The sequence below is a fragment of the Gordonia sp. CPCC 206044 genome (assembly GCF_048537895.1).
Taxonomy (GTDB): Bacteria; Actinomycetota; Actinomycetes; order Mycobacteriales; family Mycobacteriaceae; genus Gordonia.
Genome location: NZ_JBCLVL010000007.1, coordinates 226297 through 283591, shown reverse-complemented (window position 1 = coordinate 283591; position 57295 = coordinate 226297). Strand labels below are relative to the sequence as shown.

The 57295-nt window shown below is 66.4% G+C and carries 53 protein-coding genes (2 of these 53 running past the window's edge); 20 read left to right on the top strand and 33 right to left on the bottom strand.

Features of this window, described 5'->3' with window-relative positions; all coding sequences use genetic code 11:
• The 9 genes from AAFP35_RS13805 to AAFP35_RS13765 form a co-directional block, all read right to left on the bottom strand.
• On the bottom strand, positions 1-68 hold the 5' portion of the coding sequence (locus AAFP35_RS13805) for an NAD(P)-dependent oxidoreductase (RefSeq protein WP_419222193.1). 751 nt of this gene lie to the left of the window's left edge; the window shows 68 of its 819 coding nt (coding positions 1-68); the start codon lies at positions 66-68; its stop codon lies off the left edge, out of view.
• On the bottom strand, positions 65-886 hold the full coding sequence (locus AAFP35_RS13800) for an NAD(P)-dependent oxidoreductase (protein WP_419222192.1): 822 nt from the start codon (positions 884-886) through the stop codon (positions 65-67). Before AAFP35_RS13800 ends, AAFP35_RS13805 begins: the two co-directional genes overlap by 4 nt.
• Positions 883-1815, bottom strand: coding sequence for an alpha/beta hydrolase (locus AAFP35_RS13795; RefSeq protein WP_419222191.1), 933 nt, complete (start codon positions 1813-1815; stop codon positions 883-885). The genes AAFP35_RS13800 and AAFP35_RS13795 overlap by 4 nt, the downstream gene beginning before the upstream one ends.
• The gene (locus AAFP35_RS13790; RefSeq protein WP_419222190.1) at positions 1812-3473 is read right to left on the bottom strand and encodes a thiolase C-terminal domain-containing protein; all 1662 of its coding nucleotides are present in this window, start codon (positions 3471-3473) and stop codon (positions 1812-1814) included. The genes AAFP35_RS13795 and AAFP35_RS13790 overlap by 4 nt, the downstream gene beginning before the upstream one ends.
• Positions 3473-4831 carry a cytochrome P450 gene (locus AAFP35_RS13785; protein ID WP_419222189.1) on the bottom strand — a complete coding sequence of 453 codons (1359 nt, stop codon included), beginning with the start codon at positions 4829-4831 and terminating at the stop codon, positions 3473-3475. Before AAFP35_RS13785 ends, AAFP35_RS13790 begins: the two co-directional genes overlap by 1 nt.
• 50 nt (positions 4832-4881) lie before the next feature.
• Complete coding sequence (locus AAFP35_RS13780; protein ID WP_419222188.1) at positions 4882-5076, bottom strand: ferredoxin; 195 nt, start codon at positions 5074-5076, stop codon at positions 4882-4884.
• Between the two features lie 75 nt (positions 5077-5151).
• Entirely contained in the window at positions 5152-6012 is an 861-nt protein-coding gene (locus AAFP35_RS13775; RefSeq protein WP_419222187.1) for a mycofactocin-coupled SDR family oxidoreductase, read from the bottom strand.
• A gap of 74 nt (positions 6013-6086) precedes the next feature.
• Positions 6087-6794, bottom strand: a complete 708-nt coding sequence (locus tag AAFP35_RS13770) for an SDR family NAD(P)-dependent oxidoreductase (protein ID WP_419222186.1) — start codon at positions 6792-6794, stop codon at positions 6087-6089.
• On the bottom strand, positions 6791-7597 hold the full coding sequence (locus AAFP35_RS13765; RefSeq protein WP_419222185.1) for a TauD/TfdA dioxygenase family protein: 807 nt from the start codon (positions 7595-7597) through the stop codon (positions 6791-6793). Before AAFP35_RS13765 ends, AAFP35_RS13770 begins: the two co-directional genes overlap by 4 nt.
• Before the next feature lie 245 nt (positions 7598-7842).
• Here AAFP35_RS13765 and AAFP35_RS13760 point away from each other — a divergent pair, with 245 nt between their 5' ends.
• The 4 genes from AAFP35_RS13760 to AAFP35_RS13745 are packed head-to-tail and all read left to right on the top strand — an operon-like array spanning position 7843 to position 12880.
• Positions 7843-9336, top strand: coding sequence for an aldehyde dehydrogenase family protein (locus AAFP35_RS13760; protein ID WP_419222184.1), 1494 nt, complete (start codon positions 7843-7845; stop codon positions 9334-9336).
• Positions 9333-10538: a CaiB/BaiF CoA transferase family protein gene (locus tag AAFP35_RS13755; RefSeq protein WP_419222183.1), complete on the top strand. Its 1206-nt coding sequence runs from the start codon at positions 9333-9335 to the stop codon at positions 10536-10538. The genes AAFP35_RS13760 and AAFP35_RS13755 overlap by 4 nt, the downstream gene beginning before the upstream one ends.
• 12 nt (positions 10539-10550) lie before the next feature.
• Positions 10551-11723, top strand: a complete 1173-nt coding sequence (locus AAFP35_RS13750) for a Zn-ribbon domain-containing OB-fold protein (protein WP_419222182.1) — start codon at positions 10551-10553, stop codon at positions 11721-11723.
• Entirely contained in the window at positions 11720-12880 is a 1161-nt protein-coding gene (locus AAFP35_RS13745) for a thiolase C-terminal domain-containing protein (RefSeq protein ID WP_419222181.1), read from the top strand. Before AAFP35_RS13750 ends, AAFP35_RS13745 begins: the two co-directional genes overlap by 4 nt.
• A 329-nt stretch (positions 12881-13209) precedes the next feature.
• Here the strand turns inward: AAFP35_RS13745 and AAFP35_RS13740 are convergent, their stop codons facing one another.
• The 3 genes from AAFP35_RS13740 to AAFP35_RS13730 are packed head-to-tail and all read right to left on the bottom strand — an operon-like array spanning position 13210 to position 17400.
• Positions 13210-14646 (bottom strand): FadD3 family acyl-CoA ligase, encoded by a 1437-nt coding sequence (locus AAFP35_RS13740; RefSeq protein ID WP_419222180.1) that lies wholly within the window; start codon positions 14644-14646, stop codon positions 13210-13212.
• Complete coding sequence (locus AAFP35_RS13735; protein ID WP_419222179.1) at positions 14643-15824, bottom strand: amidohydrolase family protein; 1182 nt, start codon at positions 15822-15824, stop codon at positions 14643-14645. The genes AAFP35_RS13740 and AAFP35_RS13735 overlap by 4 nt, the downstream gene beginning before the upstream one ends.
• A 40-nt stretch (positions 15825-15864) precedes the next feature.
• Positions 15865-17400 (bottom strand): AMP-binding protein, encoded by a 1536-nt coding sequence (locus AAFP35_RS13730; protein WP_419222178.1) that lies wholly within the window; start codon positions 17398-17400, stop codon positions 15865-15867.
• Positions 17401-17488: 88 nt separating this feature from the next.
• Between AAFP35_RS13730 and AAFP35_RS13725 the strand changes: the two genes are divergently transcribed.
• Positions 17489-18205, top strand: a complete 717-nt coding sequence (locus AAFP35_RS13725; RefSeq protein WP_419222177.1) for an enoyl-CoA hydratase/isomerase family protein — start codon at positions 17489-17491, stop codon at positions 18203-18205.
• A 98-nt stretch (positions 18206-18303) separates the two neighbouring features.
• On the opposite strand, the gene AAFP35_RS13720 is transcribed toward AAFP35_RS13725, so the two are convergent.
• Both AAFP35_RS13720 and AAFP35_RS13715 read right to left on the bottom strand, forming a co-directional pair.
• Entirely contained in the window at positions 18304-19206 is a 903-nt protein-coding gene (locus AAFP35_RS13720; protein ID WP_419222176.1) for an NAD(P)-dependent oxidoreductase, read from the bottom strand.
• On the bottom strand, positions 19203-19703 hold the full coding sequence (locus AAFP35_RS13715) for a carboxymuconolactone decarboxylase family protein (protein ID WP_419222175.1): 501 nt from the start codon (positions 19701-19703) through the stop codon (positions 19203-19205). Before AAFP35_RS13715 ends, AAFP35_RS13720 begins: the two co-directional genes overlap by 4 nt.
• 73 nt (positions 19704-19776) lie before the next feature.
• On the opposite strand from AAFP35_RS13715, the gene AAFP35_RS13710 reads away from it, so the two are divergent.
• Positions 19777-20469, top strand: coding sequence for an SDR family oxidoreductase (locus AAFP35_RS13710; protein WP_419222174.1), 693 nt, complete (start codon positions 19777-19779; stop codon positions 20467-20469).
• 115 nt (positions 20470-20584) lie between these two features.
• Here the strand turns inward: AAFP35_RS13710 and AAFP35_RS13705 are convergent, their stop codons facing one another.
• The 10 genes from AAFP35_RS13705 to AAFP35_RS13660 form a co-directional block, all read right to left on the bottom strand.
• Entirely contained in the window at positions 20585-21283 is a 699-nt protein-coding gene (locus AAFP35_RS13705; protein WP_419222173.1) for a hypothetical protein, read from the bottom strand.
• A 32-nt stretch (positions 21284-21315) separates the two neighbouring features.
• Positions 21316-22599 (bottom strand): MlaD family protein, encoded by a 1284-nt coding sequence (locus tag AAFP35_RS13700; protein WP_419222172.1) that lies wholly within the window; start codon positions 22597-22599, stop codon positions 21316-21318.
• Positions 22596-23699: an MCE family protein gene (locus AAFP35_RS13695; protein WP_419222171.1), complete on the bottom strand. Its 1104-nt coding sequence runs from the start codon at positions 23697-23699 to the stop codon at positions 22596-22598. The genes AAFP35_RS13700 and AAFP35_RS13695 overlap by 4 nt, the downstream gene beginning before the upstream one ends.
• Positions 23696-24796, bottom strand: a complete 1101-nt coding sequence (locus AAFP35_RS13690; protein ID WP_419222170.1) for an MCE family protein — start codon at positions 24794-24796, stop codon at positions 23696-23698. The genes AAFP35_RS13695 and AAFP35_RS13690 overlap by 4 nt, the downstream gene beginning before the upstream one ends.
• Positions 24793-25845 carry an MCE family protein gene (locus AAFP35_RS13685; RefSeq protein ID WP_419222169.1) on the bottom strand — a complete coding sequence of 351 codons (1053 nt, stop codon included), beginning with the start codon at positions 25843-25845 and terminating at the stop codon, positions 24793-24795. Before AAFP35_RS13685 ends, AAFP35_RS13690 begins: the two co-directional genes overlap by 4 nt.
• Positions 25846-25850: 5 nt before the next feature.
• Positions 25851-26885: an MlaD family protein gene (locus AAFP35_RS13680; protein WP_419222168.1), complete on the bottom strand. Its 1035-nt coding sequence runs from the start codon at positions 26883-26885 to the stop codon at positions 25851-25853.
• Complete coding sequence (locus tag AAFP35_RS13675; RefSeq protein WP_419222167.1) at positions 26882-28204, bottom strand: MlaD family protein; 1323 nt, start codon at positions 28202-28204, stop codon at positions 26882-26884. The genes AAFP35_RS13680 and AAFP35_RS13675 overlap by 4 nt, the downstream gene beginning before the upstream one ends.
• A gap of 2 nt (positions 28205-28206) precedes the next feature.
• Positions 28207-29061 carry an ABC transporter permease gene (locus AAFP35_RS13670; protein WP_419222166.1) on the bottom strand — a complete coding sequence of 285 codons (855 nt, stop codon included), beginning with the start codon at positions 29059-29061 and terminating at the stop codon, positions 28207-28209.
• Positions 29061-29858 (bottom strand): MlaE family ABC transporter permease, encoded by a 798-nt coding sequence (locus AAFP35_RS13665; RefSeq protein WP_419222259.1) that lies wholly within the window; start codon positions 29856-29858, stop codon positions 29061-29063. The genes AAFP35_RS13670 and AAFP35_RS13665 overlap by 1 nt, the downstream gene beginning before the upstream one ends.
• 285 nt (positions 29859-30143) lie before the next feature.
• The gene (locus AAFP35_RS13660; RefSeq protein ID WP_419222165.1) at positions 30144-31445 is read right to left on the bottom strand and encodes a cytochrome P450; all 1302 of its coding nucleotides are present in this window, start codon (positions 31443-31445) and stop codon (positions 30144-30146) included.
• 232 nt (positions 31446-31677) lie between these two features.
• Here AAFP35_RS13660 and AAFP35_RS13655 point away from each other — a divergent pair, with 232 nt between their 5' ends.
• Positions 31678-32298: a TetR/AcrR family transcriptional regulator gene (locus AAFP35_RS13655; protein ID WP_419222164.1), complete on the top strand. Its 621-nt coding sequence runs from the start codon at positions 31678-31680 to the stop codon at positions 32296-32298.
• A 528-nt stretch (positions 32299-32826) separates the two neighbouring features.
• Positions 32827-33759 (top strand): LysR family transcriptional regulator, encoded by a 933-nt coding sequence (locus AAFP35_RS13650; RefSeq protein ID WP_419222163.1) that lies wholly within the window; start codon positions 32827-32829, stop codon positions 33757-33759.
• A 24-nt stretch (positions 33760-33783) separates the two neighbouring features.
• Here AAFP35_RS13650 and AAFP35_RS13645 read toward each other — a convergent pair whose 3' ends face one another.
• Together AAFP35_RS13645 and AAFP35_RS13640 are read right to left on the bottom strand one after the other, a co-directional pair.
• Entirely contained in the window at positions 33784-34995 is a 1212-nt protein-coding gene (locus AAFP35_RS13645; protein ID WP_419222162.1) for an acyl-CoA dehydrogenase, read from the bottom strand.
• A 97-nt stretch (positions 34996-35092) separates the two neighbouring features.
• Complete coding sequence (locus tag AAFP35_RS13640; protein ID WP_419222161.1) at positions 35093-36601, bottom strand: glutamate--cysteine ligase; 1509 nt, start codon at positions 36599-36601, stop codon at positions 35093-35095.
• 118 nt (positions 36602-36719) lie between these two features.
• On the opposite strand from AAFP35_RS13640, the gene AAFP35_RS13635 reads away from it, so the two are divergent.
• The 3 genes from AAFP35_RS13635 to purM all read left to right on the top strand — a co-directional run bounded on the left by AAFP35_RS13635 (position 36720) and on the right by purM (position 40201).
• Positions 36720-37127, top strand: a complete 408-nt coding sequence (locus AAFP35_RS13635; RefSeq protein ID WP_419222258.1) for a sterol carrier family protein — start codon at positions 36720-36722, stop codon at positions 37125-37127.
• Positions 37128-37317: 190 nt separating this feature from the next.
• Positions 37318-38898, top strand: coding sequence for an amidophosphoribosyltransferase (gene purF / locus AAFP35_RS13630; RefSeq protein WP_419222160.1), 1581 nt, complete (start codon positions 37318-37320; stop codon positions 38896-38898).
• A gap of 184 nt (positions 38899-39082) precedes the next feature.
• Positions 39083-40201: a phosphoribosylformylglycinamidine cyclo-ligase gene (gene purM, locus AAFP35_RS13625; protein ID WP_419222159.1), complete on the top strand. Its 1119-nt coding sequence runs from the start codon at positions 39083-39085 to the stop codon at positions 40199-40201.
• Between the two features lie 316 nt (positions 40202-40517).
• Here purM and AAFP35_RS13620 read toward each other — a convergent pair whose 3' ends face one another.
• The 3 genes from AAFP35_RS13620 to AAFP35_RS13610 all read right to left on the bottom strand — a co-directional run bounded on the left by AAFP35_RS13620 (position 40518) and on the right by AAFP35_RS13610 (position 42694).
• A complete protein-coding gene (locus AAFP35_RS13620; RefSeq protein ID WP_419222158.1) occupies positions 40518-40694 on the bottom strand; it encodes a DUF3073 domain-containing protein in 177 nt (58 codons plus the stop codon).
• A 171-nt stretch (positions 40695-40865) separates the two neighbouring features.
• Positions 40866-41504 (bottom strand): MOSC domain-containing protein, encoded by a 639-nt coding sequence (locus tag AAFP35_RS13615; RefSeq protein WP_419222257.1) that lies wholly within the window; start codon positions 41502-41504, stop codon positions 40866-40868.
• Between the two features lie 11 nt (positions 41505-41515).
• Positions 41516-42694: a YgfZ/GcvT domain-containing protein gene (locus AAFP35_RS13610; RefSeq protein WP_419222157.1), complete on the bottom strand. Its 1179-nt coding sequence runs from the start codon at positions 42692-42694 to the stop codon at positions 41516-41518.
• 72 nt (positions 42695-42766) lie between these two features.
• Between AAFP35_RS13610 and AAFP35_RS13605 the strand changes: the two genes are divergently transcribed.
• The 6 genes from AAFP35_RS13605 (at position 42767) to AAFP35_RS13580 (ending at position 51816) form a co-directional block, all read left to right on the top strand.
• On the top strand, positions 42767-43636 hold the full coding sequence (locus AAFP35_RS13605; RefSeq protein ID WP_419222156.1) for an aminodeoxychorismate lyase: 870 nt from the start codon (positions 42767-42769) through the stop codon (positions 43634-43636).
• Positions 43637-43887: 251 nt separating this feature from the next.
• Positions 43888-45450, top strand: coding sequence for a cytochrome ubiquinol oxidase subunit I (locus tag AAFP35_RS13600; protein WP_419222155.1), 1563 nt, complete (start codon positions 43888-43890; stop codon positions 45448-45450).
• Between the two features lie 11 nt (positions 45451-45461).
• Complete coding sequence (gene cydB, locus AAFP35_RS13595) at positions 45462-46541, top strand: cytochrome d ubiquinol oxidase subunit II (protein WP_419222154.1); 1080 nt, start codon at positions 45462-45464, stop codon at positions 46539-46541.
• A complete protein-coding gene (gene cydD, locus AAFP35_RS13590; protein ID WP_419222153.1) occupies positions 46538-48280 on the top strand; it encodes a thiol reductant ABC exporter subunit CydD in 1743 nt (580 codons plus the stop codon). The genes cydB and cydD overlap by 4 nt, the downstream gene beginning before the upstream one ends.
• Complete coding sequence (gene cydC, locus AAFP35_RS13585; protein WP_419222152.1) at positions 48277-50046, top strand: thiol reductant ABC exporter subunit CydC; 1770 nt, start codon at positions 48277-48279, stop codon at positions 50044-50046. The genes cydD and cydC overlap by 4 nt, the downstream gene beginning before the upstream one ends.
• 453 nt (positions 50047-50499) lie before the next feature.
• The gene (locus AAFP35_RS13580; protein WP_419222151.1) at positions 50500-51816 is read left to right on the top strand and encodes a hypothetical protein; all 1317 of its coding nucleotides are present in this window, start codon (positions 50500-50502) and stop codon (positions 51814-51816) included.
• A 52-nt stretch (positions 51817-51868) separates the two neighbouring features.
• On the opposite strand, the gene AAFP35_RS13575 is transcribed toward AAFP35_RS13580, so the two are convergent.
• The 4 genes from AAFP35_RS13575 to AAFP35_RS13560 all read right to left on the bottom strand — a co-directional run bounded on the left by AAFP35_RS13575 (position 51869) and on the right by AAFP35_RS13560 (position 55231).
• Complete coding sequence (locus tag AAFP35_RS13575; protein ID WP_419222150.1) at positions 51869-52519, bottom strand: FABP family protein; 651 nt, start codon at positions 52517-52519, stop codon at positions 51869-51871.
• A gap of 281 nt (positions 52520-52800) precedes the next feature.
• Positions 52801-53106, bottom strand: coding sequence for a DUF1416 domain-containing protein (locus tag AAFP35_RS13570; protein ID WP_419222149.1), 306 nt, complete (start codon positions 53104-53106; stop codon positions 52801-52803).
• A 2-nt stretch (positions 53107-53108) separates the two neighbouring features.
• Entirely contained in the window at positions 53109-53948 is an 840-nt protein-coding gene (locus AAFP35_RS13565; protein ID WP_419222148.1) for a sulfurtransferase, read from the bottom strand.
• A 362-nt stretch (positions 53949-54310) separates the two neighbouring features.
• Positions 54311-55231, bottom strand: a complete 921-nt coding sequence (locus tag AAFP35_RS13560; RefSeq protein WP_419222147.1) for a DUF2993 domain-containing protein — start codon at positions 55229-55231, stop codon at positions 54311-54313.
• A gap of 149 nt (positions 55232-55380) precedes the next feature.
• On the opposite strand from AAFP35_RS13560, the gene AAFP35_RS13555 reads away from it, so the two are divergent.
• The 3 genes from AAFP35_RS13555 to AAFP35_RS13545 form a co-directional block, all read left to right on the top strand.
• Positions 55381-56160 (top strand): winged helix-turn-helix transcriptional regulator, encoded by a 780-nt coding sequence (locus tag AAFP35_RS13555; protein ID WP_419222146.1) that lies wholly within the window; start codon positions 55381-55383, stop codon positions 56158-56160.
• A complete protein-coding gene (mshD, locus tag AAFP35_RS13550) occupies positions 56138-57064 on the top strand; it encodes a mycothiol synthase (protein ID WP_419222145.1) in 927 nt (308 codons plus the stop codon). Before AAFP35_RS13555 ends, mshD begins: the two co-directional genes overlap by 23 nt.
• Positions 57065-57132: 68 nt before the next feature.
• Positions 57133-57295, top strand: the 5' end (the start) of a protein-coding gene (locus AAFP35_RS13545; RefSeq protein ID WP_419222144.1) for an endonuclease/exonuclease/phosphatase family protein. The gene runs 794 nt beyond the window's last position; only the first 163 of its 957 coding nucleotides appear in the window; its start codon is at positions 57133-57135; its stop codon lies off the right edge, out of view.

The window sequence follows — 57295 nt, the reverse complement described above, 5'->3', positions numbered from 1 at the left end:
GCGTCGACGAGACGTGTCACCATGGGCAGCCCCATGCGACCCACACCGACGACACCGACCTCGGTCACGACTCCACGCCGATCCGGCGCAGCGTATCGTGTGCGGCCGCCAGGACGGCCTCTCCGGTCGTGCCTCGCACGTCGGAGGAGATGCCCTCGAGCAGGCCGACGTCCTTCTGGAGAAGGTTTCCCGCATAGGCGGCGATCCGGTCGAGGGAGCCGCCGGCATCGGCGATGCGTTCCAGCGCAAAGCTGTTCGACGTACCGTGGGTGATCACCTCGGCGAGGCGGGTCGCGTCCACACTCAGAGAACGGCCGAGGTCCAAGGTGTCCGACGCGGTCGCCAGGTTCGCGGTGAACAGGGCGTTGTTCAACAGCTTGGTGACCTGTCCGGAACCGAGTGGCCCGAGGTGGACGATCGGATCGGCGTAGGTCTCGAAGACCCGACGACAGGATGCGACCGACTCGTCGTCGCCTCCGACCATGACCAGCAACGAACCGGCCGCCGCGGCCCGCCCCCCGCCACTGACCGGGGCGTCGACGACGGACACGCCTTTCGCTTCGGCGATCTGCGCCAGCTGCCGACACGTTTCCGGGTGAACAGTACTGTGCACCACGATGATCCCACCTTCGGACATGCCCGACAGCACGCCGTCGGAGCCCGTCGTCACCTGCAGCACATCGTCGTCGCCGACCACACACAGGCACACCACATCGCTCGCTGCGCCCAGCTCGGCAGGCGAGCCGACGACCTTTGCCGCGGTCTCGGCATAGGGCTCGAGAGATTCGGGACGTCGTGCCCACAGCACGGTCTCGATCCCCGCATCGACGATGCGGCGGGCCATGGGCCCGCCCTGACTGCCCAGACCGATGAATCCGACTCTCACGAGTTCGTCTCCGTTCCTTCCGATGCCAACTCGGGAAAACTACGGAGCACCAGGCATTCCTCGATGAACGCCATGATGCGCAGGTGATAGGCGACCGCGGCGTGGCCGATGCTGAGGTTGTGACCGGCCCCGGCGATGGTGCTCACCTCGACGCGCGGTGCGGAGTCGAACAGTTTCGCAACGGTGTCCAACCCATCGGCGTCGCGGCGCCACACGTGTTCGTACTGAGCCGCCGAGAAGTGCACCGGTACTGCGACATTCGGGGCGAGCCTCGGGAAGTCCGTGGGCCACGACCGAATCGCGGAGCCCTCGAACGGCGGGGTGGGCGAGGCGAACGCCGCCCCTCCGATGATGGACTGTGGATAGAGCACGGCCGGCTCCCAGAGGAGTTTTCGCACACCGGCCGGCGCGGCGTTGCCCTCGTGGGTGCCCAGGATCTGGCGCGCCAGGGGTTGGTGTTCGACACCGGTGCCCGCGAGTTCGACACCGAGGAGCTCACCGCCGCGTTCGTCGGCCGCCGTCCGCACCGCGAGTTCGCAGCCGATGGAATGCGCCCACAGGAAGACACGGGCGCCGCGCTCGTCGTCGCGGAGCAGCGCATCGATCGCCGCGTAGGTCGCGTCGACACGGCTCTGCGGTGACACCAGTGCGGCGGCATGGTCTGCCGACGCCCCATAGCCCGGACGGTCGAGCGCGATCACCGTGAATCCGAGCGAGGCGCCCAGGCGCAACAGCGAATACTCCGGGTGCCCCGGGCAATCGAAGTACGCCGCCCGTGCCGCACCTCCGTGGATCGCGACGATCACGGCGCGCGGATCGTGCACCGAGGCGACCAGTGCCGACATCGCGATGCCGTTCACGACGACGGTGCGCGCGGCCACCACCGGGTCCCGCACAGGTTCTGGGACCGCCCAGGGTTCCGCAGTCACGCGGCACTCCGGAGCAACAGCACACCGCTGGGCGTCAGACCGCCGGAACTGACGACGCCCACGGACGCGTCGGCGACCTGTCGATCGCCCGCCTCGCCACGCAGCTGGACCACCGCCTCGTGCACCAGGCCCATGCCGTGGGTGCGGCCGTGGGAGAGCTGCCCGCCGTGCGTGTTCAGCGCGATCTGCCCCTCTCTGGAGATGTTCTTGCCCCCGTCGAGGAAGTCCCTGGCCTCACCGATCCCGCAGAAACCGAGTGCTTCGATCCAGGACAGACAGTTCATGGTGAAACCGTCGTAGAGTTCAGCGATCTGTACGTCTTCGGGACGCAGCGAGGTACGCGACCACATGTGCGCGGCCTGCCCGAGGACCTGGGGTTCGTGGGTGAGAGTGCTCTGATCCCAATCCATCCGTTCGATGATCTGGGTGCCGACGGCCTCGACGAGCACCGGTGGTTTGGCGAGATCGCGAGCCACGTCCGCCGCCGAGACGATCACCGCGACGGCCCCGTCGCAGGGCACGTCGCAGTCGAAGAGCCCGAACGGGGTGGTGATCGGACGCGCCGCGAGATAATCGTCCATGGTCATCGGGTCGCGGTAGACCGCAGTGGGATTCACACCCGCGTTGGCGCGCTGATTCAGCGCAATCCAGCCGAGGGTCTCCTTCGTCGTCCCGTAGCGATGGAAGTGGCGCTGGGCATTCTGCGCGAGTGTGTGCGCGGCCGACGTCGCACCGAAAGGAACCATCCAACTCTGGGTACGGGCCGACGGCTGGGTGATCTCACCCCGTTTGAGCAACTCGTTGTAGGTGGCCTCCCACACGGTTCGGTAGCAGAGGACGTGACGTGCCAGTCCGCTCGCGACGGCCATCATCGCCGCGATCACCGAACCTCCCGGGCCGAAGGTCTCGATGCCGCCGTTGTGCCACGTCGGACGCAGTCCGAGTGCCGCCTCGACGGGGGTCACCCCGCCCTCACCGAACCCGCCGACGTTCCCGCCGCCGGGATAGGTTGCGATACCGTCGATGTCGTCCATGGTCAGGCCTGCGTCGGCCACTGCCTGCTGACACGCGTCGACGGTCAGCGACAGCGGGGGGACCATGAGCCTGCGGCCGATCCGGGACATGCCGACACCCGTGAGTGCCACCTTGTCCTCGAACTTCTCGGCGGTGGCCATCGGCCGGACATACCGTGCGAAATCGTCGGGCGCGATCTCGTCGGTGGGCAGCGCCGCCGGTTCCGCTTGTTCGGCAACGGGCGTGAACACCGGCAACCAGACGTCGTCGATGTGCTGGAAGTCCACCTGTACAGTCATGCCCAGCCACAGATCGTCCGGATCGTGGTCGATGATGTTGGTGGTCAGGCGGATTCGAGGATCCTCGACGAGAGCCACCTGCGCCACCACGTAGGGAGGCGGGAGTCCGGGCAGGGCGAACCGGTGATTGACGGTGAAGCCCGCCAGCGTCCCGGTTCCGGAGACATCGCGGACGTCGAGGTCGGTACCGCGACAGTACCGACACACCGGTGCCGGCGGATGGATGAGCGAATCACATGCCCGACAGTGCTGGATCCGGAGTGTGTCGTCGGCCCCGGCCGTCCAGAAGAACCGGTTGGCCTCGGTGACCAGCGGCAGCGGGCGGGACGGTTCGTCGCCTGCCATCACTCGGATTTCTTTGCTCGGGCGATCGCCAGCGGTTCGGCGAGTCGCTCCTCGTCGATCATCTGCTGCAGTTCCACCAAGGTGTCGTCGAGACCTCGATGGGTTCGCGGACCGGGCGTGAACGTGGCAGGCAGGTGCCGCATGCCTTGGATGACGCCGATCGAGTCGTAGTGCACGGTGCCCTCGGGATCACATCGATAGTCGGGCATACGATCGAGGACCGCCACGAGCATCCGCTTGAAGACGGTGCGGGCGACGTTGGAACCGATGCATCGGTGGACGCCGAGACCGAAGCTGAAATGCCGGTTGCCGCCACGGTCGAGATGCATGCTGTTCGGTTCGTCGAACAGCTCCGGGTCCCGGTTGGCCATCGCCCAGGACAGCCAGAGTCGTTCTCCTTCACGGAATTGAGTGTCCGCGACGTCGCAGTTCTCGGCGATGGTCCGTCCGTCGCCGGCTGCGGGGGTGAAGTAGCGAAGGAACTCTTCGGTCGCACCGTCGAGGAGGTCGTCGCGGTCGGCGCTGAGCCGAGCACGCTCGTCGGGGTTCTCCGAAAGCCATTCGAGGGCATGGGCGGTCAGTGCGGTGGTCGTGTCGAATCCACCGCCGATCACCAAGCTCAGGATGCCGAGCAGCTCCATGTCGTCGGGATCGCCGCCGTGGAAGTTCTCGTTGGCGACGGCGCTGATGATGCCGGGCCGCGGATTCTCCCTGATCTCGAGCATGTTGGTGATCAGGTCGATTCCGAGTTCGCGGTGGAGCTCGGCGATGCGCGGCGCGTCCGGCGAGTCCGGCGGGGTGTACACGGCAGCGTGAGTCGGCTCGTTGTAGATCGTCCACCGGTCGATCGGGATGCCGAGGATCGCCAAGGTCAGCACGGCGGGCACCACGTTGGCGAGCTCGTCCACGAAATCGATGCGCCCGGACTCGATCTTCTCGTCGATGCAGGCGTGGACGACCTTGTCGATGAACGGAATCCAACGCTTCACCGCAGCGGGGGACAGGTACGGGTTGAGGATCTGCCGGTAGAACTTGTGCTCGTCCCCGTCCATCTCGAGGATGCCTCCGCGGACACCCGACGCACGCTCGGCGGTGGGGATCATGATGCCCTTGTATCCGTTGCGTTCATTGCGGACGTCGTGGTCGTTGGACACGTACGGGCAGCGAGCGAGTTCGAAGACGGCGTCGCTGCTCGCGGCCACCCAGTGGCCGTCGTAGGTGTCGCTCCACGCCACCGGGCACGATTCCTGCATCTCACGCGTGGTGTCGAGGAACCTCTCCCGATAGTCAGCGGAATGCCGGTCGAACGAATACTTGTTTCTCTTGCGCTCGTCGTCGACGATGCTGTCCGCAGTCATCGCGTCAACCTCCGTGTGGTCCGAAATGGTCTGTCATGCTTGTGGTCTTGTCATTCCTCGATGGAAATGGCCTGCTCCGGGCAGGACCGCACCGCTTCGCGGACCTTGGCCTCCTGCTCGGTCGGCACGTCTTGTGCCACCGGCGTGGAATGCCCGTCCATCTCGTCCAACTCGAACATGTCGGGTGCGATCATGGCGCACAGCGTGTGGCCCTGGCACCGGGCGCCGTCGACGAATACTTTCACGTGATCACTCCTGTGGGCTGGGTGATCCGCTGTGGGGCAGGCAGATTCCGCGACTGCCCCACAGCGGGGTAGCGGTCAGATGTGGAAGTCGTACCACTTGAGGTATCCGCCGGCGTCCACGCGCATCTGCATGCCGGTGACGTAGCGGGCCTCCTCGGAGGCGAGGAACAGGACGGTGTTGCTGATATCGGTGGGTTCGACCCACGGGGTCGGCATGGCCTGCTGCACGTAGAACGCGGGGGTGGCGTCCTCGCGCGTCGGTGCCTCGAGGTCGGGACGGAACGAACGGTACATCGGTGCGCTCTGCAACATGTCGGTGTTGCAGTTGGTCGGATGGATCACGTTCGCCCTGATGCCCCGCGGCGCCAGGTGTGTGGCGAGCTCGTGGATGTATTGGGACAGGGCACGCTTGGAGAACACATAGGCGACGCCGCCGAGGTCCTTGCCGGGCTGGTCGACCTTGCTGATGTCCATCAGGGCCGCGATCGAACCCGTGGCGATGATCGACGCCCCCTCGGTGAGGTGGGGCAGTGCCACCTGCACAGCGTTCATGGTGCCGATCAGGTTGGTGTCGACGACATCGGTCCAGGCCTGCACGGCCGGTTCGCCCTTCATGCCCGCGACCCCGGCCTGTGCGACCACGATGTCGACCTTGCCGAGCTCATTGATCCCGCGTTCGAGGGCGGCCCGCAGCTGCGGGGCGTCGCGGACGTCGGCCTGTGCGGTGACGATGCGCCGGTCGTGTTTCTCCACGAGGCGTGCGGTTTCCTCGAGATCCTCGGGGGTGGCCATCGGATAGCCGATCGAGTCGATGTCCTTGCAGAGGTCGACCGCGATGATGTCGGCACCCTCCTCGGCGAGTCGCACCGCATGACTTCGCCCTTGTCCCCGTGCCGCTCCGGTGACGAACGCCACCTTGCCCTCTACGCGCCCCATGATTGTTCCTCCTTGTTCGAGCCCCGCTGGGTTGTGTCCGGCCGCAGCGCCTCGGGTGCGCGCGGCCGAGCTGTCTAGGTGTTGCGTCCGCCGTTCACGCCGAGGATCTGGCCGGTGATGTAGCCCGCATCCTCGGAGATCAGGAAGGCGCATGCCGCGGCGATGTCCTCCGGTCGTCCGACGCGACGTACCGGGGTTCGCTGAATGTGTTCTTCGACGGTGCCGCCCAACCGTTTCCGGCCCTCGGCGTTGCGCAGCATCGGGGTGTCGACGAAGCCCGGTGGCACCGCGTTCACGGTGATCCCCTTGGGTCCGAGCTCCAGGGCGAGAGCCTTGGTCAGTCCGTTCACGGCAGACTTCGCGGCGACGTAATGGGTCATGAACGGCTGGCCGGAATGCGCGCTCGAGGACGAGATGTTCACGATCCGACCCCACTCGGCATCGAGCATGTCGGGCAGGACCGCCTGGATGCAGTGGTAGACGCCGTTCAGATTGACGTCGATGACCCGGCTCCACTCGGCGAAGTCGATCTTGGTGAATCGCTGGAAGCCATCGACCCCGGCGGCGTTGACCAGAACGGTGATGGGCCCCAGGCTTTCCCGAATGCCCGCGAGCGCGGCGTCCACCTGAGCGCGATCGGTGACGTCGGCGGCCTGGGCGAGTGGTCCGTCGTCGGCGGGCTTCAGGTCGATGGTCGCGACGTGGTACCCCTGACTGCGGAGTCGTTCGGCGACAGCGGCTCCGATGCCGGACGCACCGCCGGTGACGACAGCATTCTTCATGACCAGGCCTCATCGCCGGCGATGGTGGTGCGGTGCATGAGCCGCTCCGACGACGGGTCATAGGGCAGCGCCCGATGCAACATGCCGGTGTTGTCCCAGATCACGACGTCCCCGACCTCCCATTCGTGAACGTAGGAGAACCGCTCCTGGGTGGACCATGCGAGTAGTTCGTCGAGGAGTTCGCGGCTCTCCTCGGGACGCATGCCGACGATGTGATCGGCGGTCGCTCCGATCACCAGAGAGCGACGGCCGTCGCGGCGGTTCCAGACCAGGGAGCTCTCGTGGCTCGGGAGCTTGCGCCAATTGGCCACCTGCTCATCGGTGGGGTCGGGATTCGCGAGGCGTTGGGACGCCTCGAAGGTGTGCACCACGCGCAGACCCTCGTAGCGCTTGCGGTCCTGTTCGGGCAGGTTCTCGTACGCGGCATAGGTGCTCGCGAATTCCGTTCCGCCGCCGACCATCGCGACGTGGCGTGCGGTGAGCATCGTGGCCTTGGCCGGTACGTCGTTGGTGGTGTCGTCGATGTGCCAGTGGAAGGTCCCCTTCAGATACTCGGCCGACGGGGTCTTCGTCGGATCGAGCGAGACGGTGAACACCTCCTTACCCGCGGGGGCGAGCACGGGGCCGAGCTGCTTGCTGAAAGCGACCTGGGCCGGGTCGTCGAGGTGCAGGCCGCGAATGAGCAGGACGCCGCGCCACTTGAGTGCTTCCAGGCATCGCGCGATGACCGCTGGGTCGTCGAGACTGTCGATCCCGCTCACCTGTACGCCGAGCGCGGGACCGAGGGCTGTCGTCTGGATCACAAGAATACCCCTTTCGTTGATGAGAACCGTACTCTCGCATCTTGCCAATCTGCAAGCAATTCGAAGCGTTTGCCGTGCAGGTGACGCATTGTGGTCTCGACGTGGGGTTGTGGTCGACGGTGTGATTCGATGACGGACTTCTTGCCTGAGTGGCTATACCGTGCGCGGTCCGGCTGCTACAGTTCGTGGCGTGCGGATGTGGCGTTTGCCACAATTGAGAATCACATTTCCGAACGGAGTCTGCGGTGAGTCAAGAAACAGTGGCGAACACGGCGACCGATTCCGCCGGGGCACCGATCGCCAAGCGGGTGCTGATCGACGGCGAATTGCTCGCACTCGAGCCGACCTTCACCTCGGTCAATCCGGCGACCGGTGAGGTGCTGGGCACCGCTCCCGACGTCGGGGTCGAGGAGACCGAACGAGCGATTCGGGCGGCCCGTCGGGCCTTCGACGAATCCGGTTGGGCGACCGACATCGACATGCGTGTCCGGTGCCTCGATCAGCTTGCCTCGGCGCTGCGCGAGCACGCCGAAGAGCTGCGTGAGCTGACGATCGCCGACGTCGGTGCCACCCGGATGCTGACCTACGGCAACCAGCTCGATGCGCCGATCGGCATCGTCGAGTACTACGCCAAGATCCTGCGCGACCACCCCATGACCGAGGAGCTCGAGAGCATCGAGATCCGCGGCGAGACGCATCGTCGGTGGGTAGAGAAGGAAGCCGCGGGTGTGGTGTCGGCGATCGTCGCCTACAACTATCCCAACCAGCTGGCCTTCGCGAAACTCGCACCGGCGCTGGCGGCGGGCTGCACCGTGGTGCTCAAGGCGGCGCCGGCCACCCCACTCATCACCTTGGCGCTCGGCGAGATCATCGCCGAGCACACCGACATCCCAGCCGGGGTGGTCAACATCCTCTCCTCCACGTCGGTGGACGTGGGTAAGACGATGACCACTCATCCCGAGGTGGACGTGGTCACGTTCACCGGATCGACCACGGTGGGCAAGGAGATCATGGCGGCGGCCAGTGCCTCGCTCAAGAGGGTCTTCCTCGAACTCGGCGGCAAGTCGGCGCTGATCGTGTGCGACGACGCGGACCTCCAGAAGGCCGCCCAGTTCGCCGCGTTCACCATCTGCTCGCACGCGGGTCAGGGATGCGCGTTGACCACGCGGCTGTTGGTGCCGCGCGAGCTGCACGACCAACTGGCCGAGATGGTGGGTGCGATGCTCGACCACGTCACCTTCGGTGATCCGAGCGATCCCAAGATGTACATGGGGCCGCTGATCAGCGAGCAGCAGCGCGACAAGGTCGACGGCATGGTGCAGCGTGCCATCACCGACGGCGCCCGTCGAGTGCGTGGTGGAAATCGGGTCGAGCCCGGATTCTTCTACAGTCCAACACTTCTCGCCGGTGTCGATCCGAACAGCGAGATCGCGCAGGAGGAGGTCTTCGGCCCGGTGCTGGTCATGATCCCCTACGACGGCGACGATGACGCCGTCGCGATCGCGAACAACTCTCGATACGGATTGTCCGGTGGGGTGTTGTCGGAGAACGAAGAGCGTGCGATCGCGATCGGTCGGCGTATCCGGACCGGCACGTTCAGCGTCAACGGCGGCAACTATTTTGCTCCCGACGTCCCGTTCGGTGGCTACAAGGAGTCCGGTATCGGCCGCGAGATGGGACGCGCCGGGCTCGAAGAGTTCCTCGAACTCAAATCCTTTGCCGCGACGGTGAAGTCATGAAGCCGCTGGAGGGCATCCGCGTCCTCGAAGTCGCGATGTACGGATTCGTGCCCTCGGCAGGCGCGGTCCTCGCGGAGTGGGGCGCGGAGGTCGTCAAGGTCGAGCATGCCGTCAACGGCGATCCGCAGCGCGGCCTACGGCGCACCGGCACCTTCGTCGTCGAGGGCGACGTCAATCCCAATGTGGAGCACGCGAATCGGGGCAAGCGCAGTATCGGGCTGGACATGTCCAAGCCCGAGGGGCGCACGGTCCTCGAAGAATTGGTCAAGCGTTCGGACGTGTTCCTGACCAGCTTCCTGCCCAAACCGCGGCAGAAGTTCGCCATCGACGTCGACGACATCCGTGCCATCAACCCGAAGATCGTCTACGCGCGGGGCAGCGCACTGGGCCCGCGCGGGGTGGAGTCGGATCGCGGTGGCTACGACATGACCGCTTTCTGGTCACGCGGTGGGATCGCGGCGACGCTGACGCCGCCGGGTTATGACGGCATCATCAACCCGCCCGGGCCGGCGTTCGGCGACACGATCTCCGGCACCAATCTGGCCGGCGGAGTGGCGGCCGCGTTGTTGAAGCGCGAACGCACCGGCGAACCGTCGGTGGTCGACGTCTCGTTGCTGGGCAGCGGACTGTGGTCGATGGGCCACACGGTGGCGCTGTCGCTGTTGCTCGACAAGGAGATGGAAGCGCCGAAGCCGGGACAGCATGGAGCACTGACGAATCCGCTGTCCGGTCTGTACAAGACGGCCGACGACCGTTACCTCTCGTTCGTGATGCTGCAGCCGGGCAAATTCTGGGCGGATGTGTGCGAGCACATCGAGCGCCCGGATCTGATCGACGATCCCCGCTTCGCGACACCGTCGGCACTCGCGGAGAACACCGAGGAGGCGGTGACGATCCTGCGTCAGGTCATCGGTGAACGGCCGCTGGCCGAGTGGACGGAGCGCTTCGCCACGCTCGCCGGGCCGTGGGCGCCCGTCCAGGACTCGCGCCAGGTCGGCGACGACGCACAGATCAGGGCGAACGAGTACATCGTCGACGTCGGTGACCTCGAACTCGTCGGCAACCCAGTGCAGTTCGACGTGAGCGCACCGGCCGCAGGCCGGGCTCCGGAGTTCGCGGCGCAGACCGACGACATCTTGCAAGAGCTCGGGCTCGGGTGGGATCAGATCATCGAACTGAAGACCGCGGGCGCGGTCACCTGAGGGGAGTAGACGATGCCGAACGTCACCTCTATCGGAACCTACCTCCCGTGCTGGGGCGGTGACGAGGGCCGCGTCACCGGTGATGACGAGGACGCCATCACCCTCGCGGTGGAGGCCGGACGTGCCGCGCTGAGTACCGGTGCCCCCGTGGCCTCGGTCGTCGTGGTGAGCCGCGACCTACCGCTGCTGGAGAGCAGCAATGCGGCTGTTCTGTTGGCCGGACTCGACCTGGACCCGGAGCTCGAGGTGACCGAACGCCTCGGGGGTGCGCCGGCGACGCTCGACGCGTTGAGTTCGGCCCGCCCGCGTACGTTGGTCATCGGCGTCGACCTCCAACCTGCCGGTGCGGCAGCGGTGTTGACCGCCGATCGTGGCCTCAACGTGCGGACGAGTGCGCGTGTGGCCCGCAGCCTTCCGGTGCGCACCCGCAACACGACGGGCGCCGTGCACGACTACGGTGACCCGCGCCTGTTGCACGACCGCGGACTCGTCGCGTCCCTGGCCGCGTCCTGGCTGGAGAAGCCGACCGTGGTGGCCGGCGTGGACCGCAAACAGGCCGCGAGGCTCGCCGAGGTCGATGCGGATGTCCCCACCCTGGGAGCGAGTTCGGGTCTGTTGGCGCTGGCCGTCATGGCCGAGCAGGGCCTGACCGGCAGTCTGGTGGCGGTCGAACAGGCCAGCCTGTCGGGTATCACGGTGGCCGAGGGGGACGTCGAGGTGTTCCGTCGAGAGCCGCCGTCACGTCCGAAGTCCGAGGAACCGGTCGCCTCCGACGACGAACTGCGCATCTCGCTGGCCGCCTACGAGCGGGCATTCGAGGCCAAGGTGCGGTGGGAGGCCGGTCGGTTCACCGGTAGCGATGATCTCGATTTTCCCCCGCGCTATCACGTGGATGCCGACGGTTCGTTGCGCACCGACTACGAGCTGGTCCCTCTGCCTCGTGCCGGATCGGTGTATTCCGAAGCCACCGTTCATGTTCCGGTACCGGGCCTCCCGTCACCGTACTCGCTGGTCCTCGTCGAACTCGACGATGTGGGGGTGCGCGCCCTGGTCAAGGTGACCGGAGCGCACGTTGGGCTGGTGGGCATCGGTGACCGCGGGCGGTTGGTGTTGCGTCGTCTGGCGGTCCGGTCGGGAGTGCCGGACTACGGATATGCCTTCGAGCCGGAAGGAGCTGTCGCATGAGGCGCGTCGCGATCGTCGGGGCCGGGATGACCCCGTTCGCCGAGCATTTCGCACTCGGGGTCAAGGATCTCGTTCCGATGGCATTCGCCGACTGTGTCGCATCGGTGGACAAGGGGATCGACAAGCACGAGATCGAGGCGGCATGGTTCGGCGCCGTCGGGCCCACGGACGGGTTCGCGTCGGGCATCGTGGCGGATTCACTCGGCATCGACGGAATACCGGTCACCCGGGTGGAGAACTCGTGTGCCACCGGGAACGACGCGGTGCGCAACGCGGTGTACGCGATCGCGTCCGGCGCGGTGGACGTCGCGCTGGTGGCCGGAGCCGACAAACTGCGCGAGACGGCGTCGAAGAACGTGCTCTGGGAGTGGGAGGCCGTCTCGCGAGACATGGCGTGGGAATATCCACTCGGCCTGGTCGCGCCGGCCGGTGTGGCGTTGCACGTCAACCGGTACTTTCACGAATCACCCGCCACCCGTGAGCATCTGGCGATGGTGTCGGTCAAGAATCATCGTCACGGCGCCACCAACCCGAAGGCGAGACTCCGGTACGAGATCACCGCGCAGCAGGCGTTGTCGGCGCCGACGGTCGTTGAGCCATTCAGCGTCTACGACTGTGCGCCGCTGAGTGACGGTGCGGCAGCGTTGATCCTGGTGGCCGAGGACATCGCCGACCGGTACACCGGCAGGCCGGTGTGGGTGGACGGCGTCGGCCTCGGTCTGGACTCGATGATGCACCAGCACAAGACCGATCTGACCACCTTTCCCGCGACGGTGCGCGCCGCGCAGCGGGCCTTCGCGATGGCAGGCATCTCGCCTGCCGACGTCGACGTCGCCGAGGTGCACGACTTCTTCACCGGCATCGAGCTCATCAGTTACGAGGATCTCGGCTTTGCCAACCGGTTCGAGGGGTACAAGTTGCTGGAGGCCGGCGAGACCACGATCGGTGGCAAGATCCCCGTGAACACCAGCGGGGGCCTGAAATCCAAGGGACATCCGCCGGGTGCCACGGGTGTGGGTCAGTGTGTCGAGCTGTTCGAGCAATTGCGCGGCCACGCCGTCAACCAAGTCGACGGCGCCCGAATCGGACTGGCACACAACGTCGGTGGCCCGACGTCGGTCGCGGCGGTGACGATCCTGCGCGGTCCGGCGGCGTAGCGGGATCGCTCGTCGGGTAGGTCGCGGTGCAGGCTGGGGTCGGAGTCCGGTTGTCGGAGGTCGTATCGAGATCTCGATACGATCTCCGCTAGCGCTCCGATCTACTCGATCGGCGTTGGGTGACTTGACCTGCGGTGGGTGTGCTGTGACTTGAACCGGCGGTGGGTCGACTTGACCGGCGGTGGGGGTGCTGTGGACTTGACCCGGCGGTGGGTCGACTTGACCGGCGGTGGGGTGCTGCGGACTTGGCCGGCGGTGGGTGTGCTGTGGACCTGACCCGGCGGTGGGTGTGCGTGGTCTCGGTCGGCGGTGGGTAGGCCGCGGTGAAGTCACCTGCGGCGCAACAGGTCTTTGTGAACCTTGCCCGTGGCGGTGAGGGGCAGTTCGTCGAGGAACACCACCGATCGGGGCGCCTTGAACCCGGCCATGCGTTCGCGTGCGAAGTCGAGGATCTCGTCTTCGGTGACCTCGGCGGCGGCCACGACGAACGCCTTGCCCACCTGCCCGAGCCGCTCGTCGGGAACCCCGATGACCGCGACCTGCGCCACGGCGGGATGGTCGAGGAGATAACTCTCGATCTCGGCGGGGTAGGCGTTGAAGCCGCCGACGATGAACATGTCCTTCTTGCGTCCGATGATCCGTAGGTGACCGTCGTCGTCGAAGGCACCGAGATCGCCGGTGTGTAACCAGCCCGCGGGATCGATGGCTTCTGCGGTGGCGTCGGGGTCGTCGAGATACCCCTGCATCACGTTGTACCCGCGGATGAGTACCTCGCCGTCGTCGGCGATCGCGATCTCGATGTCGGCACACGGCGTGCCGACGGTGGCAGCGATCTGCTCGAACGTGTCACCACGCCGAGACGCGGTCACCGTACCGCCCTCGCTGAGACCGTATCCGGTCATGATCGTCTCGAAGGGGAGTTCCTCGTGCATCCGTCGGATGAGTTCGACGGGGATGTCGGCCGATCCGGTGACGGCGGCCCGTAGCGACGACAGATCCCAGGTGCTGCGATCCGCCGACAGCAGCGACTGGTAGAGCGTCGGCGGGCCCGGAAGCATGGTGATCTGTTCGTCGGCAACGATTGTCAGCACCGCGTCGACGTCGAACACCGGCACCGGATAAATCGTGGCCCCACGAATGAAGGCGGCGATCATGCCTGCCTTGTAACCGAACATGTGGAAGAACGGGTTGACGATCAGATAGCGGTCACCGGTGCGGAGATCGGCCAGGTCGCACCATTCGGAGAACAACCGCAGAGTCTGACGATGATTCGTCATGACGCCCTTGGGGCGGCCCGTGGTGCCCGAGGTGAACATGACGTCGGCGATGTCGGTGCCGTCGAGTTCGGCCTGGAAGGGCTCGCCGTCGTCGAGGAAGCCAGAGGACAGATCGATGACCGGCACCGTCGTGGACGGCGTGAAATCCTGGCCGAGGAAACCCTTCTGGACGAGGAGAAGTCGCGCCGAGGAGCGGACGAGGATGTCGTCGGCCTCGGCCTGCTTGTAGCGCGTGTTGATCGGCACCAGGGTCGCGCCCGCCGTGAGCAGTCCGAAGGCCGCGATGATCCAGTCGGCCGAGTTCGGCGCCCAGATCGCGACGCGGTCGCCCTTGACGATGCCGAAACGGTGAAATGCACCGGCCGCCCGAAGAATTCGATCCGTGATCTCCCGGAAGGTCAGGCGCCGTGAACCGTCGACGACCGCTTCGGAATCTCCGAAGCGGTCGCCGGCGGACAGGACCATCTCGGGGATGGTCTGCCACGTCATACCTTGAGTAGCCTCGCCATGTTGCCGCCCATCACGAGCTTCTGGTCCTCGAGGGGCAGATGCTCGATGTGGCTGATGTACGTGGTGGGTTCGGCCAACCCCTCCGGATGCGGATAGTCCGAACCGAACAGCACACGCTCGGCCCCGATCAGGGCGGTCAGCTTGCTGAAGTCCTCTTCCCAGAACGGACTCACATGGATGCTCTTCTTGATGGCCGCCACCGGATCTTCCATGCCGAAGCCCTCGGGGGCCTTCTTGTAGACGTCGGTCAGCGTCTGCAACACGTGCGGCAGCCAGCTCGCGCCGTTCTCGATCACGGCGATCCGCAGCTCCGGGAAGCGCAGCAGCGCACCGTGGCACACCCATGACGCCACCGCGTCCTGGATCGGGCGCCACTCACTGACCATGCGGAACGCATTGGTCACGAACGGCAGCATCTCTGCGCCCGTGCCATCCCAATCCTGGTTGTAGCGTGCGTAGCCGCTGTCCGACGAGTGCTGTGTGACAAGAACATCCAGTTCGACGACGCGCTTCCAGAACGGGTCGAACTCGGGGAGCGCGAACGACCGTGGCCCCTTGAAACCGGGGACCGGCGCCGGGCGCACGAGGATGGCCTTGGCGCCCCGCTCGACGCACCATTCGAGCTCTTCGATGGCCTTGTCGACGATGGGGAGGCTGATCACCGGGACGGTGAAGATCCTCTCCTTGTAGTTGAACGACCAGGTCTCGTACAACCACTGGTTGAGTGAATGGACGACCGCATGGATCAGTTCCGGGTCGTGCCGCATCCGCTCTTCGACCAGGCTCGCCAGTGTCGGGAACATCAGTGTGCGGTCGATCTTCAGCTCGTCCATCAACTCCAGGCGAGGAGCGGGCTCGCGGAATGCCGGCGGCGACTTGATCGGCTTGCCGAAGATCTCTCGCTTGCTCTTGCCGTCGGGGTTGCCGTTCTTGAAGTAGTCCTCCATCGCGCCGGGCCGGGCGACGACCTCGAACGTCGGATTGGGGATGTACTCGCTGATCTGTCCCTGGATCGCGATCTTGGTGCGACCTTCCACCTCGACGTACTGGATGGCCTTCTTGTACTTGTCGGGGAGGAACTTGGTGAGGGCCTCTTTGGTCTCGTACAGGTGATTGTCCGCATCGAACAGCGGGTAGGGCAGTTCCTTGGATGTCACGGAAGATCCTCCTTTTCTCTCTGAGAGAATCGTATTCTCTCTAAGCGGTGGCCGCAATGTTCTTTCGGACCAAGAATTTCTGCACCTTGCCGCTCGCGGTCCGCGGGAAGTCGTCGACACGGTGCAGTTCCTCGGGCCATTTCTGCTTGGCCAGCCCGATCTGGGCGAAGTGGGCCTGGATGTCCTCGATGGTCGGCATCGGATGGTCGGGTCGCAGTCGCAACACGGCGGCGACGTGTTCGCCGAGGCGGGGATCGGGTGCGGAGACCGCCGCTGCCTCGGCGACGCCGGGCATCCCGAGCAGGGCCTCCTCGACCTCGAGCGCGCTGACGTTCTCACCGCCGCGGATGATGATGTCCGCCTTGCGGTCGGTGATGCACAGGTAGCCGTCATCGTCGAGCGTGCCGATGTCACCGGTGTGGTACCAGCCGTCGGCGTCGAAGGCACGCGCGGTGAGCTCGTCGTCGGTGTATCCCATGCAGAGGTCCGGTCCGCGACTGAGGATCTCGCCGTCCTCGGACAGTCGGACCTCCACGCCCGACAGTGCGTGGCCGTCGGTGTGGTTGCGCTTGTCGGCGGGCTCGGTGCAATAGGAGCCGGTGATCGAAGGGTGCTCGGTGCTTCCGTATGACCGGAACACGATGATGCCGAGGTCGGACAGTCTCGTGGTGATGGCGCTGGGCACCGACGAACCGCCGAGTCCGGCATATCGCATGTGGGACACATGATCCGGGGTGAAGTCGGGATGGTCGATGAGGCTGGTCATGAAGTAGGTGGCGCCGCCACCGACGGTGAGGCCGTCGGTGCGCATCAACCGCAGTGCCTCGCCCGGGTTCCAGACGTCGGTGAGGTTGATGGGAGAACCGTCGAGGACGGGGATGAGGAAGGCGTTGACCATTCCGATGAAATGTCCGACGGGTGCCGCGGTGAGCTGATTGCCCCGGTCGTCGGGATACATGTCCGAGAGTTGACGGGTCTCGTGGCCGAGTGTCCGGTGGCTGTGCAGAACACCTTTCGGGTTGCTGGTGGTTCCGGACGTGTAAGCGATGAGGGTGCACGAACCGGGGTCGGTGCGGACATGTCCGGTCATCGGTTCGTCGGCGAGGAGGTCGTCGAACGTGCGATCGACGATGCCGACGATCGGGATGTCGGTGGTCACGTCGTGATCGTAGGTGAGGTTTCCGAAGCGTTCGGCGCCGATGAACACCTTCGGCTCGACGTCGCGCAGGATGTACGAGATCTCCTTGCGCCCATAGAAATGCACGATCGGTACGACGGCTGCTCCGAGCATCGCGGACGCCCAGAACGTGGCTGCGGCCTCCATCCAGTTCGGCAATTGGAAAGCCACCACATCGCCGGGTTGCACGCCTCGGTCGGCCAGCCCGGTCGCGAGTCGTCGGGCCACGAGTTCGACATCCGCGAAGGTGCCCGCCCATGGCCGCAACGCCGAGTGGATACGGAACGGCGTGTCCGGGGCGGCGGCCAGGCCGGCGGTGAGCATGTCGCCGATCGTCTCGTCGGTCCACCATCCGTTGGCCCGGTAGGTTGCGGCGAGTTCGGCGGGAATCTCTCTCATCGGGATCTCCAAGCGTGACGATGTCGGGCTGACTGATGATGATATTCTCACAAAGTAGAATGCCAATCTCGTAGATGGAGAGCAACCTGTGGTCACGCTTGACTTCGAGGGCGAGCTGGCGATCATCACGATCGACCGGCCGGAGGCGCGCAATGCCATCGCGCCGGACACGATGGACGAGTTGGACAAGGCGATCGATGCCGCGCACGGAGCTCGTGCGCTCGCGATCACCGGTGGGGGCGACCGCGTGTTCGTGTCCGGGGGCGATCTCAAGGAGCTGGCCAAACTCCGCAGTCTCGACGACGCGCGCCAGATGGCCTGGCGGATGCGGGGGATCTGCGATCGGATCGTGGCGTTCCCGGCGCCGGTTGTTGCCGCACTGAATGGTCATGCCCTCGGCGGTGGCGCGGAGTTCGCCACCGCGGCCGACATCCGGATCGCCGCCGACGACGTCAGGATCGGGTTCAATCAATCGGCACTTGCGATCATGCCCGCCTGGGGTGGGCTCGAACGGCTGGTGTCGTTGGTGGGCCCGTCGCGGGCCACACTGCTCGCTGGCACCGGGCGGATGCTGTCGTCGGGCGAAGCCCTGGAGGTCGGGCTCGTCGATCAGGTGTTGCCGCGTGCGGACTTCGACACCGGCTGGCGGCGGATCGCGGGCTCGCTGGCGACGGCCCCGGCGTCGGGCATCAAGAAGGTCGTCCGTGGCGCCACCGCGGAGGAGGCGGTCGAGGAGTTCGCCCAGCTGTGGGTGTCCGATGAGCACTGGACAGCTGCCGATCGAGTACTCAAGCGCAACAAGTGATCTGATCGCCGTCGACGGACGGCCGACCGGGCGTCCGTGACCGGCGGTTCATCGGATTGCGTCGCGGCACAGCGGTTGGCCGAGGGTGTCGCGGTGGCTCAGCGAACCTCGACGTCGGCCCTGGCTTCGACCGCGCGGACGATCTCGGTCTGATCCGCGCGGCCATCCAACGTGCCCAGTGCGGCCGACCATGCGGCTCCGAGCGCGGACCCCACCTCGAGGTCGACGCCGCACGCGTTGGCGAGTTCGAGGGCGATCCCGATGTCCTTGTCCATGAGGGCTGCGGTGAATCCCGAGTCGAAGGCGCGCGACAGCACGAACTTCTCGAATTTGGTCTCGGTGGCCTGATTGCGTCCGCTACCGGCATTGAGCACCGACAGCAGCGTCGCGGAGTCGATACCGAATTTCTTTCCGACGACGAGGATCTCGGCGGCAGCGTACAGGCCGATTGCCGACAGCAGATTGTTCAAGGCTTTCGCCGCATGGCCGGTGCCGACCGCGCCGACGTGGATGATCTCGCGTGCCGTGGTGGCGAGCAGCGGCTCGACGGCGTCGAGGACGGCGCGCTCGCCGCCGACCATCACGGCGAGATCCCCATTGCGCGCGCGAGCGACCCCACCGCTGACCGGTGCATCGAGAACGGCGACGTCGTGATTCGCGGCGACGCGTGCGACGGCCTGTGTGCGGGTCGGAACGCTCGAACTCATGTCGATCACCGTGGAACCGGGGCGCAGACGGGCGAGGAGTCCGTCGTCGCCGCAGAGCACCTCGTCGACGATGTCGCTGGTGGGCAGCGACAGCACCACGACGTCACACGACTCCAGCCCTCCCGGCTGCGCTCCGCCGGGATGGGCGTCCAGGAACCGTTGTAGTGCTGCGTCACTCGCGTCCGCGACGCGGATCACCTGACCTGCGTCGACAAAGTTCGTCGCGATCGGTGCGCCCATCGCGCCGAGGCCGATCATGCCAACGTGCGAATGAGGCAGTGGTGCGGAGGTCATCGATGTTCTCCGGCGTCGGTTCGGGGGCCGAGCTCACGCTCGAGGACCTCTTGTGTCACCCGCATGGCCGCGATCCCGGCCGGTGTGCCGCAGTAGGCGGTCGCATGGATGATCGACTCGACGATCTCGTCGCGGGTGAGGCCGTTGCCGAGTGCGGCCCGCACGTGTACGGCGAGTTCTGCGTGGTGATTGAGGGCCACGAGCATCCCGATGGTCATCAGGCTCCGGCTGCGGCGGTCGAGTCCGGGACGTGACCACACCGACCCCCATACGGTCTCGGTGACGTACTCCTGCAGCGCCTCTCCGTCGGCTCCGGAGTTGCGGGACAGGGACTCGGTGACGTACTCGGCGCCGACGACGTCGGAACGGATTCGCAATCCGGTGTCGTAGAGGGCTTGCCGAGCGGAGCCGAGGGCGGGATCGTTCAGGGCGGGTCCTTCGCGTCGGCGGTTCGTGGACGACGAACCGGTGATGGGGCCGGGGAGCGATGCTGTCATCACGATAGCATCATTCTCTGAAACGAGAATCGTATTGTCGTCACGGACGACGTGACCGGGAAGGTGGAGTGCCATGACGAAGACCGTCATCGTGTCGGGAGGTACCGGAGGGCTCGGAACGGCGGTGACGACGACGCTTCTGGATGCGGGTCTGCGGGTGGTCGTCCCCTGGGTCGTCGAAGCAGAGTTGTCGAGGTTGCCGTCGTCGGAACGACTCACGCTCCTCGAAGCGGATCTCTTCGACCCCGACGGTGCACGGTCGGTGGTGGAGGCGGCGACGACCGACGCAGACGCGCCGTTGTCGGGTGTGGTGAACCTCGTCGGCGGGTTCGCCATGGGAGGCCGCGTCCACGAGACGCCGATCGACGACTTCGACAAGCTGTTGCGATTGAATCTGCGCCCGCTGTATCTGCTCAGCCACGCTGCGGTGCCCGCCCTGATCGAGGCCGGGGGCGGCTCCATCGTGGGAGTGTCGGCGAAGGCGGCGTTCGCGCCGTTCTCCGGCGCCGCGGGCTACATCACCTCCAAGGCCGCCGTGTGGGCGTTCATCAGTGCCCTCGCTGCCGAGTACAAAGGCGACGGCATCCGCGCGAACGCGATCCTGCCGTCGGTGATCGACACTCCCGGTAACCGCGAATCGCAACCCGATTCGACCCGAAAGGGTTGGGTGTCACCGGAATCCATCGCCCAGACGGTCGCATTCCTGCTCTCCGACGCGGGCTCGGCCGTCACCGGGGCGCAGGTCCCGGTCCCCGGCGTGGGCTAGTGCCGTGCGGCGCCCCTCGGGGAACAGGTGACGCCTGTTCCCCGAGGGCGACCGGAACTCGCGTGAGCACGGCTCCGGCTTCGGTGATCTCCGACCGGGGCCGGTCTCGGTCCGGTCATGGCAAGTCGACCTTCGAGGCCAGCCACCGTCCGTCCACGAGCTCCATCGTCATCTCGACGCGGCTGCGGTCGATCCGTGGCTCGGGCGTCGATGCGTTACGCACCGACTGGTCGACGAACAGCATGACCACGACCTTGTTCGGCGACGCCGACTCGACGCCGGACGCGATGACCTTGCCTTCCGCATTGGCTTTGTTGTCCACGAGGAGTTGCCGCAGTTGGGCACTCGACTTCGAATACATGCTCTTGAACTCGCCGGTGGCGCCGTCGAGAACCGCGGCGTAATCCTGATCGATCGAGTCGGCGCTGACGCTGGTGAGCGTGACCGCGTAGTCCCGCGCCACATCCTGTGCCGCCGATGCGGCGTCGTCGGTGGCCCGTTCGGACTTGAGCTGCCAGCCGAACCATACGGCACATGCGAGCGCGGCCACCGCGATCACGGCGACGGCGGCGGCACCGAAGCGTCGGAACCGACCGGACGCGGCCAACTTGCGAAATCGGCCCGGGGGCTGTGCGTGACCTGCCGCCGTATCGTCGGTGCCCGCCTCGTCGTCGGGACCCGCCTTCGTGTCGGCGTCGGTGCTCGTGTCGGGACCGTCGGACTCCGGGCCGCCCGTGGTCTCCGGTGCGGTCTCGACCGCTGCGTCGTCGTCTACTTCGGTGTCCCCGCGAGTGACGGTTGTCGTCTTGCTCATCGGATCTCCTTTCGTTGGGGCTGGACGGCGGATCAGTTCTGGGGCAGTGCGGGACCGCCGAACGGAAGCGGGATCGACTGTGGCCCGTGGGGTGTCGGTTGTGTGCGAGCATCAGGCGCGACGCCGGGCCCCGGGCCTGCGGTGTCGTCACCCGGAGGACGCGGGGCGTTTCGCGCCCCACGGATCAACACGCTCGGGTCCGTGTTGGGGCAGTACGTGTTCAGGAATGGTTCCGGATGGTCGGGTTGTGAGGCGGGAAGCCTCGGGAGGTCGTAATCGCATGAGTTGCGTGGATAGATGTTGACCGCAGCCCAGATGCCACCGTCACGCATCGTCGTGGTGAGTGCATGTAACGCCGAGCCATCCCGATTCTGCGGGAAGAAGAACTCGTTCAGAGCCGGAATGCGCAAATACGCCAGCTGGGTCACCGTCGCCAGGTTGCCCAGCAGCTGCACCATTGTCGGCGAATTGTCGGCGATGATCGCGTCGGCGTTGCGCAGCAGCGGTGGGGTGCGCGACAGCAGGGTGTGAAAACCCTTCGGGGTCCGCGACACCCCGGTCATGATCCGATCGATGTCGCGCGACGCCTCGGTCAGCGCCGGCCCGCCCTGTCCGAGTGTGGTCAGCACCGTTCGGCTCGATCGGATCAGTGAAACGGTCTGTGGCATCACCGAATCCAGTGTCGAAATGAGGAAGGTCCCGCCGTCGATGATCTGTCGCAGCTTCTCGGGTCCGGCTGGTCCGACGCCGAGTTCACTGCTGATGGTGTGAAGTTTCTCCGGGTCGATCTGCGCGAGCATGCCGCCCATGTCATCGAGCAGATCGGCGAGCGGCAGCGGTGTGGAGGTGCGGTCGACGCTGATCTGGGTGCCGTCGCTCAGGAACGGTCCGGAATCGTCGGTCGGACGAAAATCGAGGTACTGCTCGCCGGCGAACGAGAGCCCCGCGACACGCACCTCACCATTGATCGGGATCTTCACCGACGAATCGATCGAGGCGACCGCGACCACGTCGTCACGGGTGAGGTCGACCGAGACGATGTGTCCGACGGGTACACCTCGCAGCGTGACCTTTCGTTGGGCGAGCAGACCGCCCGACTGCTGGAGATGGACTCGGACCGTGATGGTGTTGTCGGCGGGCGAGGTGTGGAAGATCCCGAACGCCAGGTAGCCGATACCGAGGAGCAGGATCACCACGAGGCCGATCGTCGACAGCAGCAGTCGATGCCGGACGGCGACGCGGACCGCACCCGTGATGCCGCGAGCGGGTACGTCGCCGACGCGAAAGGTGCTGGGGGCGTGCGAGGTTGCGGTCATCGTGGAGGCACCATCTTCTTGCGGAGTCGTTCGAGGGTGTAGGCGAGAGTGCCGGCGAAATTGTTGACATCGCTGATGTCGGGAATCCTGCTCCCCGGGTCTGCCTTGTGGCGAGGATCCACCAGGGCTCCGATGGCGAGATCCTGGAGATCGGCATCCACATGTGCAGCTGTGGAATTGGTGATCTTGATGACCGGGGCCAACAATTCGTTCATCGCCTCGACCTCCACACCCGGCGTAGTTGCGGCCCGATTGAGCTGCTGGGAGATTCGATTGAGGTTGGCCGCCAGGTGCTGTGTCTCCCCGGTCTTGACCGACGGGAAACGTGACAGGGTGGTGCTGATGTGGCCGATCTGGTTCACGAGACCCAGGATCTCGTCGGTGTGTGCGGAGATGACGTCGAGGGCGGGACCGGCTGCGGCCACGGCGTCGTTGAGCGCGCTCTTGCGTCGCGACATCGTCGACACCAGGCGATCGGTCTGGTTCAGCGCGGCCCGGATCTCGCCGGATCGACGCGACAGCGAGGAGACGAGTCGGGTGGACTGTGCGATCAGTGTGGCCATGTCGTCACCGCGGTCGCCGACGGTGCGGCCGAGACCGTTGATGATGTTGGTCAGGTCACGCAGCACACCGCCGTTGACGAGGAGAGCCGAGGTGGCGAGCACCTCTTCGACCGTCGACGCGGCTCCGGTGTCGGAGACCGGGATGGTTCCACCGTCGTCCAGGAATCCTGCGCCTTGTGCGTCGGTCTTCGGCGGTGTCAGCGCCACGAAGACATCACCCAGCGGTGTGGCAGAGCGGAGTTCGGCATGGGTTCCGACAGGCAACTGCACATCGTCGCGGATCCGTAGATCGACCAGGGCGGTGTAGTCACGGACGCGCATCGAGTCGACTTCCCCGACGTCGGCGCCGTTGAGCCGCACCTTCGCCTGGTTCGGCAGGTTCAGTGCGTTCTCGAAGGTGGCGGTCACCGTGTACGAATCCCCGGTCCCGCTGTCGCGCTTGGGCAGTGGAAGGTCTCCGAGACCGACTCCACAACCCGCCACGAGGAACCCGACCATCACCAGGCCGACCATTCTGAGGAGGAACCACCGCGTCATGGGGTCTCCTTCGCCAGGCCCTCGAGCATCGCACTCATGCCGAAGTCGGGTCCGAAGTCGCGAAGCGTGCCGGTGTTGCAGCCGAGCTGTTTGAGCTTCAGGACGTTGCACACCTCCTTGACCAGCTGGCTGTCGAAGAACACCTTTTCCAGCTGGGCGTGCACGCGGGCGATGCCGTTGCGCTGGTCGATGGAGTTGTATGCGTTGTCGAGGAGAAGTGGTGTCACGTCGAGGAACTCGGCCAGCGATCGTCGATAGTCGGCGAGTGTCTTGACGACCGTGTTGGCACTTGTCACGGTGCTGCGCATCGAGGTGCGACGCTGGGCGAGCAGTGTCGTCGTCTCCGCGAGGATGCTGTTGAGCTGAGCTCCGGTGGTACCCCACCCGATCTGCTGGGCGGCGAACAGATCCGCGATCTGCTGGATGGACGAGCCGAACCGGCGAATGGCGCCGTCGTTGCGCGCTGCGGCGTCACTCAACGTGGAGAGATTGTCCACCGTCGTGGTGAGCGCCTCGCGGGTCGCGGCGCCGTGATCGGAACCGAGTGCGAGCGCTTTCGACAGCGAGGTCAACGCCGATCGGATGCCGTCGCCGTTGCCCGAGGTGGTCGCCGATCCGGCGGAGAGGATGTCGGCGATGGGGCCGCCACCTCGACGGTCGCCCTCCAGGCTCAGCGACAACTTGTCGGCCATCGCGAGGGAACGGTCGACGTCCACCGGTGTCTTGGTGCGGGAGAGGTCGATGACGGCGCCGTCGGCGAGCCGGGGACCGGATCGGTACGGCGGTGTCAGTTCGATGTGGCGATCGGTGAGGACCGAGGTGGAGACCGTCACCGCGGACACGTCGGCGGGCAGCGGGATGTCGGGGTCCATGCTCATGGCGACCTCGACCGAGGTGGCGCGCGGGGTGATGCGGGTGACCTTGCCGATCTTCATCCCCAGGACGGAGACGGCGTTGCCGACGAAGAGTCCTGAGGCGCTGTCGAATTGGGCGACCACGTCCAGGGAGTCCTTGTCCGGACGCAACGTGCGCACCCCCACCGTCACCAGCAGTGCCACCACGGCGACGATGAGGATTCGTTTGACGACCTTGCTCATCGGCAGTCCTTGAAGTACGGCGGGAGGTGGGCGAGATCGGCCTGTTTGGAGATGGCGCACATCCACGAGTCGATCAGCGGGCCGGACGGTGACGTGAAGTCCACCTCGTTGCCGGTGCCGGTCGCATTGGCGAAGTTCCGCACCGAGATGGGCAGTACCTCCAGCGTGTTGCGCAACAGTGCATCGTTGCGGCGAAGGGAGGCGAGGAGTCCGTCGAGATTGGACACGAGCTTGTTCACCCCCGCCTTGTCGTCGACGACGACCTGACGGAGACGACCGACGACCTCGGTCGTCGCGTCGAGCATCCGCTGGATCATGACACGACGCGTCAGCACCGCGCGTAGCAATTGGTCACCGCGCGTGACGAGTTCGCCGAGATCGGACTGCTGCTGACGCACCACGGTGGTCAGTTGCTCGGTGCTGGTGAGGAGCTGACCGATCTGGCTGCGGCGGTCGGCGATGATCGCGGACAGGTTCTCGACGTTGTCGAGGACCTGGGGGATCAACGTGGGCGTCTGGTCGAGTTGACGGGACAGTGTCGTCATCGACTGGCCGATCTTGTCGGCGTCCACCTGTTCGAACGTGACGGTGGCGTTCTGCAGCACCTCTTGCAGATCGTAGGGAACGTGGGTGTGCGACAGGCGGATCGTCGACTCGGGCAACGATCCCGAACCGGCCGGTTTCACCTCGACGTAGCGAGTGCCGAGCAGGGTCGTCAGCTTGATCGACGCCTCCGTCGCGTCGCCGAGGGCGACGGTGTCGTCGACCTCGAGGCCGACGGTCACGTAGGTCCCCGACAATTCGATGCTCGTCACCCGACCCACCTGGACCCCGGCGATGTTGACCGCATCGCCCTTGGAGACCCCGGCGGCCTGGACGAATTGGGCCTCGATGTCACGTTTGCCGACGCCGGTCGCCTGCAGCTGCAGCAGGCCGAGGATGAGCACGGCGATGACGAGCAGCGCGCCCGCCCCGATCAGTGCCTTGCTGCGGTTCTCCAGCGGGATGGACCGTTGGCGGCGGGCCGCGGCGCGGATGCGTTCGAACATTCCGCTCACCTGCAGACCGGGGACTGGGTGACCCGACCGCCGGGAGTGGCGGCCGCGACGACGGACGGGATGACGGTGCTGAGCGCGGGGAGGAGGGTCACGTTGAAATTGCACAGATAGGTGTCGATGTAGGCGCCGCTCTGGGTGACTCGGGCAAGACCCTTCAGCAGCGGTGGCAGGTTGTATCCGAGGTAGGCGAACGGTTCCTTGTTGGCCAGGAAGTGGCCGATGAAACCGGGTTCGCGATCGAGCATCTCCTGGAACTCGGGCAGCGCGCCCGCAGCCATCGAGGCGGCCCGGTCGACGACGTGCGCCGTGCTGTCGAGTGCGGGAAGGAACTCGTTCTCCTTCTCCGACAGCCGAACAAAGATCTCCCGGGACCGGGTGACCACGCTGTCGATGTTGCCGCGCTGGTTGGCGAGGGTGCCCACCACGTCCGACAGGCGGGTGATGACGTCGCCGAGCACCTGGTCGGGACCGGCGACGGATTCGGCGAGGGTGGAGGTCTGCGCGATCAGGGTGGCGATCGACCCGGTGTCACCCTGTAGCGATCGAATGATCGCACTCGTCACGTTCTCGACCTGGCGGGGATCGAGGACGCTGAACAGAGGCTCGAAACCGTTGAGCACCAAAGAGATGTCGAAGGACGGTTCGGTGTGTGCGATCGGGATCTCATGGTTGTGCAGGGGGCCGGGATCGTCGAAGTCGCCGCGTGACAGACCGAGATAGCGTTGTCCGACGATGTTCTGGTAGGTGATCGAAGCCTTGGTGTTCCCGTCGACCACCTGATCGGATTCGACGCGAAACCTGACCTGCGCCACCGTGCCCGCCAGGGAGACCGAGTCGACGCGCCCCACGCGGATTCCCGCCATGCGCACGTCGTCGCCTGCCTTGAGGCCGGTGACGTCGGTGAAGTGTGCGGTGTAGGCGGTCGAGTTCCCGTCCACATCGCGGCGCAGGGTCACCACGACCGTCGAGGTCAGACCGATCGCGACGACCAGGAAGATCGCCAACCCGATCAACGGACGTCGGATGCTCATCGTGTCCCCTGTCCGTCGTGGTCGGTGTTCTTCGGTGGCGCCGGCGTGACGGTGATGTCGGAGCCGCGGGCCAGCGGGCCAAGTAGGAGAGCCGTGGTGACCGGGGGACCGCCGACCAGGCCTCCGAGGCGGTCCTGCTCGTCGGCACTGCCGACCGAGCCCACGTTGCCGCCCATCGCCGCCGGGCGATAGCCCGGGGTCATTCCCTTGCGCTGCATGATGACCGGGGGCGAGACCGTGTTCGGTGCGGTATGGCAGCTGGCGCCTTCGAGGTTGCCGTAGCGGGGGCAGTCGGCCCGCGTGTACAGCCGGTGCGGGGTGAACTGGAACATGAACTTGCCCCGCCCGTTGGCCAGCCCGCGCGGCCAGAACTCGGTGAACCACTTGTCGGAGATGACGCCGATCTCGGTGACGATCCCGGTGAACGAGCTGCTGCCGCGGGCGACGACGTCCGCGACCGGCGCAGCCGTCGTGGTGATCGAGATGAGGCGGTCCACGTTGTTGGTCATCGCCTCGTCGACACGACCGGTGGTCTTCTTCGCCGCGGCGAGGAAGTCGGTCAGCTCCGAGGATTCCTTGACCACCGTCTGCATCGGGACGACGGATGCGTGCAGGGCGTCGAGGAGATCGGGGGCCGCGGTGCGCAGGCCGGTGACCGCCTTGTTGAGCGCTCGCAGCGACGACGGGCCACCCGGGGTCATCACCGTGTTGAGCTGGCGTGTGATCCGGTCGAGTTGTGCACCAGCCCTGGCGATGTCGGCGCCACGGCGATCCGTGGCGGCGGCCACGGCCGCCAGCAGTCCGATGGTGTCGTCGGATCGATCGCGCGCCGATGCCGCGACGATGTCGCGCAACTGCGACAGGGTGGTCTGGAACTGGACGGTCTGCTTGTTCTGGTCCTCGGGGATCACCGCGCCCGCCGTGATCGGGGTCGCCGGGCCGTTGTCGACGAGTTGCACCGACGAGACCGCGAACAGATTGCTGGGCACCACTCGTGCCGTCACGGTGTTCGGGATGCCCGCTGCGCGAGCCGGTTCCAGATCGATCTCGACGATGTTGGGTTGCCCGGCGGACTCCGGGGTCACGGCGCGCACCGCGCCGACCAACACGCCGCGGTATTTGACGTCGGACTTCTTGGGCAGACCGTCACCGACGTCGGTCAGCGCCGCGGTGACCTTGACGGTCTCGGTGTAGGCGCCGTCGGCCTTCTGCCAGACCGCGGCGAGCGCGACGGCGATGATCAGCAGGGCGATCAGACCGCTGATCGCGAAGGTCCTGCGCGTGAGCCCCCGAGGCCCCTCCTCGAATCCCCCCACCATGACTACCCACTCAGCCTTGCCGCGGAATCGATTCCCCAGAACACGATGGTGAGCAGCAGGTTGGCGACGATCATCGTGGAGATCGCAGCACGCATGGCGCGTCCGGCCGCGGTGCCAACGCCCTGCGGCCCGCCACTGGCATAGAAGCCGTAGTAGCACTGCACAGTCGAGGTGATGATGACGAAGATGATGGCCTTCGCCAGCGAGTACAACACGTCGGCAGGATTGAGGACCAGCTCGAAGTAGTGCTGATAGGTGCCGCCGGACAGGCCCCCTGCGAGTCCGACGATCGTCTGCACCGCAAGATAATTGAGGGCCAGGCACAGCAGGTACAGGGGGATCACGGCGATCACGGAGGCGAACAGGCGAGTCGAGACCAGGTATGGGATCGGCCGGATCGCGATCGACTCGAGCGCATCGATCTCCTCGGAGATGCGCATGGCGCCGAGCTGGGCGGTGAAACGGCAACCCGCCTGAGCGGCAAAGGCCAGCGACGCCATGATCGGTGCGAGTTCACGGGTCGTGGTGGTCGAGGCGACCATGCCTGCCGCCGGCTCCATACCCAGCAGATGGAGTGCGTTGTAGCCCTCGATGCCGACGATCGCGCCTGCCGATGCGCCGAGCACGATGATGACGCCCGCGGTACCGCCGCCCACCACGATGGAACCGTTGCCCCAGGTGACGTCGGAGATGACCCGCATCGTCTCCTTGCCGTAGTGCTTGAGTGCCAACGGGATCGATGCCAGGGCCCGGATGAAGAAGACCGCGATGTGGCCGGCTTTGGCCAGTGCGTCGGTGACCGCCGACGCCACACGGACGAAGGGGCGGGTACCGGGCGGGTAATACGGCGCGGCCATCAGAAGCCGGTCCGCGGGAAGAGCGTCACGTAGAGCTGGGTGAAGCCGACGTTGACCAGCATCAGCAGGATGATCGACGCCACCACCGTGGCATTGACGGAGTTGGCGACACCGGCGGGACCGCCCTTGGTGGACAGTCCCTTCTGACACGCCACGATGGCGACAATGGCTCCGAAGACCACTGCCTTGATCATCGTGAGGATGAAATCGGGCACCGTGGCGAAGGAGGCGAAGGTGTCGACGAAGGTGCCCGGGGTGCCCTCCTGCATGAAGGCGTTGAACACGTAGCCGGAGAAGAACCCGACGAAGCAGATGATGCCTGTCAGTGCGACACTCACCACCACCGCGGCGGCCAGTCGGGGAACCACCAGTCGCCGGATGACCGAGAGTCCCATCACCTCCATCGCGTCGATCTCGTCACGGATCTTGCGCGAGCCGAGATCTGCGCACACCGCGGAGCCCGCGGCCGCTGCCATCAGCAGGGCGGCCACCATCGGCGCCCCCTGCCGGATGACGGCGAGACCGCTGGCCGCCCCGGCGAGAGACGTGGCACCGACCTGGGCGGCCAGCAGGGCGAACTGGATCGACAGTGTCATCCCGATCGGGATGGCGACGAACACCGTCGGCATCGCCGATGCGGAGGCCATGAACGCCGACTGCCGGACGAACTCGGCCACCGGGAACTTGAGCGTGAACAGATCCTGGAACAGGTAGGCGATCGTCCGGAGTCCGAGAATGCACTGTCCACCAACGGTTTCCAGTGAAGCAATCGGATGCCGTCTGGCATAGCCGCGCATCCAGTCGAAGATCTCGTCCTGTGCCGACTTGGTGTCGGGTGGGACCTCGTCGTCCCTGCGGGTGGCAGTCGAGCTGCGGCGCGGAACACGCCAGGATGCCTGTTGATCTACGGTCGCCATGCGGTGCCTCTCTTGCCCTGTATCCGAATCGCAGAGCCGGTGAGGAGGCCCTGATTGGCAGAGCCGAAAGAGCGGCTCATCGCGGATTGGTCATCACCCAGGGCTGTGGGTGTGGCCGATCGGTACTGGCGTCAGCTCGGTGCGGTGGCGCGTGCCGGGTGGGGTCTACGCGGCGCCGCCCTCCTTCGGCGTGAAGTCCAGGTGGAGATTGGTGACGCCGCGCAGGATGTAGGTGGGCTCGTAGTCGAAACGGCGCTCGCCGGCGGGTCCGTGATGTGCCTCCGACAGGCGGATGTCATCCATCCGGTCGAGGAACTTCTCGATCGTGACCCGACCTTCGACACGGGCCAGGGGACTTCCCGGGCACGAGTGGATTCCGCGTCCGAAGGCGAGATGCTCACGCACGTTGGTCCGGTTGACGTCGAAGGTCTCGGACTCGGGGAACTGATCGGGGTCACGGTTCACCGCACCCGGGCAGACCATCACGGTCGAGCCCACGGGCACGTGCACGTCTCCGACGGTGGTGTCGCGGCGGGCGACCCGGAACGCGCTCTTCACAGGGCTCTCGATCCGCAGGGTCTCCTCGACGAAGAGCGGGATCAGATCCGGATCGTCGCGAAGCTGCTGTTGCAGGTCCGGGCGCTCGGCGATGATGCGCAGTGCCGCGCTGATCAGTTTGGTGGTGGTCTCCTGGCCTGCGGCGAACAGGAAGGTTGCGGTGCGGACGACCTCGATGACCTCAGGCGTGCTGCCGTCCTTGTACTTCGCTTCGGCCAGCCCGGTCAGCACGTCTCCGCGCGGTGCGCTGCGGCGATCCTCGATGTACGCACTGAACTTGTCGTCGAGCCATTGCAGCGGGTTGTCGGCCATCACTTCGAGGTCGAGCGCGCCCGGTCGCGCGCCCGGTCGCGGTGAGCCGAGGGCGATCTGGAACTCCTCGTGATCTTCTTCCGGAACACCGAGAAAGTCGGCGATCGTCAAGAGCGCGAAGGGCTTTGCGTAGTCGTGCATCAGCTCGGTGCTGCCGTTGGCGAGGAACGTGTCGATGTACCGGTCGGCCAGGCGCGTCATGAACTCTTCGTTCTCCTGGATGCGCCGCGGTGTCAGCAGTCGACTCAGGAGACTGCGTGCCCGGGTGTGATCGGGCGGGTCCATGGTGACCATGTGCTCGTGTAGTGGCAGTTCGGAGCGATGCTTCTCGATCTGGGCGCTGATGTCATCGCTGTCGGGCGTGAACGGCAACCCCGGGTAGGGGCCGGTGGCGGAGATGCAGGAGGAGAAATTCTCCGTGTCCTTGAAGACCGAAACCGCTTCGGCGTGGCCGGTGACGGCGTATACACCCATGTGGGGCTCTCGGGTGACCGGGCCCTTCTCGCGGAGCTCGTCGAAGTAGGGATAGGGGTCGGGGACAAGTTCTTGTGCGGTGAAGAAATTCAGGTCGAACAGCGAATCCTTGAGCTCACTCAACGTTCCTCCTGCGGGTCGACAGGGTGAACGCGCACCTGTGTCGCGATTCCCCCCGAGTTGCTTTTTGACTGTTTGCGGGCTGCCTGGGCTGTACCGTGATGCTGAGCGGTCGCTCAGCATCGTGTGACCATGATTACCACGGCTGCAGATGTGAGGTCAAGGTCACACAATTTGGCGGTCTGGGTGGATTGTCGGGCTACAGTGAGGCGAATTCTCGAATGAGAGGTGGCGCGTGGAGACGGGACGCAGACTCGGGTCCCCAGAGGCCCGTAACCGGTCGATTCTGTTGGATGCCGCGGAGCAGCTCATGGTCGAAAAAGGCTATGCGGCAGTCACTTCGCGACGTGTTGCCGAGGCGGCCGGTTTGAAACCGCAATTGGTGCACTACTACTTCCGGACGATGGACGAGTTGTTTCTGGAGATGTTTCGCCGCCGCGCACAATCCGGTCTCGAGCAACAGCGCAAGTTGCTCCGCTCACCGCAGCCGCTCTGGGCGCTGTGGCAGTTCAGCATCGAACCGACGGTAGCCAAGTTCACCGCTGAGCTCGTCGCGCTGGCGAACCATCGCAAGGAGTTGCGTGCCGAACTCGCGCGGTACTCGGGTCAACTGCGCCGCGAGGCGCGCGAAGCGATCGAGGAGCTGCTGCCCAACTACGGTGCCGACCCGGATCGCTTCCCGGCGGCGGTGGCGATCGTGCTGATGACGAGCGTGTCGAGGGTTGTCATGATGGAGAAGACGTTGGGGATCACCGACGGGCACGACGAGACGTTCGCGTTCGTCGAGAAGTGGCTGCACAAGTTCGAAGGTGAACCGCTGCACCAGTATTCGATCCCGGTGATGCCTGCGCGCTGAGGTGGCTCGCGGGTTGGTCGTGTCTCGATACGCGTCGGGCTCGCAGGCTCGCTCGTCGCTACTCGACCGGCGGTGGGGTGTCGGGTGTGTGGGCTGGTTTGTCGTTACTTGACTGGCGGTGGGGTGTCGGGTGTGCGGGTTTGGTTGACGGTGGGGCGGTCGGGACGTGACGTGGATAAAGTCAGCATGATCCGGACCCCGTTGTCGACGAATTCCCTTGGACTGGAGAGGTTTCGAGTCTCACCGCGCAGATCTCGACGATCACCTCGGGTCTTGCCGCAGGGCGTTGTGTTATATCTTTCGGTGTGAAACAGCTCGCCCTCGTCAGCCGTCGACACGTGGACCTGATGCGCGACTGCAGCTCTGGCTGTCGTCGCTGACAGCACCTCGCCGCCTTCGTCCTCGAGCGCCGTCATCGTGCGGTTGAGCTCCACTCATCCTGTACCCAGTCCTTCCGCCGAGTGCGCGGCCCCGTGTCCCGGTGTGATCGGACTGCGGCGCACTCCCGATCTCGGTAGGTGATCTGCGATGCTCGACCTGCGCCGCATGATGTTGCTCTGTGATCTCGCCGAACTCGGTACCGTCACGGCTGTCGCCGACCGGCGAGGCATCACCAGTTCGGCAGTCTCCCAACAGCTGCGGGTGCTCGAGGACGAGGTCGGCGCCACGCTGTTCCGCCGAGTCGGCCGGAGTCTGGGTTTGACTCGCGGTGGCGTTGTGCTCGCCGACCATGCCCGCAGGGTGCTGGGGGCGGTGGACGAAGCGATGACCGCGGTCGCGGCCACGCAGGACCGCAACTCAGGGCAGCTGGTGGTCGCCTCGTTCAACATGGGCATCTCGTTGCTCGCCGCGCCGATGGTCGCGCGGCTGGGCATCGACGCCCCCGACATCCACGTGCAACTCCGTCAAGAGGATCGTGGCCCGGCGTTGCGGCTGCTACGTCAGGGAGAGATCGATCTGGCGATCACCTGCACCTACGGTTTCGGGGCACACGAGTCCCTGGGTGGGCTCCGCAATATTGCCCTGGTGAGCGAGCCCCTTGTGCTCATGGCTCCTGCGCGGTTGCATCTGCCGATCCACGACAGCGGTATCGCCGCGCTGGCCGACGCATCCTGGGTGACCGGCCCGGAGAACTCGGGCCTCGGCGTAGCGGTGCTGCGCGCTGGTGAACGTGCCGATTTCATACCGCGGATCAAGCACCGCCTCATCGGGGCGCGCAACATCTGTGACCTCGCGGCCACCGGGGTCGGACCTGCGATCGTCCCTCGGTTGTCGGTGCCGGAGCATCTGCGCTCGCTTGTGGTCGATGACGTGGAGCTGGAGAGCCGCGAGATCAGCGCGGTGGTGCGCGCCGGTCGGCGGCAGGATCCGAACACCTCAGCAGCACTGGATATCCTGCGATCGATCGCCGACGAGATCGTGCACGCGCACACCGCCGCGCCGATCGGTGTCGCATCCTGATCGGCGCGGCGGCGACCGCCGGGGTCAGAAGAAGCCCACCCGGGGGAGAGGCTCGTCGTTGACGACGGCGTCGCCGATGGCGCGGGCTTTGTACTGAGTGGGGTTGTGGGAGAACAGCGTCCGAAGGTTTCTCCAGTGCCGGTCCAGTCCGGCCGACGCGCGGGTGGCGGATGCCCCACCGATCGCGAACAGGTCACTAGCGGCCTTCAGCGCCAGATCCTCGATGCCGACCTTGGTCTGCGCGGCGAGCAGGGATGCCCGCAGCTCCAGGGCATCGTCCGGGATACCACCGGTCAGGGTGTGGTCGGCGGCCAGGTCCTGTGCGTCGGCGGCGGCGAGGACGGTGGCCTCGGCGACGAACGCCGCCGACGACAACCGCCCGACCGTCTCGAGCAGTTGCGGGTCCCGCGTCGGTTCGGGCGCTGCGGCGAAAACGTATGTGCGCCGACGCTTGTGCAGGTGATCAACGGCGTCGGCGACCACCGATCGCAATATCCCGGCCGCGATCGCGTGCAGGATGAGCTGCGGTTGTGACTGGCGTGGACGACGCACATCAGCCGGGCCTTCGAAAGGGACCAATTCGGCGCGGTGGACGAAGACGTTGTCCAGTACGGTTGTCCCGCTACCCGTCTCGGCTTGGCCGATGCCGTCCCAGTCGTCCAGGTGGGTGACTCCCTCCCGGTCGGCCGGGATCAGTGCCGAATGTTGCTGCCCCGATTCGTCATCGGCGGTGATCCGCAGGAAGTCCGAGTAGAGACTCCCGGTGCTGTAGAACTTGCGGCCGTTGAGACGGTAGCCTGCGCCGTCCGGGGTGAGGGTGGTCTCGTAGGAGTGAGTGCCCACGGGGCGCGTGGACAGTTCCGACGATGCGCCACCGAACAGGACTCCCGCGACGATCTGCGATATCCAGTCGCGATGGGTCTCCTGCCCGCGCAACCGCAGACGGTCCTCGGTGAATCCCCAGTGCACCCGCAGGATGTGTGGCACATCGGGGTCTGCCTGCGCGAGACGGATCACCAGTTCGTAGAACTCGCGTTTGGTGTATCCGCCGCCACCGAGTTCGGAGGGGACCCGCACGGCACCGAGGCGGTGGCGTCGTACCAGTTCAAGAGCGGCGTGGGGGCGACCGCCTCCGGAGGTGCGGCGGCGTGACGCATCGTCGGCGATGGCATCGATCACCTCCTGCAGGGCTGCAGAGTGCAGAGTGGGCGGACGAAGGGCGACTGTGTCGGTCATGCTCTCATGGTCGCGTTCGGCCATGCGGGCGATCAATGTTGCGGCACTACATGTTTCCTGTAGGCGAAGTGTGCGATTGTCGAAATCCGAGACCTGCTCAGATCGGCCAGGTGTGTACCGGTTCGCCCTCGTGCATGAGTGTGACGTAGTCGCGCAGCATCCCGCGCAGCGCGTCGGCCCGGTTCTCTCCGGCGTCGAGTCGGGCGACCGCAGCCTTTCGTTGCCACGCGGATCCGGTCTGGCGGTTGATGCAACGGCCTTCGATGACGGAGAGGTATCGGGAACGTGCCTTGCCGGACACGCCGAAAGCACGTAGTCCCTCGTCGGCCAGCGGCAGCAGGCGACGCAATGTCAGTTCGTCGGGACGTACCCAACCGACATCGGGCCAGTAGAGCTGGGCCTCGAGTCCGGCACGGGCGCCGGCCTGCAGATTCTCGGCGGCCGCGTTGAACGACATCTGCGACCACAGCGGACGATCGGATTCGACCAAGCCCCGGACCGCCCCGTAATAGAACGCCGCGTTGGCCATGGTGTCGATGACCGTCGGGCCCGCGGGCAGTACACGGTTCTCCACCCGGAGGTGAGCGTGACCGTCGACCACGTCGTACACCGGTCGGTTCCAGCGGTAGACGGTTCCGTTGTGCAGCCGCAGTTCGTCGAGGGTGGGAATGCGTCCGGCGTCGAGTTCGGCGAGCGGATCGACGTCGGTGGACACCGGCAGCAGTGCCGGAAAGTACCGCGTGTTCTCCTCGAACAGGTCGAAGATGGTGTTGATCCACCGCTCGCCGAACCACACCCGTGGGCGCACGCCCTGATTCTTGAGCTCCAACGGCCTCGTGTCGGTGGCTTGCTCGAACACCGGTATGCGGCTCTCGTGCCACAGTGCGGTGCCGGCGAGGAACGGCGAGTTCCCCGCCAGCGCAACCTGGACGCCGGAGATGGCCTGTGCCGCATTCCAGTGCGAGGCAAAGTCTTCCGGGGCCACGCGCAAGTGCAATTGGAGCGATGTGCAGGCGGCCTCGGGCAGGATGGAGTCGGTCGTGGTGTGCAGTCGCTCGGTCGGATGGCCGTCGCCGAGTGGGATTCCGCTGATGTCGATCTCGAGATCCTCGCCGCGCGCGGCGAAGATCTGCTCGTTCAGCAGGTCGTAGCGAGGATTCGCGGAGATCCATTGATGCGCAAAATGTTCCGACCGCAACGTGGGGAGCATCCCGATCATGACCAGGTGATTCGAGGTCTGCGCGGCGCGCTCCTCGGCCCGGTTCAGCGAGGTTCGCAGGGCCTGTTCGAGGGAGATGGTGTCGTCGCTGACGAATGGTCGCGGCGACACGTTGATCTCGATGTTGAACTGCCCGAGTTCGGTCTGGTAATCCGGGTCGGCGATCGCGTCGAGGACGGCCGCGTTCGCCATGGCCGGACTCATCTGTTCGTCGACGAGGTTGAGTTCGACCTCCATGCCGAGCAACGGTTCCGGCGGCCGACCGTGGTCGGTGAACAGACCGTCGGCCAGCATTCGGGCGATGGCGTCGGTGGCGCGACCCACCTGCCTGCGAAACCGCACGCGGTCTTCGCCGGTGAACTCGTGCTCCGACACTTCGGTGCCCATGGGCTCAATGGTGCCCGAACAGCCTCGCCGCAACCACCGGTTCCCCGATTGGTCCCTGATGGCCGGCCCGTGGTCGGGACCCGGCGTGGTGGGTGGGGCCGATCCGGCGTGGGGCATGATGTCGGACGTGCCGACGCGCAAACCGATCGATCCCGGCGAGGCCCGTGCCGCCGTCTTGGCCGTCGCGTCCTGGCTGCGTGACGACACAGAGCCGGCGCCCTCGCGTGCCGAGCTGGCCGCAGCCGTCCGGTCCACCGCGCGCACCCTGGCGCAACTGGCCCCGGGGAATTCGGTGGAGGTGCGGGTGCCGCCGTTCGTGGCGGTGCAATGCGTCGAGGGCCCGCGACACACACGTGGCACGCCGCCGAACGTGGTGGAGACCTCGGCGCGGGATTGGCTGTTGCTCGCCACCGGACTGCTCGACTTCGACGATGCGGTGGCCCAGTCCCGGGTGAGCGCGTCGGGACATCGCGCCCCGGCGATCGTCGACTTCCTGCCGATCATCCCGCTCGCACGCGTGCGGTGACCGCGGCGGCAGCCATCGTGACGAGTGGACGTTAGATGCCTCACATCGGTGGAACATCGCCGGTCGGCACACCGTTGGATGATTCGCAATCCAGCGCTACCCACCGGTACGCTGGGCATATCTCCCCAGCCCACCGATGTCGCGTGCGTCGATGTGTTGACCGATTCTCAGCCCCAGGGAGCACACCCGGATGACAGACTTGTCGATCGACAGCAAGAACCTCCTCGCTGCCCCGCGTGCCTGCGGTACGCCCTGTGCGACGGACGAACCGGAGAACGAGCCGCGCGAGGAATGCGGCGTCTTCGGGGTCTGGGCTCCCGGCGAGGACGTCGCCAAGCTCTCGTACTACGGTCTCTACGCGCTGCAGCACCGCGGCCAGGAGGCGGCGGGTATCGCCGTCGGGGACGGTTCGCAGGTGCTGGTCTTCAAGGATCTCGGACTGGTGAGCCAGGTCTTCGACGAGCAGACCCTCGGTGCGATGGTCGGCCACGTCGCGATCGGGCACTGCCGCTACTCCACGACAGGTTCCACGACCTGGGAGAACTCGCAGCCGATCTTCCGCACCACGGATGCGGGCACCGGCGTCGCACTGGGGCACAACGGCAATCTCGTGAACACCTCCGAGCTCGCCAGCCGGGCGCGTGGACACGGGGTGATGAGTACGGCCGCCACCTCCGACTCCGATCTCGTCGGCGCCCTGCTGGCGCACGGCGCTGCGGACAGTTCGATCGAACAGGCGGCGATGGAACTGCTGCCGACCCTGCGTGGTGCGTTCTGCCTCACGTTCATGGACGAGCACACCTTGTACGCCGCACGCGACCCGCACGGCGTGCGACCACTGTCGCTCGGCCGGTTGGACCGCGGCTGGGTGGTCGCCTCGGAGACGGCGGCCTTCGACATCGTCGGCGCTTCGTTCGTGCGTGACATCGAGCCGGGAGAGCTCCTGGCCATCGACGCCGACGGTGTGCGTTCCAAGAGGTTCGCCGAGGCGACCCCGCGCGGCTGCGTCTTCGAGTACGTCTACCTGGCACGTCCCGACAGCGTGATACATGGACGATCGGTGCACTCGACCCGGGTGGAGATCGGTCGCAGGCTCGCTCGTGAGCACCCGGCCGAGGGCGACCTGGTGATCCCGGTACCCGAATCCGGGACGCCCGCGGCGGTCGGATTCGCCCAGGAATCAGGTATCCCGTACGGGCAGGGCCTGATGAAGAACGCCTACGTGGGACGTACCTTCATCCAGCCGTCGCAAACCATCCGGCAGCTCGGCATCCGGCTCAAACTGAATCCGCTCAAAGAGGTCATCCGCGGCAAACGTCTTGTCGTCGTTGACGATTCGATCGTGCGAGGCAATACGCAGCGCGCATTGATCCGAATGTTGCGGGAGGCGGGCGCGGCCGAGGTCCACGTTCGTATCGCGTCGAGCCCGGTGCGCTGGCCGTGTTTCTACGGCATCGACTTCGCGTCACCGGCCGAGCTGATCGCCAACGGTATGGAGTCCGAGGAGGGCATGGTCGAGGGCGTGCGTCAGGCCATCGGTGCCGACTCGCTGGGCTACATCAGCATCGACGAGATGATCGCGGCCACCGATCAGCCCGCCGAGCACCTGTGCGCTGCATGTTTCGACGGCGACTATCCGATCGAGCTGCCCGAGGAGACGTCCATGGGAAAGGCGGTGCTCGAACAGATGCTCGCGAGTGCGGCGGGAGACGGCCGCGCCGATCCACTGACCGCGACGAACGACAACGTGAGCGCCGTGATGCGGCCCTGAGTCCGGCCGCGGACCATCGCACCGGACGCTTCCCGGCCACCCGTCGTCGGGTAGCGTGTGTGCCGTCGGGTGCCTCGTCACGTGAACCTCAGGACAGTGGGCGGCCGACTTCGTATGTGACACCGGAGCCTCCGACCACCCGGAGATCCGACAACTGGATTTCGACAAGGGGTGCTCAAGCCAGATGACCGACCGGGATTCGGCTACCGACAGTCCGGCCACCGACTCACCCGCCGACGAGAGCGCCTCGTACGCTGCGGCCGGTGTCGACATCGACGCAGGTGAGCGGGCCGTCGAACTCTTCGCTCCACACGCCAAACGCGCCTCACGCCCCGAGGTCATGGGCGGTCTCGGCGGGTTCTCGGGCCTGTTCGCGCTCAAGGGCAACTATCGCGAGCCGGTGCTCGCGGCCGCCAGTGACGGCGTCGGCACCAAGCTCGCGATCGCGCAGGCCATCGGTAAACACGACACCGTGGGCCGCGACCTGGTGGCCATGTGCGTCGACGACCTCGTCGTGTGCGGTGCCGAACCGTTGTTCCTGCAGGATTACATCGCGGTCGGCAAGGTGGTGCCGGAGACCGTCGCGCAGATCGTCGCCGGGATCGCCGACGGCTGTGTGGAGGCGGGCTGCGCGCTGCTCGGCGGTGAGACCGCCGAACACCCCGGCCTGATGGACGCCGACCACTACGACCTGTCGGCCACCGCGGTCGGTGTGGTCGAGGCCGACCAACTGCTGTCGCCGGAGCGGGTCCGCCCCGGCGACGTCATCATCGCGATGGGCTCCTCGGGGCTGCACTCCAACGGTTACTCACTGGCCCGCAAGGTGCTCCTGGAGTGGGGCCACATGGATCTCGAGGGACACGTCGAGGAGTTCGGTCGCACCCTCGGTGAGGAGCTGCTCGAACCGACGCGGATCTACGCCCGGGACTGCCTGGCGCTGGCCGCGGAGACCGACGTGCGCACGTTCGCGCACATCACCGGCGGCGGACTGGCGGAGAACCTCTCACGCGTGATCCCGTCCGGTCTGGTGGCCGAACTGGAACGCGGAACCTGGACCCCTGCACCGGTGTTCGCGTTGATCGCACAACGCGGCCGGGTGTCTCGGGAAGAGATGGAGCGGACCTTCAACATGGGCGTCGGCATGATCGCGGTGGTCGCACCGGAAGACACCGAGCGCGCACAGGCGGTGCTCACTGCCCGACACGTGGACAACTGGGTCCTCGGGGCCGTCAAACGTTCGGCGGAACCCAAGAACGCCGACCTGCCCCGTGTGTCGATGACCGGGGATCACCCGCGCTTCTGAGTTCTCGCCGACGAGACGGGGGAGTGGCCACTCTTCCCAGTGTGTCGTCGCATTGTCACGGTCTCGAGTACGCGAGAGCCACGCCGTCCGATCGGATCTCGTTCGAGTCGATGCGTGGTACTCGGCTGCGCTCTCTCACGCCCCGCCCGGCATGAATTACGTCATACGTCGGCCCGGCATGAACACGACACGAAACCACACCTGAACGTCCTGCCATGGAGGACAGAGGCCATGGCTGAACGTTCAGGCGTGGTTTACGTGGATGTGCACCGAAAGTGGTGCGCGGTGTTGAGGGTGACGAAGACGTCGGAAGGCGTCAGGCTCGGCGCCACTCGTCCTCGTCGGTCCACTCGTCCACCGGATCCCGGCGGTCGTCCGAGTCATTCGACCCGGAGAGCTCCCGCTGCAGGCTCTCGAAATCGGTGTTGGGAGTGGAGTACTTCAGCTGACGAGCTACCTTCGTCTGCTTCGCTTTCGCCCGGCCGCGGCCCATGTTGGGACCCCCTCGCACAATGACGGGGCGGCCAAACACTTGGCGGCCCCGTTCTTTAGTAATGATTCTGTCGTGGGAACCAGTCTAGCGCGCTCATCCGGATAATGCGGATCGCCCTGCCGCACAGCCGGCAGGTGAGTCCTTCGGTGCAGGTTCCGGGGCGGTTACGCCTCAGGCCCTGGCGAGTTTTCGGGATGCTTCGCGCAGCACCTTGGGTGGGATCTGTGTGTCGGAGAGCAGGCGCGTCAGTGCGTCGGCGTCGGCGTCGACCCCGGCGAGGAGATGGCGCACCAGCACGCCGTGATCGGGGCGATCGGTGACGACCACCCGATCGCCGGCCCCGACTGTGCCCGGCGACAGAACACGCAGGTAGGCGCCCGTGTCGGCGCGGGCGAGGAATCGTTTGATCCACTGTGGTTCCTCGGCCCACTCGGCGAAGGTCCGGCAGGGGGTGCGCGGGATCGTCGTCTCCAGGACCAGCCCGTCGTCGCCGACGGCCCATCGCTCGCCGACGACGGCGTCGGTGATCGGCATCCCGTCGATGCGCAGGTTCTCGCCGAACCACCCGAAGGGGAGGTCGCGGCCGAGTTCGGTGGACCAGCGGCGCGCCTCACGTTCGCTGTAGGCGTAGACGGCCTGGTCGGTGCCGCCGTGGTGTTTGGTGTCGCAGACGTGGTCGGTGGTCAATCCGAGCGGGCCGACGGCGACTCGGTGGTCGTGCGGACGCTTGTCGATCCCGCTCGGGCCGACACCGTCGAGTACCACGTCGGTGTCGGCAGAGCAGACCGCGAGTACCGTGCCCGACGGCACGCTCCGGGTACTCACGCCTCGGTGGTCCCACCGTGTCGTAACCGGTCGATGGCGGCCCGGCCGGCCTGCACGCGCTCGTCGGTTCGGATCGAATCCGGATCGATGCGCGCCGAGGTGGGGTGGTCGCCGTCGACGACGAGCTCGACGTCGGCGCCGACGGACCGCTTCACGAGGGCCAGTGCGATGGGACCGAGTTCGTGGTGATCGACGACCGTGCCCACCCGCCCGACGGCCCGACCGCCGAGCGTGACCGGATCACCGGGCGCCGGGCGCTCTTCGGAACTCCCGTCGAGGTGCAACAGCACCAGGCGGCGCGGTGATTTTCCGAGATTGTGCACACGGGCGACCGTTTCCTGGCCGCGGTAGCAACCCTTGTCCAGGTGAACGGCCCCGAACTCCGACGGTTCGCCGATCCAGTTCACCTCGTGCGGGATGGTGCGGTCGTCGGTGTCGACGCCCAGTCGCGGTCGCAGGGCGGCCACGCGCAGAGCGTCGTATGCCCAGGTGCCTGCCATGCGTGCGCCGGCCTCGACCAGCTGCGACCACCAGGTCTCGGCGGCCGATGCGGGGAGCACCAGGTCGACGACCGGGGTGTGTGCGCCGTCGCCGATCGGCGGCATGATGCGCCAGAAGCCGATCGGCTCGTCGTCGTGGTGGAGTTCGGGCAGATCACCTGCCGAATAGACCGGGGCGTCGTGGGGGAGCTCGAGCAACTCGGCGATCGGCCCGCTCGTCACATCGGGGCCGATCAGCGTCACCACGGTCATGTCCGGGCGGGCAGCGGGCTCGACCTTCGCCCAGAAGACCATTTTGGTGAGGAACGAGAGCAGCGGGGCGCCCCGGAACCCTTCACAGTCGATCCAGGTGACGCCGTCGAGATCGGTCAGTACGAAGTGTTCCTCGATCCGTCCGTTGACGTCGAGGGAGAGGTTTTCGGCACTGGTGCGGTCCGGCAGGGATGCGACGTGCTGGCTGGAGATCGTGTGCAGCCAACTCAGCCGCTCCGGTCCGGGAAGTTCGAGCACGGCGCGGTCGGAGCGGTCGATGATGACCGCGGCCCGCTGGGCCGTTCGTTGCTCCCCGAGGGGATCGCCGTAATGCCAGGCGACGTCGGTGCCGGACTCGTCGGTCTGCGGTCCGGCGACGGCGCCTTGGCTGGAATACCTGGTCAGGATCGGTGACGCGGTCACATTGCGATTCTACGGGCCATCTCGGGGCGTGGCCCGTAACGGATCACGGCCGATGTGTCATAGCCTGCTGCCATGGAGCAGATCCTGGTGGCCCTCGACGGTACGGTGCACGATCCCGACCGGCCCTTCCTGTATGCCGACGACCTCGCGGCGATCCGTGGGGACGGGATCTTCGAAACGTTGCTGGTGCGTTCGGACCGCGCGCGGGGTGTGGACGCGCACCTCGACCGATTCGAACGCAGTGCGCACATGATGGACCTGCCGCAGCCGGACCGTGCTGCCTGGCGCGAGGCGATCTCGATCGCGGAGAAGCAGTGGGGCGAGATCGGCGCAGGCCGTGAGGCATGGATGCGGCTTGTGTGTTCGCGGGGCCGCGAGTCGGCTCCGGAGGCCGGGCCGACCGGGTACGTCATGGTCGGGCCGGTGGCCGACCGCGTGGCCCGGGCGCGCACACACGGCATCTCGGTGGTGACGTTGGAGCGTGGCTACTCCGTCGAGCTGGCCGGGCATGCACCCTGGCAGTTGCTCGGTGCCAAGACCCTCAGCTACGCGACCAACATGGCCGCCCTGAGGCACGCCGCCGAGCGGGGATACGACGACGTCATCTATCTGAGCAGCGAGGGGGCCGTGCTCGAGGGCCCACGATCGACCGTCATCGCGGTCACCGGTCGTACCCTCGTCACCCCGCCTGTCGAGATCGGCATCCTTCCGGGCACCACCCACCGGGCGATCTACGAGTTGGCGGCCGCCGAGGGATGGACGACTCGTGCCGAGGTCCTGACCCGTGCCGACCTGATAGCCGCGGATTCGGTCTGGCTGGTCAGTAGTGTCGCGCTGGCCGCGCGGGTGACCTCGCTCAACGGTCACGTCCTGGCGGGGTCGCGCAATGATGACGATTTCGCCGATTTGGTGAATCGAGCCGTTGGGGTTGACTCAGAATGAAAGCGTTGTCCGTCTGACCCGGTGACGTCGCGCCGGTCGTCGAACGGGCGAGGCGCAGTTCACAATTTCATCCTGGTGCGACGTGTGGCCAGAGGCCGTCGGGGGCCTTGTTCGAGTGATCGGCGCAGCGTAGCGTTGGTCGGGCATTCCTACTACGGCCCGTAGTAGTCACCAAATTCGATATCGGCTTCACGAAGGTCCCACTCCGGCCGTGCATCGCAGCCCGGTGCACCGACTCCGATAGAGGCGACATGGACGCTCTCGATGTTTCCCGATGGCAATTCGGGATCACCACCGTCTATCACTTCATCCTGGTTCCGTTGACCATCGGTCTCGCGCCGATGATCGCCGTCATGCAGACGGTCTGGCACGTGACCGGGAACGAACAGTGGCTTCGCGCGACGAAGTTCTTCGGGAAACTGTTCTTGATCAACTTCGCCCTCGGGGTGGCCACCGGCATCGTGCAGGAGTTCCAGTTCGGCATGAACTGGAGTGAATACAGCCGATACGTCGCCGACGTGTTCGGCGCGCCGCTCGCCTTCGAGGGGCTGGTCGCGTTCTTCCTCGAGTCGACGTTCATCGGTCTGTGGATCTTCGGCTGGGGCAGGCTGCCGCGCCGAATCCACCTGGCCTGCATCTGGTTGACGGCCATCGGTGTGAACGCATCGGCCTACTTCATCATCGCCGCCAACTCGTGGATGCAACATCCGGTGGGTGTGACCTGGGACGACTCGCGAGATCGCCCGGCGATGAACAACTTCTGGGCGGTGCTCACCAACAGCACGACGCTGGCGGCATTCCCCCACGTGATAGCCGGGGCGTTACTCACCGCGGGGACCTTCGTCGCGGCGATCGGCATCTGGTGGATGGCGCGGAACTCGTGGCGCGCGAAGAAACTCCGGGAGGCGATCGAGACCGGAGACGCCTCCGAGATGCCCAAGGCGACCGCGCCGAGTCACATCGACGCGACACCCGAGGATCTCGAGAGGGATGCCTCGAAGCTGTGGCGTCCGGTGACCCGGTTCGCGCTGTGGGTGACGATGGTGTCCGGGGTCGCCCTGTTCATCACCGGAGACATCCAGGCCGAGATCATGTTCGAGCAGCAGCCGATGAAGATGGCGTCGGCGGAATCGTTGTGCAACACCGAGACCGGCGCAGGCTTCTCGGTGCTCAGTGTCGGCCGACAGAACAACTGCGACAACATCCACACGGTCATCGAGATACCGAACATGTTGTCGTTCTTGGCCAATCGGGACATCCACAGCACCGTGCAGGGTGTGAACCAACTGCAGGACCAGTATGCGGCGGCGCTGAACATGCCCGAGCAGAACTTCGCGCCCAATCTGTTCGTCACCTACTGGAGCTTCCGCGCCATGATCACCTGGGCTCTCGGCTCGGCGGTGATCGCACTCGGTGGCCTGTGGCTGACCCGTAGGAAGCGGGTGGTCACCTCCCGAAAGGTCGGGCTGATAGCGCTGTGGCTGATCCCGACCCCGTTCCTGGCAAACAGCTCTGGCTGGATCTTCACCGAGATGGGCCGCCAACCCTGGGTGGTGGCACCCAACTGGCAGAACAACCTGGACCCGTTGCGGATTCACATGTTGGTGCAGGACGGCGTCTCCAACCACGTGGCGGCGACGGTCTGGGTGACACTGATCGGCTTCACGTTGCTCTACGGGGCGCTCGGCGTCGTGTGGTTCATGTTGCAGCGACGATATGTCATCGAGGGGCCGGCCACCTACGACGCCGTGCCACCCGACGAGCCGTCGCCCGACGATTCCGATGAGCCCAAACAACTCTCGTTCGCGTACTGAGGAGCCGAGACATGGGACTGCAGGAGTTCTGGTTTCTGATCATCGCGGTGCTGTTCGTCGGGTACTTCGTGCTCGAGGGTTTCGACTTCGGGGTGGGCATGCTGATGCCGTTCCTCGGGCGTCGTCACACCGGTGGGGACGCCGACGTGGCCCCCACCGCGGACCTCGCCGACCCGGACAAGCGTCGTCGTGCGATCCTCAACACGATCGGGCCGGTGTGGGACGGCAACGAGGTGTGGCTGATCACCGCGGGCGCCGCACTGTTCGCCGCGTTCGGCGGTTGGTACGCAACGATGTTCACGGCGTTCTATCTGCCGCTGTTCCTCATCCTGATCGGGCTCATCACCCGGGTGTGCGCGATCGAGTGGCGCGGCAAGATCAACAACCCGAGATGGCGGATGTGGGCCGACATCGGGATCGGCCTCGGCTCGTGGATTCCGGCGATCCTGTGGGGTGTCGCGTTCGCCAACGTGATCCGGGGCATCCCGATCGATGCGGACGCCCAGTACACCGGTGGCTTCTTCAATCTGCTCAACCCGTACGCGTTGCTGGGCGGGTTGACCACCCTGCTCGCCTTCCTCACCCACGGGGCAGTGTTCCTCGGGCTCAAGACCTCTGGAGTCCTGAAGAAGGATGCGATGAGAATCGCGTCCCTGCTGGCCATCCCGACCCTGGTGGTCGCGGCGGCCTTCCTGTTGTGGACCCAGTTCGCCCATGGCAACGGGTGGACGTGGATCCCGGTCCTGATCGCCGCGGTGGCCGCGGTGGTGATGGTGATCGCCACCCAGCTCCGGCGAGAGGGCATCGCCTTCGCGGCCACGTCGATCGCCATCGGCGGCACGGTGGCCACGTTGTTCTCGGTGCTGTATCCGAATGTTCTTCCGTCGTCGACGGATTCGGCGTTCAACCTGACCATCGACAACACGTCGTCGAGCCACTACACACTGACCATCATGACCTGGGCGGCGGTGCTCATCACCCCGGTGGTGATGCTCTATCAGGGCTGGAGCTACTGGGTGTTCCGCAAGCGCATCTCGGTCGACCAGATTCCCGAACCCAGCGGGTTGCCGTCGCTGCGCGTGCCTGAATGACGGGGCCATCGGGGCCGGCGACGACACTGCGCACGGAATCGGTCAGCGGTGGTGCGACGTCGCCGCGGCGGCGCACGGGACCGATCGACCCTCGCCTGCTCCGCTACTCGTCGGCAGGTCGAACCCATGTGATCGTCACGGCCGTGCTCGCCGTCGCGGTGACCACGACGATCATCGTGACCGCCGCGATGGTCGCCTCGATCCTCTCCGAACTCGTCGTCGATCCGGGCCGACGGTCGTGGCAGGCCCAACAGGTGCACGTGTGGGTTCTCGTGGCCGCGGTCGCGGCCCGCGTGGTGTTGACGTACCTGCACGACCGCTACGCGCACCGCGCCTCGGCCCGGGTGATCGCCCAACTGCGAGCACAGGCCACCGACACCCTGACCGATCCGCACCGCACCTCGCCGCGAGACCTGCTCGCCCGACGGGAGCACGCGAGCACGGTTCTGCTGCGGGGACTCGACAGCCTGGGGCCCTACCTGTCGGGTTACCTACCCGCGCTGATCGTCTCGGTCATGGTGACCCCGACCATGATCGTCGTCATCGGTCTGACGGACTGGCCGTCGGCGCTCGCCATCGTGATCACGCTGCCACTGATCCCGTTGTTCATGGTGTTGATCGGTCTGATGACCCGCGACCGCACCGACGAGAAGCTCGCCACGATGAGCCGACTGAACGCCCAGTTGCTCGACCTGATCGCCGGCCTGCCCACACTGCGGGCCCTCGGTCGTTCGCGCGGTCCGGCGCAACGTGTCGCGGCGCTGGGTCGCGCGCATCAACGCAGCACCATGTCGGCATTGCGGATCGCCTTCCTGTCGGGTGCGGTTCTCGAACTGCTCGCCACCCTGTGCGTCGCACTGGTCGCCGTGGGGATCGGTCTGCGACTGGTGTACGGCGAGATGAGTCTGTACGCCGGTGTGTTGGCCCTCATCCTGGCGCCCGAGGCGTATCTGCCGTTGCGGCAGGTGGGTGCTCAGTTCCACAACGCCGCCGACGGTGTCGCCGCAGCGGGCGAGGTGATCGATCTCATCGAATCGGGCGACGACGAACCCGACGGGGCAGTGGGCAGGCGAACAGAGTCGATTGCGGGACAACCGATCACGCTTCTCGACGTCGGCGTCCACGGTCGCGACGGTTGGGCGCCGCACCACCTGAACGGCACTGTCGAAGCGGGTTCCCTGACGGTTCTGACCGGCCCGAACGGGGGCGGTAAGTCGACCACGCTGATGGCCGTCATGGGGTTGATCCGTCCGGACGAGGGGTCGGTGTTGATCGGATCGGTCTCGGTGGCCGAACTCGATCCGGGACCGTTTCACGAGCAGATCGCGTGGCTCCCGCAGCAGCCCGTCATGGTGCCCGGGACCGTTGCGGAGAACTTGGCGTTGTTCGGCTCACTCGACCCGCACTCGTTTCGACATGCCTGTACGGCAACGGGTTTCGACGAGGTCCTGGAGACCCTGCCCCACGGTTTGGACACGGTGCTCGGAGCCGGGGGCGTCGGGTTGTCGGCGGGCCAGCGACAGCGCCTGGCGTTGACCCGGGTTCTGGGCTCGCCGTCGCCGCTGCTGTTGCTCGACGAACCGGTCGCGCATCTGGACCAACGGTCGGCATCTGCGGTGTTGACGGTCCTGGCCGAGCGCGCCCGCGCCGGCGACACCGTCCTGGTGGTCGCGCACCATCCGATCGCCCGGACCTTCGCCGACGCGATCATCGACCTCGCCGGGGGAGATGGGACATGATCGGCAGGACACGAGTCATCGACGATCCGCTGTGGCGCGCCGTCGGGCTTCTCGGGTTACGCGGCCGGCCGGTGGCGTGGGCGATCCTGCTCGGGGTGTGTGGCGCGTTGTCGGCGCTCGGCCTCGCGGCACTGTCGGCCTGGTTGATCACCCGTGCCTGGCAGATGCCGCCGGTCCTCTACCTGTCGGTGGCGATCACGGCGGTGCGTGCGCTGGGTATCTCCCGCGGCGTCTTCCGCTACCTGGAACGGCTGGCGACCCACCGTCTGGCGTTGGGTGCCATGGCGACGGCGCGCGAACGTGTGTACCGCAGGCTCGCCGACGGTGCGCCGGGTTATTCGGTGACGCTGCGACGGGGAGACCTGTTGGCCCGAACCGGCGACGACATCGACGAGATCGGCAATGCGCTGATCCGTGGTGTCATCCCGATCGCCGTGGGCGCGGTGACCGGTATGGCCGCCGTGGTCATCATGGCTCTGGTGTCGTGGTGGGCGGCGGTGGTCCTCGCCGGCGCCCTGGTGGTCAGTGCGGTCGTCGCGCCCTGGCTGGCCGCGCGCGGCTCGGCGCGCACGATCGCCGACGCCGCGGGCGCGTCCACGCGTGTCACGGAGGCGACCCTCGCCGCGCTCTGGCACGGTCCCGAGCTGACCGTCGCCCGTCGTCGTGAGCACGTGTTGGCGACGGCGTCGCGGGCAGATGCGGATGCGCTGTCGGCTGCCGACCGCGGACTGCGCCATCAGGCGTCGGCTGCCGCTGCGACACCCTTGGCGATGGGGATGTCGCTGTTGGCCGCGTGCCTCGTCGGCATCCATCTGGCGTCGTCGACGCCGGGATCGTTGGCCGACGTCGCCTCGGGAGAAGGGCTCACGCCGATGATCCTCGGCGTGCTGATCCTGCTGCCGCTGTCGTCGTTCGAGTCGACCGCTCCGCTCACCGAGGCAGGTATCCAGCTCGAGCGCAGCAGGCAGAGCGCCGCGCGGGTTCTCGCGCTCGTCGACGGGGCGGGCCCGGCCCGGTACGCCACACCAGACGGTGATCCGGACGAGGACGACGGATCGGGCCCGCTGGACCGGCCCATTCATCGTGGGCCGGTGACGCTGGTGGCCGACGAACTGCGATGGGGCCATCCGGCCGGCCCGGAGCTCGGCCCGGCCGAAGGGGAGTCCTTTCGACTGCCGCCCGGCGGTCGCTTGGTGGTCGTCGGCCCCAGCGGTTCCGGCAAATCGACACTGTTGCTGACCCTCGGCGGTTTACTCGAGCCGCGACACGGCACCGTCGAGTGTCGCGACGACGATGATCGGGTGGACCCGAGATCGGCGGTCTGCTACTTCTCCGAGGAGGGACACCTCTTCTCCACCACGGTGGCCGAGAATCTGTTGGTCGCGCGGGGTGACGCGACCGAGTCCGAGGTGCTCGACGCGCTGCGGGTGGTCGGTCTCGCCGACTGGGTGCATTCGCTACCCGACGGGCTGCACACCGAACTGACCGGCGGAGCCGACGCGGTGAGCGGCGGTCAACGCCGCCGGTTGCTGCTCGCCCGGGCGCTGTTGCATCCGGCTCCGGTGGTGCTGCTCGACGAGCCGACCGAACACCTCGACGACGCCGATGCTGCGGCGATACTTCGGCGGATCCTGAGTCGTGACGACGGATGGTTCGGACCGCACAAGACCGTTGTCGTGGTGACGCATCAGCTTGTTGCACAGGATGTTTCGTCGATCTCGAGTAGCTGTGCGGTCCTGGAGGTCGGTGTCGGGGCGTCGGCCTGAGAAAACCGTTGGCGGCCGGTGCCGGGCAGGCGTATCTTCGTCCGTACACGAGGAAGGAGGTGGTTCGAAGTTGTATGACTCTTGGACACGTGAGGTGACCATCCGCTAGTGCGGAACGGTGGTATTCACCTGCACCGCTGACGTGCCGGCGAATCCCAGATGGCCACCCGGCCCTCGTGCCCCGACCCGATGTCCGGTCGGCTCGGCCCCTTCACGGGGTGGCGCGGGGGCCGTTCCATGTCCGGAGCCGGTGGATGAGGGCACCTCGACGGATGTAACGGCGATCACCGCCGGGCCGATCGCGTAATCAGGTAGTCCACTACTCGTGATCGAGACGTGGTCGTGACGTGAACTTGATGTAAGTCGATCGGGATCACCGATCGAACCGGCTCGTCGCGAACACGGGCCGACCCGAACCGTGCAGGACAGATCCACTCGGCTAGGAGCCCCGACATGACCGTCACACACGCACGACCGGCGTCCGACGACGATACGTCGAACCTGCCGCGGATGCCGCTGGCGCTGACCCATCGCGAGATCGACGATCCCGTCGACCACGGCGTCCGGGAGCGTTTCCTCACCGCCGACGATCCCGAATGGACCAACGACGGCGCGGCCGACTGGCTGTCCGGCCACGTCAGCGGCCTGACATATTCGAGGACACCGGGATCCGGCCATCTGGTCCTGCACAATCGCGGCGCGCGGGACCTGGCGGTGCTCTCGACGAAGACCAGAGACACCGAAGACGCCGAGTTCACCCACGTACCTGCCGGTGGCGACGTCGACCTGCCCGATGCCGACTTCCACATCGTGCAGTCCGAACGTATCGGTCACCGGCCGGTCCTGGTCGGCCAGATCGTCGACGACGCTCCCGATCACGGCGAGCCGCGGTTCCTGCTCGACGGGCCGTGCGCCGGGGAGATCGACTGGACCACAGTCGATCCGGACGACAGGTTCTGGACGCCCGGCGACGTCGACTTCGGAACCGAGAGCGGACCGTCGTTCGTCTTCGTGGACCCGCTCTCACGCGGGGTCCACCACACCGTCGTCGACGGCGAGGTGGCGATCCACAACCGGGGCGATGAGGAGATCGCGGTGCTCACCGTCGGAGCCGACGGCCCGTTGGACTTCGTGGTGGCAGGCCCGGGCGAATCCGTGCCCATCGCACCGGGGGACTCGGTGTGCTACGTCCAGGCGAGGCGCACGGATTCGTGCCCCACGCTGCTCGGGGTGATGTGGTTCGCGTCCGGCCGATCGATGCCGAGCGCCGTGCCGATCCCGAGCCGCCGGACCTACCTCGACCACAACTACCTGACGCCGTGGAGTGCCGACTGGGACTGCGGCTACCCGGAACAGATCCACCTCGACGCCGAGGAAGCCGGGGTGACCTATCAGTATCGGGCCGGTGCGCAGACCCTGACGATCCGCAACACCGGCGACGAGCCGATCGCCGTGCTGTACAACGGGACCGCCGACCGCGCCGTGGCGGAGGTGGCCCCGCGGGGTCGAATGGCCTTCCCGGTGCGTGCGGATGCGCCGACCGGACAGGTGTTCTCGATCGTCGGACGACGTGTGGACAGTGTGCCGGGACACGCGGCAACGGTGGACAGTTCCGGTTCCCTCGACCCCGGGACCATCGGAACGCCCGGTACCGCAACGAATTTCGGATCGGTGGTGATCATGCTGGGAACCGTCGTCTACAGCGCCGTGCCGAAGAAGAATCTGTATCTGGCGTGGTCGGATCGGCGGCGGTGGCGTCGTCGGCCGTGAGCTGACGGCGCTCGCGTCGGCGGCGAGCCGTGCGTCCGCTCACCGTGGACGTTCAGCCGGCGTAGCGGCGCAATTTCGCGGACAGTCGCGGAGTGAGATCGCCGTCGGCGTCGACTCGTTCCTCGACGTAGGCGAGGTCACCGTCCTCGACGATCCCGTACAGCCGTTTGGCGCCGCCGGTGCGCCTGCCCGAATCGGACTTGATCACCACGTCGGTGGCCAGTTCCCACGAGGTCTGGGTCAGCGGGCTGCCGTAGAAGAGTTCGACCGATCCCTCGGCATGGGCGAGGAGAAGTTCGATGGTGTCGTCGAGGCCGATGCGCCAGAAGCCGGTCTCCCGAAGGTCCGGGCGGACGAATGCTCCGTCGTCGTCGATGACCCAGGACCGGGACTGCCAGTTGAGGAAGTTCTGGCCGTCGTGGCTGATGATGATCTGTTGGGCGAAGTGGTAATCCTCGCCGGTCTCCGGGTCGTTGGCTTCACCCTCGCCTCGCCAGACACCGACCATCGGCAGGAGCGCGAGGAGTCCGGAATCCAGGTCGGCGCCCTGGCGGAGGTTTGCGGTGTCCGCGGGCAGCGGCAACTCGCCCCACTCGGGGAGATTGCGGTCGGCGGTCTCGCGGGCGCGTTCGGCGGCCTGACTGATCGCTTCGTCACCGGAACGACGCGCTGCGCCGTCCGGGCTGTCCGCAGAGTCGGTCACGACTCGTCGGTGATCAACCGGTAGAGGACGTACAGACCGAACCAAACGATCAGGACCGAGGCGAGACCCAGCAAGATTTCGAAGAAGAGGACCACGTGGCGAGTCTACCGCGCGGCGATCTGCGATCACGACCGGGAGTCCTTGAACGAGCCGGCCCGGGACCCGTTGTCGCCGCCCCCACCTCGGTCGCACATGCAGCGACGATCGTGTGCGGACGACCCGGGAGACGACAGCAGGCCCCGGTCACCGAACGGTGACCGGGGCCTGCTGATCCGGAGGATCTACTTCGAGACGACGATGTCGTGCTCGTGAACGCCCGGTCCTTCGGGCGACACGGTCACATCACCGTTGCCCACCGACGACAGGGCGCGCAGCGTCCAGGTGCCGGGGGCGGCGAAGAAGCGGAAGTCGCCGGTGGGGGAGGCCACGACCTCGGCGGTGAACTCACCGGTCGAGTCCAGCAGCCGGACGAACGCCCCGGCCACCGGGGCACCCGACGAGTCGTTGACGGTGCCGGTGAGCACGGTCTCCTTTTCCACGTCGACGCCCGCGGGCAACTTCTGTCCCTGCTTGGGTGCAGCGCACATGATTACTTTCCTTCTCCGAGCTCGACCGGGACGCCGACCAGCGAACCGTACTCGGTCCAGCTGCCGTCGTAGTTCTTCACGTTCTGGTGGCCGAGCAGTTCCTTCAGCACGAACCAGGTGTGGCTCGAGCGCTCGCCGATGCGGCAGTAGGCGATGGTGTCCTTCGAGCCGTCGAGGCCGGCCTCACCGTAGATCGCGGCGAGATCCTCGTCGCTCTTGAAGGTGCCGTCCTCGTTGGCGGCCTTGCTCCACGGCACGTTGATGGCGCCGGGGATGTGGCCGGGACGCTGGCTCTGCTCCTGGGGGAGGTGGGCAGGCGCGAGGATCTTGCCGCTGAACTCGTCAGGGCTGCGCACGTCGACGAGGTTCTTGGCGCCGATGGCGTCGACGACCTCGTCGCGGAAGGCGCGGATGGAGACATCGGGCTCGGCGGCCTTGTAGTCGGTCGCGGGGCGGCTGACGGCGTCGGTGGACAACGGACGACCGTCGAGCTCCCACTTCTTGCGGCCACCGTCGAGCAGTTTGACGTCATTGTGCCCGTACAGCTTGAAGTACCAGTACGCGTAGGCCGCGAACCAGTTGTTGTTGCCGCCGTAGAGGACCACGGTGTCGTCGTTGGCGATGCCACGCTCGGACAGCAGCTTGGAGAACTGCTCGGCGTTGACGAAGTCGCGGCGAACCTGATCCTGCAGATCGGTCTTCCAGTCGAGCTTGACCGCGCCCTCGATGTGACCGCCATCGTAGGCCGAGGTGTCCTCGTCGACCTCGACGAAGACGACCTTGTCGGTGTGCAGGTTCTGTTCAGCCCAATCGGCGCTGACCAGGACGTCGGAACGTGCCATGGAGTTGTCCTTCCGGATGGATGTGGAGAAGGGATGGAGATATTCGACAGGAGAAGAACATGATGTCGACCGCGTGATTCACCGGTTCGGATGTCTCACCGACGAATCGTCCGTATCAGACGTGGGATGTCAGATATGCAGAGAAACTGCACCGGCCGCCATCGTGTCGGTGAACGCGCCGTCACGGGCGCCACGCTCACCGTCTAACGACAGCAACAGTTGGCGATCCGACAGAAGTCGATCGCACGGCGGCGGGTGAGCATGAACTCACGGCGCAGTTGCATGGTGACGAGGGTACACAGCACACGGTTGCCACCCAACCTCGCCCTCGTCGACATCGTCACACCGCCGACGACAGGGGGTCAGAAGTCGACGGGGCGCAGGTCGGAAGCACCGGATTCGCCTTCGATCAGGATGTCGCTGCCCTCGCTGTGCGCGGTCGATCCGGTGATGTCCCAGGGCATCGGCAGGGCCGGGAGAGTGACGTCGAACCGGGACAGGACGTCGGCGCGCAGCTCGTCGGCTACCTGTGCATCGGAATGCTCTTCGGGGCCGCGGTAGAAATCCGTCGCGACGATGCGCAGCCGTCCGTCGACGACGGAGAGATCCGCGGACACACTGACCCTCACCTTCGGACCCGGGTATCGCGACGCCGATGGCGGGAGGTCGGTGTCGTTCGGAACGGGCCCGAGCGCCACGGTGCCGGTCAGCAGGACCCCGCTCTCGCGACTCAACAGGCCGTCGCCTGGCCCCCCGCCACCGGCCTTTCCCTCGGGTGCGGGAGTGTTCACGGTGAGGTCGGGGATCTCGAGCATCCGGCCCAGATTCACCGAGTCGAGCCGCGTGTAGGCGTGCACCGACGATGTGTGCATCACGTCACGTGGTTGGATTCGGAATCCGTCGGGCACCGAGAACGAACCGAGGGTTGCGCCGAGTTCGGCATGGCAGCCGCCCGGTGGTGGGCAGTCGACCGGCACCCCGCGGGCCGTGATCGTCGCACCCGCGAAGTCGCCGGTGCGGGCGTGGCCGATGAACGGAAACCCGCTGATGGTGACCTCGGGGTCGTACGGGAGCTCGTCGGCCGTCACCAGTGACCGGGACAGCCGGTGCTCGGACCGCATGGCCACGACCGTGTCGGCGACGAACGCACAGATCGTGAACAAGATCACGACAACGATCGCCACGCCCAGGGCGCGGCGACCGCGATGACGACGTTGCGGGGCTGATCGGGACGCGTGTCGACGGTCGCTCCCGGCCGTCTTGTTAACAGCGAAACCCGACATTGGCGCTATTCTGTCATCTATCGCGCACACGGCGGTAAGCCGTTGTACACAATCGGTGGCCGGTGCGCGGGTTGTGTCGAAAGACCGCAACGGGGCGGCCGGCGCATGTTCTATGGGCATGGTGGGGAACGACGAGATCGGAGTGATTCATGGATCTCTTGCTGCTGACCGCAGACCCCAACCCGGACTCGGTCCTCCCGTCGTTGTCGTTGCTCGCGCACACCGTTCGGGTCGCGCCGACCGAGGTCTCCTCGTTGATGGAGGCCGGAAACGCGGATGTCGCGATCGTCGACGCACGCACCGATCTCGCCGCGGCACGCGGGTTGTGTCGACTGCTCGGCAGCACCGGGTCGTCGGTGCCGGTGGCAGCGGTGTTGACCGAGGGCGGGTTGGTTGCGGTGAACGCCGACTGGGGTCTCGACGAGTTCCTGCTGCCCGGCACCGGGCCTGCGGAACTCGACGCGCGCCTGCGCCTCCTGGTCGTCCGTACACGCGGGACGACCTCCGAGGAGGCCAGCGGCAAGGTGACGTTGGGGGAGTTGGTCATCGACGAGGGCACCTACACCGCGCGACTGCGCGGCAGGCCGCTCGACCTGACCTACAAGGAGTTCGAACTCCTCAAGTACCTGGCCCAGAATGCCGGGCGGGTGTTCACGAGAGCGCAACTGCTCCAAGAGGTCTGGGGGTACGACTTCTTCGGTGGCACGCGCACCGTCGACGTCCACGTACGACGGCTGCGGGCAAAGCTGGGCAGCGAGCACGAATCGTTGATCGGCACGGTCCGTAACGTCGGGTACAAGGCGGTCCGACCGGGCCGCGGCCGAGGCGCGAGCACCGACAACTCGCGCGACGACATCGAGGGTTTCGGGCCCGACGACCTCGAGGGCCCGTACGGTGAGGAGCTCAGTGCCAGCACGAACGGGAACTGATCCGGTGGAACCGACGACGCAGGTCGCATCGGTTCTCCCCGACGACGTGGCTGCGTTCGCGCACCGGGTGCGGCGTGCCGCGACGGAGGCCGACGGTGTGGCACCGTTGTCGGAACAGTCTGTTGCGGCCATCGACGCGGCCGCCGGTTCCGATGTGCGGCATGTCTTCTCGGATGCAGGTTATGCCAATGTGCTGATCGGTCGCGACGGTGAACCGGCGATGATCGAGGCGGTCGTCGACCCCGCGCTTCGTCGTCGGGGCGCGGGGCGGGCCTTGCTCACCACGGCGTTGTCGGTGGCACGCGACCTCGTCGCCGACCCGTCGCCGCGGGCGTGGGCGCACGGTGATCTACCGGGTGCGATCGCGCTGGCCGGGCGACTCGGACTCGAACGTCGTCGCGAATTGCTGCAACTGCGGCGGCCCGTGGGACCAGACGCACCGTCGCTGCCGCCACTCGAGGTGCCCGACGGCATCGTGCTGCGCACCTATGCCGGTCCCGCCGACGATGCGGAGATCCTGCGGGTGAACAACGCCGCGTTCGACTGGCATCCGGAGCAGGGTGGGTGGTCGGCCGACCAGATCGTCGAACGCGTGGGTGCCGACTGGTTCGACGCGGACGGTCTGTTCCTGGCATTCGATGCCGCAGATCCGGGTCATCTCTTGGGATTTCACTGGACCAAGGTTCATGATGCGGATCTCGGCGAGGTCTACATCGTGGGCGTCGATCCGGCCGCCCAGGGGCGTGGGCTGGGGCGGCTGCTGACACTGGCCGGCCTGCACCACCTCCTCCGGCGCGGCATGGCAGAGGTGGAACTCTACGTCGAGGGCGACAACACGGCCGCCCTGCGCACTTACGAGCACCTCGGGTTCGGGCGGTACGCGATCGACGTCGCCTACGGCTGAGCTGATCGCCCACGGCCGTGGCCCACGCCGCCCGACGGCCGGGGACACACCGTGACAGGATCGGGTGCGTGCGCCCGATCCTGTTGACCCTCGGATGGTTCTGCGTGGCGGTCGCGGCAACCGGCACCGCGGCGCACCTCTCGGGGTCGACAGGCGATCTCGCGGCACGGTTGGCGGCGTTCACGCCCGTACTGGTGTCGGTGGGCCTGTTCGCCGTCGTGGCGTTCGCCG

Bases quoted from the DNA above. Each gene is read 5' to 3' on its own strand.
- AAFP35_RS13560 (WP_419222147.1), bottom strand. From the start codon at position 55,231: ATGTCGGGTTTCGCTGTTAACAAGACGGCCGGGAGCGACCGTCGACAC.
- AAFP35_RS13635 (WP_419222258.1), top strand. From the start codon at position 36,720: ATGTCGGACGTGCCGACGCGCAAACCGATCGATCCCGGCGAGGCCCGT.
- AAFP35_RS13755 (WP_419222183.1), top strand. From the start codon at position 9,333: ATGAAGCCGCTGGAGGGCATCCGCGTCCTCGAAGTCGCGATGTACGGA.
- AAFP35_RS13715 (WP_419222175.1), bottom strand. From the start codon at position 19,703: ATGACAGCATCGCTCCCCGGCCCCATCACCGGTTCGTCGTCCACGAAC.
- AAFP35_RS13790 (WP_419222190.1), bottom strand. From the start codon at position 3,473: ATGGCAGGCGACGAACCGTCCCGCCCGCTGCCGCTGGTCACCGAGGCC.
- AAFP35_RS13645 (WP_419222162.1), bottom strand. From the start codon at position 34,995: ATGACCGACACAGTCGCCCTTCGTCCGCCCACTCTGCACTCTGCAGCC.
- AAFP35_RS13785 (WP_419222189.1), bottom strand. From the start codon at position 4,831: ATGACTGCGGACAGCATCGTCGACGACGAGCGCAAGAGAAACAAGTAT.
- AAFP35_RS13670 (WP_419222166.1), bottom strand. From the start codon at position 29,061: ATGGCCGCGCCGTATTACCCGCCCGGTACCCGCCCCTTCGTCCGTGTG.
- AAFP35_RS13555 (WP_419222146.1), top strand. From the start codon at position 55,381: ATGGATCTCTTGCTGCTGACCGCAGACCCCAACCCGGACTCGGTCCTC.
- AAFP35_RS13680 (WP_419222168.1), bottom strand. From the start codon at position 26,885: ATGAGCATCCGACGTCCGTTGATCGGGTTGGCGATCTTCCTGGTCGTC.
- cydB (WP_419222154.1), top strand. From the start codon at position 45,462: ATGGGACTGCAGGAGTTCTGGTTTCTGATCATCGCGGTGCTGTTCGTC.
- AAFP35_RS13730 (WP_419222178.1), bottom strand. From the start codon at position 17,400: ATGAGAGAGATTCCCGCCGAACTCGCCGCAACCTACCGGGCCAACGGA.
- AAFP35_RS13665 (WP_419222259.1), bottom strand. From the start codon at position 29,858: ATGCGCGGCTATGCCAGACGGCATCCGATTGCTTCACTGGAAACCGTT.
- cydD (WP_419222153.1), top strand. From the start codon at position 46,538: ATGACGGGGCCATCGGGGCCGGCGACGACACTGCGCACGGAATCGGTC.
- AAFP35_RS13710 (WP_419222174.1), top strand. From the start codon at position 19,777: ATGACGAAGACCGTCATCGTGTCGGGAGGTACCGGAGGGCTCGGAACG.
- AAFP35_RS13675 (WP_419222167.1), bottom strand. From the start codon at position 28,204: ATGGTGGGGGGATTCGAGGAGGGGCCTCGGGGGCTCACGCGCAGGACC.
- AAFP35_RS13700 (WP_419222172.1), bottom strand. From the start codon at position 22,599: ATGACCGCAACCTCGCACGCCCCCAGCACCTTTCGCGTCGGCGACGTA.
- AAFP35_RS13745 (WP_419222181.1), top strand. From the start codon at position 11,720: ATGAGGCGCGTCGCGATCGTCGGGGCCGGGATGACCCCGTTCGCCGAG.
- AAFP35_RS13750 (WP_419222182.1), top strand. From the start codon at position 10,551: ATGCCGAACGTCACCTCTATCGGAACCTACCTCCCGTGCTGGGGCGGT.
- AAFP35_RS13640 (WP_419222161.1), bottom strand. From the start codon at position 36,601: ATGGGCACCGAAGTGTCGGAGCACGAGTTCACCGGCGAAGACCGCGTG.
- AAFP35_RS13650 (WP_419222163.1), top strand. From the start codon at position 32,827: ATGCTCGACCTGCGCCGCATGATGTTGCTCTGTGATCTCGCCGAACTC.
- AAFP35_RS13685 (WP_419222169.1), bottom strand. From the start codon at position 25,845: ATGTTCGAACGCATCCGCGCCGCGGCCCGCCGCCAACGGTCCATCCCG.
- purM (WP_419222159.1), top strand. From the start codon at position 39,083: ATGACCGACCGGGATTCGGCTACCGACAGTCCGGCCACCGACTCACCC.
- AAFP35_RS13705 (WP_419222173.1), bottom strand. From the start codon at position 21,283: ATGAGCAAGACGACAACCGTCACTCGCGGGGACACCGAAGTAGACGAC.
- AAFP35_RS13580 (WP_419222151.1), top strand. From the start codon at position 50,500: ATGACCGTCACACACGCACGACCGGCGTCCGACGACGATACGTCGAAC.
- AAFP35_RS13740 (WP_419222180.1), bottom strand. From the start codon at position 14,646: ATGACGTGGCAGACCATCCCCGAGATGGTCCTGTCCGCCGGCGACCGC.
- AAFP35_RS13570 (WP_419222149.1), bottom strand. From the start codon at position 53,106: ATGTGCGCTGCACCCAAGCAGGGACAGAAGTTGCCCGCGGGCGTCGAC.
- AAFP35_RS13770 (WP_419222186.1), bottom strand. From the start codon at position 6,794: ATGAAGAATGCTGTCGTCACCGGCGGTGCGTCCGGCATCGGAGCCGCT.
- AAFP35_RS13775 (WP_419222187.1), bottom strand. From the start codon at position 6,012: ATGGGGCGCGTAGAGGGCAAGGTGGCGTTCGTCACCGGAGCGGCACGG.
- purF (WP_419222160.1), top strand. From the start codon at position 37,318: ATGACAGACTTGTCGATCGACAGCAAGAACCTCCTCGCTGCCCCGCGT.
- AAFP35_RS13720 (WP_419222176.1), bottom strand. From the start codon at position 19,206: ATGACCTCCGCACCACTGCCTCATTCGCACGTTGGCATGATCGGCCTC.
- AAFP35_RS13695 (WP_419222171.1), bottom strand. From the start codon at position 23,699: ATGACGCGGTGGTTCCTCCTCAGAATGGTCGGCCTGGTGATGGTCGGG.
- cydC (WP_419222152.1), top strand. From the start codon at position 48,277: ATGATCGGCAGGACACGAGTCATCGACGATCCGCTGTGGCGCGCCGTC.
- AAFP35_RS13605 (WP_419222156.1), top strand. From the start codon at position 42,767: ATGGAGCAGATCCTGGTGGCCCTCGACGGTACGGTGCACGATCCCGAC.
- AAFP35_RS13690 (WP_419222170.1), bottom strand. From the start codon at position 24,796: ATGAGCAAGGTCGTCAAACGAATCCTCATCGTCGCCGTGGTGGCACTG.
- AAFP35_RS13565 (WP_419222148.1), bottom strand. From the start codon at position 53,948: ATGGCACGTTCCGACGTCCTGGTCAGCGCCGATTGGGCTGAACAGAAC.
- AAFP35_RS13620 (WP_419222158.1), bottom strand. From the start codon at position 40,694: ATGGGCCGCGGCCGGGCGAAAGCGAAGCAGACGAAGGTAGCTCGTCAG.
- AAFP35_RS13600 (WP_419222155.1), top strand. From the start codon at position 43,888: ATGGACGCTCTCGATGTTTCCCGATGGCAATTCGGGATCACCACCGTC.